Genomic DNA, 57671 nt, shown 5'->3' on the forward strand with positions numbered 1-57671 from the left:
GATCACCTCCTTATACGATTTAGAACTTATTTGTTCGTAGTGTCCACACAGATGATTGTTAGTTAGTTTTATCCTAAGGGATTAACTAATTAATATTGCTCTTTAAAAATTTGGAAAAGCTGATAAATAAATTCTTATAGATATTTATATCTATAAAGAGTTTTCAAAAGTAAAACAATGCCAATTAATCAATGATTAATTAGCATCTACTTTAGTATTCAATATTAACTTCTGGCGAAGTTTAAACTGTCTTTGACAGTACAACTTAAAACTATTTTGGGTTGTATGGTTAAGTGACTAAGCGTATACGGTGGATGCCTTGGCAGTTGGAGGCGATGAAGGACGTACTAACTTGCGATAAGCCTAGTTGAGCCAGTAAGAGGCGCTTGAGACTAGGATTTCCGAATGGGGAAACCCACCTGCTTGCAGGTATCATATGGTGAATACATAGCCATATGAGGCGAACGCGGAGAACTGAAACATCTAAGTACCCGTAGGAAAAGAAATCAACCGAGATTCCGAAAGTAGCGGCGAGCGAAATCGGAACAGCCCTTAAGCTGTTTTGTAATTAGTGGAAGGCTCTGGAAAGTGCCACGATACAGGGTGATAGTCCCGTACACAAAAATTTATAAGCAGTGAAATCGAGTAGGTCGGAGCACGTGAAACTTTGACTGAATATAGGTGGACCATCATCTAAGGCTAAATACTCCCAACTGACCGATAGTGAACCAGTACCGTGAGGGAAAGGCGAAAAGAACCCCTGTGAGGGGAGTGAAATAGAACCTGAAACCGTATACGTACAAGCAGTAGGAGCCTACTTGTTAGGTGACTGCGTACCTTTTGTATAATGGGTCAGCGACTTATATTCTGTAGCGAGGTTAACCGATTAGGGTAGCCGTAGCGAAAGCGAGTCTTAACTGGGCGCTTAGTTGCAGGGTATAGACCCGAAACCCGGTGATCTAGCCATGGGCAGGTTGAAGGTTGAGTAACATCAACTGGAGGACCGAACCCACTAACGTTGAAAAGTTAGGGGATGACCTGTGGCTAGGAGTGAAAGGCTAATCAAACCGGGAGATAGCTGGTTCTCCCCGAAATCTATTTAGGTAGAGCCTCGGACGAATACTTACGGGGGTAGAGCACTGTTAAGGCTAGGGGGTCATCCCGACTTACCAACCCTTTGCAAACTCCGAATACCGTAAAGTACTATCCGGGAGACACACGGTGGGTGCTAACGTCCATCGTGAAGAGGGAAACAACCCAGACCGCCAGCTAAGGTCCCAAAGTATATGTTAAGTGGGAAACGATGTGGGAAGGCTAAAACAGCTAGGAGGTTGGCTTAGAAGCAGCCACCCTTTAAAGAAAGCGTAATAGCTCACTAGTCGAGTCGGCCTGCGCGGAAGATGTAACGGGGCTAAACATATCACCGAAGCTGCGGATTTGTCTTAGGACAAGTGGTAGGGGAGCGTTCTGTAAGCGGTTGAAGGTGTACCGGGAGGTATGCTGGACGTATCAGAAGTGCGAATGCTGACATGAGTAACGATAATGCGGGTGAAAAACCCGCACGCCGGAAGACCAAGGGTTCCTATCCCATGTTAATCAGGGTAGGGTAAGTCGACCCCTAAGGCGAGGCTGAAGAGCGTAGTCGATGGGAAACAGATTAATATTTCTGTACTTGGAATAATTGCGATGGGGGGACGGAGCAGGCTAAGCAAGCATGGCGTTGGTTGTCCATGTGAAAGTGAGTAGGCTAATGACTTAGGTAAATCCGGGTCGTTGTTAGGCTGAGACACGAGACGAGCTACCACGGTAGTGAAGTTGCTGATGCCCTACTTCCAGGAAAAGCCTCTAAGCTTCAGATTATTTCGAATCGTACCCCAAACCGACACAGGTGGTCAGGTAGAGAATACTAAGGCGCTTGAGAGAACTCGGGTGAAGGAACTAGGCAAAATTGTACCGTAACTTCGGGAGAAGGTACGCTCTTGATTGTGATGGGATTTACTCCTTAAGCGATTGAGAGCCGCAGTGACCAGGTGGCTGGGACTGTTTATTAAAAACACAGCACTGTGCAAAATCGTAAGATGACGTATACGGTGTGACACCTGCCCGGTGCCGGAAGGTTAATTGATGGGGTTAGACTTAGGTCGAAGCTCTTGATCGAAGCCCCGGTAAACGGCGGCCGTAACTATAACGGTCCTAAGGTAGCGAAATTCCTTGTCGGGTAAGTTCCGACCTGCACGAATGGTGTAACCATGGCCACGCTGTCTCCACCCGAGACTCAGTGAAATTGAAATCGCAGTGAAGATGCTGTGTACCCGCGGCTAGACGGAAAGACCCCGTGAACCTTTACTACAGCTTGGCACTGAACATTGAACCTACATGTGTAGGATAGGTGGGAGACTTAGAAGCACAGTCGCTAGATTGTGTGGAGTCAACCTTGAAATACCACCCTTGTAGTTTTGATGTTCTAACGTAGGTCCCTAATCGGGATTGCGGACAGTGCCTGGTGGGTAGTTTGACTGGGGCGGTCTCCTCCCAAAGAGTAACGGAGGAGCACGAAGGTTGGCTAAGTACGGTCGGACATCGTACGGTTAGTGTAATGGTAGAAGCCAGCTTAACTGCGAGACAGACACGTCGAGCAGGTACGAAAGTAGGTCATAGTGATCCGGTGGTTCTGAATGGAAGGGCCATCGCTCAACGGATAAAAGGTACTCCGGGGATAACAGGCTGATACCGCCCAAGAGTTCATATCGACGGCGGTGTTTGGCACCTCGATGTCGGCTCATCACATCCTGGGGCTGAAGTCGGTCCCAAGGGTATGGCTGTTCGCCATTTAAAGTGGTACGCGAGCTGGGTTTAGAACGTCGTGAGACAGTTCGGTCCCTATCTGCCGTGGGCGTTTGAGAATTGAGAGGGGTTGCTCCTAGTACGAGAGGACCGGAGTGAACGAACCGCTGGTGTTCGGGTTGTCATGCCAATGGCATTGCCCGGTAGCTACGTTCGGAACTGATAAGCGCTGAAAGCATCTAAGCGCGAAGCAGGCCTCGAGATGAGTTCTCACTAGAGCTATAAGCTCTCTGAAGGGCCGTTGGAGACTACAACGTTGATAGGCTGGGTGTGGAAGCATGGTGACATGTTAAGCTAACCAGTACTAATTACCCGTGAGGCTTAACCATACAACGCCAAAGTGGTTTAAGCGACAGAAGTTAGTGTTACTAAAGTAGCGTTTTACAGAATTTATTAGCATTCCAGATTTTAGTTAGCTTGCGACAGCGAGTTAGCACACCAGATTTGCTTGGTGACAATAGCGTTTTGGACCCACCTGACCCCATGCCGAACTCAGAAGTGAAACGAAACAGCGTCGATGATAGTGTGGCAGTTGCCATGTGAAAGTAGAACATTGCCAGGCATTAAATTAGAGAAACCCGTTGCAGAGATGCGACGGGTTTTTTGCGTTTGGGGTTTAGGAAAAGTGACTTGGAGAGCAGAAGTTAGAAAGGGGGTTTTAGGTCACTATGAATAGCATGCTGTAAAAGCCACAGACCCTGAAATGAATTCAGGGAGACGAGTTCCACGGAAATCCGACTTTATGGTCTTCCTGACGTAGGTCAGGATCCAGAATAACCTTGAATAATTGTGCCAACCTGTCTAATACCAATTAGATTAATTAAAAACTACACTATTGCTCAGTTTCTAGCACTTAGGATTTTGGTTCTATCAATATCTTTTATTAATGTGTTCCAAGCTTTACTACAACTTTCAATAATTCCGTTATAGCGATTAAAGCAAAGTTATGTCATGGCGGTTGTCTGAGCGACTTTTATTTAGTTTATAAGAATGATTTTGGTTTTTAGTAATGTAGTGTAGGTAATGACTGGTTTTTATTTTTGATATGTTGTTTTTATAATAACGAGCTGCCAGTGTTAGAGATAATTGGTCTTTTATAAGCTATTTTTAGGAAGTAATTTTATATGACTGAGTTATTTCATTGGTTTGATTTGCTTGGTGTAATGGTATTTGCTATTTCAGGTACTTTAATTGCGCATAGTAAACACATGGATGGATTTGGGGTGGTGGTGCTAGCTACTGTTACAGCAATCGGGGGCGGAACCCTTCGGGATATTATTTTAGATATTCCGGTATTCTGGTTACATGATGCAAGTTACTTTGTTGCGATTGGTGTCGCCATCATGATCAGTGTTTATTTTTTAAATCGACATAAGCAAATTCCACAGCAGATGTTACAAATAGCGGATGCGTTTGGACTGGCATTTTTTGCCGTAATGGGGGTGCAAAAAGCGCTATCTATTGGAATGCCTGATACAACAGCCATCATAATGGGGGTGATGACCGGGTGCTTTGGTGGGGTTATTCGAGATGTGCTAGCGGGGGATATGCCCCTTTTATTAAAGGGTGAGCTATATGCCATCACGTGTATATTCGGTGGGATAGTATATACTCAATTATCACACTGGGCGTTACCTGTTGAAGTCATTATGGTCTGTGCTATGTCTGCAACCCTTGGACTACGCTTGTTGGCAATGCATCATAAATGGGTGATCCATATATTTAAATACCCAGAATAGCTAAGTAATTAAAGGGACAAGGATATGTCACTTGCTAAAGTTTATACACGTGCCCAAGTTGGGATCTCTGCACCGGAAGTCACCGTTGAAGTACATTTAAGCAATGGGCTACCAGCATTTCATATTGTCGGGTTACCTGAGACCTCGGTAAAAGAAGCCCGAGAGCGGGTGCGCTCTGCGTTAACCAATTCAAAGTTTTTGTTCCCTGAGCAACGGATCACCGTTAACTTGGCCCCCGCTGATTTACCGAAAGAGGGCGGACGCTATGATCTGGCGATTGCAGTGGGTATTTTAGTGGCTTCCAACCAGTTACAGGCATTTCAGTCACACCACTACGAATTTTATGGCGAGCTGACATTAAGTGGTGAGGTGCATTCGGTCCATGCCATTTTACCAGCAGTACTTGCGGCAGAAAAAGCGCAGAGGTGTTGCTACATTCCACAAGACAACGATCAGGTAGCCAGTCTAGCTCAACATTGTAATCGAAAGGCGGTAAGCTCTCTACAATCACTATGGTTAGATTTACAAGGTCAAGACGCTCTGCCATTAAACATGCAGTACCCTGCGGTAAAAACACATTCAGCTAGTTCACATTTAGACATGAGTGAAGTCAAAGGTCAAAGTGCAGCAAAGCGTGTATTAGAAATTGCTGCTGCAGGGGGCCACAATACGCTATTTTTAGGGCCGCCAGGCACTGGTAAGTCGATGCTTGCACAGCGTATGCCGTCGATTATGCCCACACTACTAAACAATGAAGCACTTGAGACCGCCGCAATATATTCATTAATTGGAAAAACCATTGATATAGAGAATTGGCGAAACCGGCCATTTAGAAGCCCTCATCATACTTGCTCGGCTGTCGCTTTAGTGGGGGGGTCGTCTAATCCTAAGCCAGGTGAGATTTCGCTCGCGCATAATGGTGTATTGTTTCTTGATGAGTTACCAGAGTTTGAGCGTAAGGTACTAGATTCACTGAGAGAGCCAATGGAAACTGGCAAAGTCACGATATCAAGAGCAGCTAGGCAAGTAGACTTTCCTGCCAGATTTCAACTAATCGCTGCATTAAACCCGAGCCCAACAGGCTCTTATACAGACAAGCGAGCGACGGTGGACCAAGTGCTTAGATACTTAGCAAAGATCTCCGGCCCCTTTTTAGACCGTATTGATTTACAAATTGAACTTCCGAGGTTGACAACAGGTGAGCTGCAAAGTGCAGAGGTCGCTGAGTCGAGTGACTGCATTAGAGCCCGAGTAAATGCGGCACATACGATAGCATTTAATCGGCAGGGGGTGTGTAATGCGTTGTTAGGAACGAAAGAATTGATGCAACATTGTCAATTGGGTGAATATGAATCTCAGTTCTTAGGTACGGCGACTGATAAGTTATGCTTATCACCGCGCTCCTACCATAGGGTGTTGAAGGTCGCTAGGACAATTGCAGACATGGCTGGTCGGGAAAATATTGCTCTGGCAGATCTTAAAGAATCGCTAAGTTACCGAGCATTAGAGCGCTTATTAACACAATTAACTCGGTATTAGGGCTACACAAAAACTAGGTAGAAAGCATATAACCTTTGCCACGTACTGTGACTATGCGCTTTTGCTCTTTTTCATCTCCAAGTTTCTTTCTTAGTCGACCGATCAGTACATCAACCGTTCGGTCACTAGGGCTCCAATCAGGTTGCCCTATATCTTCGGATATTTTCTCTCTTGATGTCGCTTTACCTGCGTTAGCTATTAAACAAATGAGTACTTTATGTTCCGCTTCAGTTAATCGTGACTCTTCATTTTGGCCATTAATCAGTGTGCGATTATCTGGATGCAGTTTAAAGTCAGCATATTCAATAAACTCTTCTGATTCATCTTGGTCGCCAACAATGGTTAGACGTTTACACAAGGCACGCATTCTCAACTCAAGTTCAAGTAAGTCTACAGGTTTACAAATATAGTCATCAGCCCCTTGCGCTAACCCTGCTATTCTGTCAGCTTGAGAGTCTCTGCTAGACAGCATAATGACACCAATATCGGTTAAAGTATTGAGCTCTTTAGCCAACTCAAGACCATCAGTTGCTGGTAAAACGATATCAACAATAGCCAAAGTTATTTTATTGTTATCTTGTTGACTACTTTGAACACGATCAAGTGCGGTTGCACCGGTATTATCGACGTCGATCGAAAACTCGGTGTTAGCAAAGTGGTTTAAAATTCGCTTGGCTAAAAGTTCATCGTCTTCTACTAATAATACGTGAATGCTCATAGTGTCGCTATCTAATCAATAATTACCTCTATATTAGCATTGTCAAAAGTCAGCTGAGAAGTGTAAGGCGATTATTTTATGATAAAAAAGCGTGAAAACTTAAAATGAACCAGCAATGAATGGTATTTATTGTTGATAAAATATGTATAAATGAAAGGGGCACGTTGTGTACATACCCCTATCTATGTCAAAGCGTGGCGAAAAAGCCTATCTGTTTTTTATGCACACCTTATTTACTGTAAATATATTGCCACCACTGCGGTTGATCTTTTAAGTGCATATCAAAGTAAGCGAGCATAGTGTCCCACCAGTGAAAGCGACGGTCGCGTACAATGATTTGGTGGTCCGCGCCTTTATATTCAATAAGCTCTACATCTTTACCTAATAATTTAAGTGCAGTGTACATATTGTGACTTTCACCTGGTGGTACATTGGTATCAGCATCGCCATGAATTAATAATAAAGGGGTTGTAACTTTATCAGCATGAAAAACTGGACTTTGTTGCGAGTAAAGTGAGGGATTATTCCATGGAAAGCTGTTTTTAGATGCTTCGCCAGAATATAAGTAGCCCCACCAACCTTGGCCCCAATATGAGGTAATATTAGAAATACCTGCATGTGCAATGGACGCACTGAACAAGTCTGTTTTGGTCGCGAGCAACATAGTCATAAAGCCACCATAAGATGCCCCCAAATTACCTAAGCGATTCTTATCGACAAATGGGTAAGCTTTTAAAAACTCGTTGGTACCTTGAATAATATCGTCTGCTGTATGCTCGCCCCATGCATTGACATGCTTGGCTGAAAACTCTTGGCCAAAACCAGTAGCGCCTGTTGGTTGTACCACGTAAACCACATAGCCTTGTGCTGCCCATAGGTTAAATGGATAGCGACCTGTAAAGCCCCGAGAAACCGGTGATGTACCGCCATAGTAGTAAATTAACGCTGGATGTTTCTTAGAAGTATCTAGGTTGTGTGGTAAGTAAACTCGGCCACTGATCTGCGTGCCAGACTCATTGGTGAAGTTAAACTCCTCCAAAGATGCAATTTCGCTATTATTATAAGCGACAGATTTAGAGTCCCATAGTGTTTTTGTTTTGTTGCGTTTTACAGTAACTAAATTCAATGCTTGTGGTGATGAGGCTTGGCTTCCAGTGACAAGAATTTGGTCTTTATTTGTTTTAGACACACTATAACTTTGTACAACATCAAAACCAGTATTGAGCTTTTTGAAGCGACGCTTACTTTCATCATAGAGATATAACTGTTTTGTATCTTTGTCAGTAACATTCAGCACTGCATCGCCATTATTAAGCACGCGTAGACCCCCAATCGCAGGGGCGAATTTTTTGCTTAGAGCTTGCGGTTTTACACCGTCATTATTTAGTAGATAAAGCTGACCATCGTAATTATTGGCTAGCATATCTTTTGGCAGGTTTCTGCCAAGGCCTTGGCTAAAGTCGGGGCCCGCTATAACGTAAATACCTTTGTTCGTGTATTTAGCTTGGTTAAATGTTCTATATTGGCCAAGCATTTTTTCTGTATGGTTCGATAAGTCAATTTCCACTAATTGGGTTAACATATGTGGAGGCGCTGCGTAATCAACTGGGTTACGAGTTACCAGTACTGTATTACGCTCACTATCGAAGTCAGCTATGCGGGTGCTGATTTTACTTTCAGAGATGGAACTTACCAGTCTAGATTTTATATCGAGGAAGAAAGGCTGGCTAATTGAGCGGGCGTATGACCAACGGTCTTCAAGGCCTGAATAATGCTTTACCAGAGTGTGTTTGTCATCAGGTGTATTCGACCAAGAGAAAATAAGCGTATCTTCATCGAAAAATTGATAACCTGATGCACCTTTAAACTGTTCTGCAACGGTTTTTAGACTGAAGTCTTTAATATCGAGTATAGAGACTCGTTTATCTTGCGTAAACACAATGGCATTTGAGTCTGGAGACCATGATACTTGTGAAGCCGAAACACCTGGAAAGCGATATAACACTTCACCGTCGATGTTTTTAAGGCTTGTATTTGTAACCGCTGCATTTTCACGGCTTGTTTGATAGTGACGTTCGGTCGCCACGTAAAACTTACCATTAGGTGAAAGTGAGATAGCACTGATTGTTGGGGCATCATAAAGTTGCTTTGCTGAAAGTGCCGTGGTCGTTTTATGTGTTAAAACGATTTCATCATGCGCCGCCTTTGGCGTGTAATCGATTGCCACTTTTTTCCAGTCATCAACCTGTTCAGTGATAATAATAACTTGATGGTCGCCCGTGACTGCGTGAAAAGGGAATTCATTTTTTCCTGTTAATAGTTCACCATTGAGAAACACATGGGCCTTTTCGATCCCAGAAAGTGTGAGGGTGCCTGCTACAAAACGTGTTGTGCTAAAATTGAAGCGCAGTGCCTGCATACCATTCACTGTGAGAGCGCTCATTTCCTGAAGGTTTTGCCATGAATGTGTATGACCAAACACTTCCAGCTTTTGACTAGGTTTTTGCAGCTGAGGCAACAAGTTATTGATTATGCTTTTTTGATGCGGTGTATGATGTGGTTTTATGGTACTTTGTGTACCTAATGGACCGATAAACTGTATTTTACTCTCATCGAGAGGAGCAGCAGCCAGTTGTGTTGCGGCAGCTGAGAGTAATAATGTAACCGCGGTACGGAAAATCATAGTTGAGCCTATTGTAGGTAATAATATCGGCCCAATATATCATAGATATAGTTATTAATAAGCGGTCATGCGATTAACCGTCGTTAGCCCAATTGTAAGGAGTTACCTGTTGTTTCTATTAGTTAGTTATATGCTAATTGCCATCACCATTTCATTTTTATGCTCTGTGATGGAGGCTGTGCTTTTAAGCATTACGCCAAGCCATATTGCTATTTTGAAGAAAACACGTTTAACGTTGGCACTGCGAGTGCAAGCGTTAAAAAATAATATCGATAAGCCGTTAGCGGCTATTTTAACATTGAATACAGTAGCACATACCGCAGGTGCGGCGGGAGTGGGAGCTCAAGCTGCTGTGGTATTTTCCGATGCTGCTGTGGGGATTGCATCAGCCGTTATGACATTATTGGTTTTGGTGTTATCTGAAATCATTCCGAAGACATTAGGTGCAACTTATTGGCGAACACTCACTCCCATCGTTTCACTATGTTTAGTATGGCTTATCAGAATTTTAAAACCGTTTGTTTGGCTCTCAGATCAATTGACAAAATTAATGGGCAGTAAAGAAAACGAAGCTCAATATATTCGTCAAGAAATTGAAGCTATGGCGGAAATGGGCTCTGAAGCAGGTGCTTTAGATGAAGATGAAACACAAACCATTCGCAGTCTCTTAAGGTTTCGTCATGCGAAATTAGAAAAGGTGATGACACCACGTACGGTACTATTTAAAGTACATAAAGATATGACGGTGCATGAGTATTTATCGGAACATGGGGCTGTGTCATTTTCACGGGTATTAATTTATGACAAAAATACCGATGATATTATTGGTTTTGTACATAAAAACGATATTATGCTGGCTTATCATCGTTTAGGCAATGATTATAAAATTGGTAAATTGGCGATTGATTTATACACTGTACCAGAAACATTAGCAGCGCCAGAATTATTTCAAACCTTATTAGAAAAGCGCATACATATTGCACTTGTTATTGATGAATATGGAGATATTCAGGGCATTGTAACACTTGAAGATATGCTCGAGTCATTAATGGGAATGGATATTGTTGATGAACGTGACCAATCATCTAATATGCAACAAGCGGCAAAGAAAAAATGGCGCGATAGGGTGGATAACCACTCACACCTGATTGAAGCTGATGAAGAGTTGTTAGCTAAAAAAACTAAGAATTTGAATTAGTCATTCTAAGCCAAGAGTGTATCCAACGGATAAGCTCTTGTTTAGGCTTAGGCTTACAAATTAAAAAGCCTTGCATGAGTAGATTATGTTTATATCTATCTAAATACTGTAGTTCTTCGATTCTTTCTACCCCTTCAGCAACGATGCTGAGTTGCTCATTTTGTGCGATATCAACAAGGCTATCTATGATCACTTGAGAAAAGCGATCTGATTCGACATGGGTGATCAATGAACGGTCTATTTTTATTTCTGTAAAAGGTAAAGATTTGAGTTGGTGTAAGTTAGTAAAGCCAGTACCGAAATCATCTAAAGAAATTTCAAATCCACGGATCCTGAGTCGATTCATCGTTTCTAATTGCGTGTTGTTATCCAAGGGTAAGTGCTCGGTTATTTCGAGAATGATGTCTTGAGGCGTTAAGCGATTCAATTCCAAAATTAGGGCAAGTTTGTCAGGACAGCTGGGGTCGTTGAGTTGTGTTGGTGATAGATTAAAAGCCAAACGGACTTGTTGTCGTAATTCAGTTCGAATACTTTTGAGCTCTTCTGTGGCTTTTTCAAATAATTGAAATGTAATGAGGTTTATTAAATCTAAATCTTCTGCTGGGCCAATAAAGCGGTGAGGCAGCAATATATCACTTTGATCATCATTGACGATTCTGGCTAAGACTTCGATGCTGGGCACCCGTTTGTTTGCGCGATTTACTTTAGGCTGATAAAAGGGCGTAATTTGATTATGGCTAATTGCATTCAGTAGCTCACTTTCTGTAAGTGGTTTATTTACATGACTTGCAGGGGCGATAAATGACTCAAGCTTGTGGATGAGCCTATCGACCTCACTAAGTTGTACAGGCTTAGTGATATTGCCAATTAAATGTGCGTTACATTGTCTCGCTAAATTGGCAGCCAAGTCGATCACTTTGTTATCCATTTCGGAAATGATAGCCACGCCGCCAGAAAACTTTAATTCTCCCAATTGACGAATTAACTCCATCCCGTCCATGTCTGGCATATTCAAATCAGTGAATATGGCATCATATTGGAAAGGGGCCTGCTGAACGTTTTGTAATGCTTGTTTGGCGTTGTTACAACAAGTGATATCTGCAATGCCCAATTCAGTTAAAATAGCTTGCATAACCATTAAAATAGCTTGAGAGTCATCGACTACCATTATTTTATTTATTGTGACCGCCATCTGCATATCCTTTGAAAACATTGCTTATACGAGTTTAGTACAGCATTGGAAAATTTAAATGAAATTAGTTGTAAAAGTAGGTTTGTATGCGTCTGGATTTGTTGGGATAATGGCTAAAAAGCTAATCGTAAAATAGATATGACAAAAGTAGAGTTTACCCTTGCAGAGCTGCACTTTGCAGTCCACACCTCAGCAGATGAAATAGTCCAAGTATTTTGTGAACAGCAAGCGATGGTATTGGAACGTATCAGTGACAATATCTATCACGGTGAAGTACATGATCATCAATTTCAGTTTAGTATAGAGAAGCTATCTGAGGGTTTAGTGGCCGTAGCCATTAATGGGCAACCTTGGCAGTGGATGGAATTACCCAATCAAACAGAGGCTAGTAAGTTTAGTTTTATGGGGATCACGGCTTTAGTATTTAAGCTGTTTAAAAGTGCAAAAGTTGTAAAAGCTGCATTGGCTGGCGCTTCGGTTGCAGGGTATGCCTGGTTATTTTCTTGGCAGTTCGCAATTATGTTGATTGTGTGTTTGGTCGTACATGAGTATGGCCATGTGCGGGCCATGCAGTATTTTAAGATCAAAACCAAAGGGTTTTATTTAATTCCTTTTGTTGGGGGGTTAGCTGTCAGTGATGATAAGATAACGACACGCTGGCAAGATGTTGTGATCTCGTTGATGGGTCCGGCATTTGGCTTAATTACCTCTGTATTAGGGGTGGTATTATATTATGCCACTGAACTGGAAATATTTGCAGGTGTTGCTGTTTTAAGTGCACTTTTGAATTTATTTAATTTGCTACCTATGTTGCCATTAGATGGTGGGCATGTACTGAAAAGCATTAGTTTTTCGATGCGCTCATGGGTCGGCTTATTGGTGTGTCTTGGTGGCGTTTTATTTGGATTGTGGGTCAGTTACACATTTGGTTTGATGCTGTTGGTATTTTTCCTATTCATTGGCACACTCGAAATTGTCTTTGAATGGCGAGGGCGTAAGCAATCACATTTAATCCCTTTAGATAGATATGGGCAAGTTTTCTCTGCGGTAATGTACAGTGTTGTGGTTGCAGGGCATGTGGCTGTGATGATGCACTTCGCAGACTCAGAAAATGCCATTTTGAGTCTGCCCATGAAAATTCTATCGAGTTAGTGCAATGATAGTGGTCATTATAGCCAAGTAAGTATGGCGGCAATGATACAGCCCGACACAAGTAACTGAATAAAACAAAAGCCCATAATGTCTTTTGCTTTTAATCCTGCAATCGCCAGTACAGGCAGGGCCCAAAAGGGTTGGATCAAATTGGTCCACGCATCGCCCCATGCGACTGCCATCGCGACTCTCGGTAAATCGGCGCCGAGTTCCATGGCTGCCGGAAGTACAACCGGGGCTTGGATTGCCCACTGTCCACCACCCGATGGAATAAAAATATTTACTAGACCCGCACTTATAAAGCTCCAAAAAGGCAGTGATTCAGCAGTACTGATTTTTACAAAAGCAGATGAGATTTGCTGTGCCAACCCTGAATCAATCATAATGGCCATGATCCCCGCGTAAAATGGAAATTGAATAATAATGCCGGCCCCGCCTTGTATGGCATTTTGTAAGCTATTGAGTAAGTTTGCGGGTGTTTTATGGAGTAAAATAGCCAGAAATAAAAATACACTGATCACGCTGTTTAGGTTTAACCCCTTATTTTGGATGAAAAAATAAGAAACTAAATAAATGCAGCCAAGTAAACCAATTGAGGTACCCAGCCAAGTATTTTGCTCCAGCTTTTGCGCAGGGGTGTTTAGCAATGTGTTAGGCAGAGGTTTATCATTTTCTTGAAGTTTTGCTTTGTCAATCAGCACATGCTTTGAGTTTGGTGGGAGCAGCAAAACATTCACAACAGGTAAAATTATTAACATAGCCCCGAGTAAAATGAGGTTAAATGGCGCAAAGAGCGTGTCAGTGGTGCTAATTAAGCCAATGGTTTGCGTGGCAAAATGATTCTGGGTTGCAATTGTGAGGGGCACTGAGCCAGATAGCCCGCCATGCCATACAATAAACCCTGAGTAGGCACTGGCAACGAGTACTCGGTAATCTACGTCAATGCGTTTAGCGAGAGCTTTAGCAAATAATGCCCCAATAACGAGGCCAAAGCCCCAATTAATCCAGCTGGCCAGCATTGATACTAGTGAGATCAGAGTAATAGCTAAGGCAGGTGTTTTCGCTTGCTGAGCTAACTTATCTAAGACTGCGATACAAATGGGGGTACTGGCTAACATATAACCGGATACGAGTATTAATAGCATTTGCATTGAGAAAGTGAGTAACGTCCAAAAACCTTGGCCCCATGCGTTGATAGCATCAATGGGTGTAAAAGGGGTGACGGTGCTTGCTAAAGTCAGTACGATAAGGGTTAGGATTAGTACAAAGACATATGGGTCAGGTAGATAGCGCTCAACTAAATGGGTTAAAGGGCGTGTGATCCGATAGAGCATAGCGTGAACATCCAAGTAGTTTTTGTTTTATCATAACTAATTATTTCACTAAAAGTTAGTGTAATACACTAATTTGGAATTAATAGAACTCGGGGCTGTATATTTAAGTTGTTGATATTTATTAGATATAAATATGGCATAAAAACTGTATTGCTCATGTAAGTTAATTATTTTTATTAAAAGAGGTTGCTATGGCAGGTCAAGGCTCAGGCGGTAATGTAATCGCCGCAATATGTAACATTTTCTTCCCTGGCTTAGGCCAGTTAGTACAAGGGCGTATTTTATCCGCGCTTATTTTTGCGATTATCGTGGTTGGTGGATATGCATTATGGTTCTTAATTATTCCTCCTGTTATTGGTGCAATCGCGCATTTATGGTCAATCATTGATGCTGCAAAATACATTAGTGATTCAGGGTACGAGCGCCGTTAACCAAAGGCTGAGTGTCACAATGCTAAGCAGTGTAGAAAGTGCGACACTGCTGGCCATTACAGCCTGCTGAGTATTTAATTGACGGGTAACTAAATAGGCATTTACACCTAAAGGTGATGCACTCATTAAGGTCACAACGCTTATCAGCGTTGTATCAAGTTTAAACCCCCACCTCGCTGTTACATAAACTGCCAATGGCAAGATGATTAATTTTATCAGGCTAATTAATAGTGCGGGTTGCCAAGCGTGTTTAATTGAATAGTTCACCAAACTAGCCCCTAATACAAAGAGTGCTCCGGCAATTGCTGGTTCCGCTAACAAGAGTAATGCTGATTGGACTGGCTGTGGGAGAGCTATATTGAGTAGATTTGCTAAAAGTCCACAACTAATACTGAGTACGATTGGATTAATAAACAAAGGTTTAAGTAGTTTAACTAGATTATTTTTGTGCTCTGTAGCACAGAAGAATGTGAGGGCGAAGAGCATGGCGCTATGAAAAGTGATAATGATGAATACTAAGGCGCCATATTGTGCGCCTAAACTGGTGATGATAATTGGCAGTCCAACTAAAACAGTATTTGAGTAAGTGCAGCCTAGAGCGAATATGGCGGAATCAGCCAGCGGTGTCTTTTTTATTATTTTTAATAAGGATGTACACAGGATGTAGACAGTGAGTACTGGACCGTAAAAACTGATCATAACAGTTGCAGATAACACCCGAGATAGGTCAGCTTGATACATGCTAATAAAGAGTAATGTGGGTATCGCCAGATTGAAAAAAAATTGACGAAGTCCGACAAAGTGTTCATTAGAAAAAAGGTTGAATCTGGCGCAGATAAACCCTATCAGTGCGACAAAAACTAAAGGAAATAAAACACTTAAAGGCTGCATAAATGGCAATCGTTCGAATAAAGAGGGTATTATCCGTGCTCTTGTTGTACAGAACAAGCTATTGCACAGTATAATAGCATGCTTAATCGTTAATTAAGGTTCAATTTTGGAGTATCAATTTATCCGAGACCCGATTGCAGGGTTAAAAGTTAGAATAAGTGACGAACAAGCTCTTATAGCCCGTTGGTTAAACGAAGAACTCGATAAAAGTGAAGTCGCAGAACTCGTGGCTCGGTGTCATATGATGACGAAAGGGCAGCCTGCTTGGGTGAGACTGGGTAATGAAATTCGCTTTACGTTGAATGCCGATGAAGCATTATTTGAAGCACATGCATTATTTCAAGAGGGCGATGATATTAGCCAATATGCAGATGATGCATTAGAACTTGATGATCATGGATTAGTTGCAGGGTGTGGATTTGAAGACTTTGTGGCGTTATTAATGGCATGGCAGGCATTTATTGCAGGCAAGTAACCTGCAATAATTTGAACGAAAATTCACGATTCGGGCTGACCATATATTTGCTCAGCTCGATTGAACAGTACCCAAGAAGTTAAAATATATTTGTCGTTAGAAATCGGTTTATTCCCTCGGTGGGTATGAGTAAAGTAACCTGGTGCTATTACCATACTCCCTTTCACAGGGGCAATCTTTTTATTCTGATAAACAAACTCAGTCTCTCCCCCTTCTTCAACATCATTTAAGTAAAACATAAAGAGTAAGACTCTGTGTAGCGCTTCGTTATGCCCAAGTTGAGGATAAACTTCGCTATGCCAATAGGGATAGCCTCCTTTGTTGATGTCATATTTTTGTGCTTGGATAGAGCCTAAGCGAAAAATTTGCTGGGTTAGTAGGTGTATTTGTGGTTTGCCAACCTCTTCAAAGTTATCAATGGTCAGGTCTACTGGTTGGCCTGTTTTTGGGTGGTATACCTTGAGTCCAAAAGCACCGATCAGCATGAAAAAGTGTTCTTCGATATACTTGAATACGTGTTGAGCTGTTACTTGTTGTATATGTTCAAGGTTTTGTGCGTATTCAGGGTGAGAATTTAAATACAGATCTTGACTCATTTTTTTGCTAAGGTCGACACCACCCGATGTGGTCCCTTGTTTTAAGTGTGGGCTTTGCTCAAATGTATTGATAAATTGATCACAAAACTCAGTGCTTAGCGCGTTTTCATAAACGCGTATAAAATCTGTCATGACTGTACCTACATGTTATTGGAATTATTATGTTGTCAGAAGTATTAATGCCTCGGTTTAGTGAAACCGATGTCTTAGGACATATCAACAATACCGTACTCCCAGTGTGGTTTGAAGCCGCACGAGTGCCAATTTTTAAAATATTTACACCTGATCTAAATCCTCTCGATTGGAAATTAATTGTCGCGAAAGTTGAAGTGACTTTTAAAGGAGAATTGTTCTATGGTCAAGCTGTTGAAATAAAAACAAAAATAGAAAAAATTGGTAATAGTTCATTTGTTATCTTACAGCAAGCTTGGCAGCATGATGAATGCTGCGCAGAAGGAAGAACAGTGATGGTACGCTATGATTTTTCAAAAAAATCAGCACAAACCCTAAGCGATAATGAACGAAGTGCATTAACAATGTACCTTTAAGTCATTGCTAGAATGAATTTGACGCGCTGCTTATTGCTTAGGTGTGATAAATTCATGACCAATCGCCGCAGAAATACAAGGTTTAACAGTGAAAGAGTACTCAACCCCAGTATCATTGGTATGCTTAATTATCTCTAATATTTCATAATCATTGAGTTCAATGACACGACTCGAGGGGGTTAATTGACACCGTGATTTACTATCGGCTTCTTGGTCATAAATAAAATTGGCCAGTACTTGTTTACGCCAAAGAAAAAAGCGCTCAGAGCGTGCGATATTATCTTCTAGTTGAGAGAGTATTTCCTCTGCTTCAACATCATCCTCGTTATCAGTGATGGTAATATCACTACCGGTTGCTTGTTTCGTTATGTTTGACATCTCAACGCGCCCGACGGTCCCTGCAATATTTACGGTGACGGGTTTATCTGATACCGCTTTAATTAAATCAGAGACAACCAAGTTAACACCGTGTGCTAATCCAGAGCTACTTAAAAATAATGCCATATGAATGGTCAAAATTGAGCTTAATGCAAAGCGAACAACCCCTGTAATAATGGGAAAGCGATATTCTGGTGCATGCCATAATTTGGCTAAGCCAAAAGGTTTGATGAGCAGTAAAAATATGAGGTATATAGGCATTAATAATTGTAACAATAATAAGGCTGCAACGCTGGTGGTGATAAACCAAGTTGGTAGTGACAGTAAGACACTTAAGTTATGTGTGTAAGGAAAGTGATCAGAGCTGACTCCGGTAATATCATTGACGTGACCAGCGGCTTGTACTAAAGCGAAGTTAGCAATAAATGCGTAGAATAGAAAAATCAGGGATTTTCCGGGTAAGCTATCCCAGACATACAAAAATTTGGGCCAAAATTCATATATCAATGCCGCGAGTACGAGTGTTGAAACGGCAAAAAGTGCTAAGCCAGTGTCGGCATCGACGCCTGTGATCAGAAAACCGATATTGGCGCAACATGCCAATAGGTAGCTACGTTGGGCAAACGTGAGGCTATGCCAAAATGCATAAGAACGTTCTTTATATGAACCAATGATTGAGGCAATAGAAAAAGAGTTGAATGAAGGAAGCTGGCGCATAACGTACCTGTAATTATTGTTATGCGCCAATGATAGGTGCTTACAGTAAAGGCTTCAAGTATTTACCGGTGTGAGATTCATGACATTGGGCGACTTGTTCTGGCGTGCCTGCAATCAATATTTGCCCGCCCCCAGCGCCGCCTTCAGGTCCTAAGTCAACAATCCAATCAGCAGTCTTAATCACATCCAAATTATGCTCAATAACGACGACAGTGTTGCCGTGGTCACGTAGTCTGTGTAACACCACGAGCAGTTGTTGAATATCGTGAAAATGTAGGCCTGTGGTCGGCTCGTCTAATATATAGAGCGTTTTACCTGTGTCTCTTTTTGAGAGTTCTCGGGCCAATTTAACTCGTTGTGCTTCGCCACCAGATAAGGTAGTTGCGGCTTGCCCTAATCGAATATACGATAACCCCACATCCATTAAAGTTTGCAATTTACGGTTAATAGCTGGGATTTTTTCAAAGAAGCGATGAGCATCTTCGACCGTCATTTCGAGCACTTGATGAATATTTTTATCTTTATAAAGCACTTCAAGTGTTTCGCGGTTATAACGCTTACCTGTACACACATCGCAAGGAACATACACGTCAGGTAAAAAGTGCATTTCGACTTTAATCACCCCATCGCCTTGGCAAGCCTCACATCGACCCCCTTTGACATTAAAGCTGAAACGACCCACTTTGTAGCCTCGAGAACGCGCTTCTTGGGTGCCTGCAAATAGTTCTCTTATGGCTGTAAAGATCCCGGTATAAGTCGCTGGATTTGAACGAGGGGTACGGCCGATTGGACTTTGGTCAATATCAATGACTTTATCAAAGTGCTCTAAACCACTGATTGATTCATGTGCTGCAGGTTCTGCCGTTGTGGCGCCGTTGAGTTCAGTATGAGCTAATTTAAATAGTGTGTCGTTAATAAGCGTTGATTTACCAGAACCTGAGACGCCTGTAATACAGGTCATCAAGCCAAATGGGATCTCTAAATCAACATTTTTTAAATTGTTGCCTTTGGCACCAAACAACGCTAACCACTTGTCATTGGTGGGGTGGCGCTGCTCTGGTACGGCAATACACTTTTTGCCGCTGAGGTATTGTCCAGTAATTGAGTCTGGATTGTTAACGATGGCATCACGATCACCTTGGGCAATAACATAACCACCATGCACACCGGCTCCTGGACCAATATCAATGATATGGTCAGCGGCGCGAATAGCATCTTCGTCGTGTTCAACGACGATCACGGTATTACCTAAATCCCGTAAATGCGTGAGCGTACTGAGTAAACGATCATTATCTCGCTGGTGTAATCCAATTGATGGCTCATCTAACACATACATCACACCAACAAGGCCAGCACCAATTTGACTGGCAAGGCGTATTCTTTGTGCTTCTCCGCCTGATAATGTATCAGCACTGCGATCAAGAGAAAGATAATTTAACCCAACATTGATCAAAAATGAGAGCCGATCGCGGATCTCTTTTAAGATTTTTTCAGCAATTTGTGCTCTTTGACCAGTTAATGTTAATGATTGGAAGAAATCCATGGACTCACCAATACTCATGTTGGTAATAACAGGGAGTGTGGTGTGGCCGATAAATACATTTCGTGCTTCTTCGCGTAAGCGAGAACCATTACAGCTTGGGCAAGCTTGACTGGTTTGATATTTAGCAAGCTCTTCGCGGACCGAGCTAGATTCGGTTTCGCGATAGCGGCGGTTCATATTATTTAGAACCCCCTCGAACTCATGATTTCGAGTGATTAAATCACCGCGATCATTTCTATAGTTAAAAGAGATCTTAGTTTGACCAGATCCTTCAAGTACAATTTTTTGATGGTCTTTACTTAATTCGTTAAAAGGAACTTCTAAATCAAATTCATAATGTTCGGCAACGGATTGCAACATTTGGAAATAATAGAAACTGCGTTTATCCCAGCCTTTAATCGCCCCCCCACTGAGGCTTAGCTCTTTGTTTTGTACGACACGTTGAGGATCAAAGTATTGCCTTACACCTAAGCCATCACAGCTTTGGCAAGCACCTGCTGGATTATTAAATGAAAATAAGCGAGGCTCAAGTTCCATCATGGCATAACCACAGCTCGGGCACGCAAAGTTAGCCGAAAAAATCAGTTCTTGGAAGTCAGTGTCGTCCATACTGGTAACAACAGCGATGCCTCCAGATAATTCTAATGCAGTTTCAAACGACTCAGCTAAACGTTGTTGCAGACCTTCTTTGACTTTGAAGCGATCTACAACCACCTCTATAGTATGTTTTTTGTGTAACTCAAGTGTGGGAGGATCAGATAAATCGCAGACTTCGCCATCGATTCTCGCTCTAATATAACCTTGGCTAGCCAATTGCTCTAATAATTTTACGTGTTCACCTTTGCGGTTTTTAACCACTGGAGCGAGCAACATCATTTTGCTGCCCTCAGGGTGTTCGAGCGCGGTATCTACCATTTGGCTAATGGTTTGTGCAGCAAGAGGTTGATTGTGTGTAGGGCATCGGGGCTCCCCGACACGCGCAAATAAAAGTCTTAGGTAGTCATATATTTCGGTGATGGTTCCAACCGTTGAACGTGGGTTATGCGATGTTGATTTTTGTTCAATGGAAATAGCGGGTGATAGCCCTTCGATATGATCAACATCCGGTTTTTCCATCAAGGATAAAAACTGGCGTGCATAGGCAGATAAAGATTCAACGTATCGACGCTGACCTTCTGCATATAATGTATCAAATGCTAAAGATGATTTACCTGAACCTGACAGGCCGGTGATCACGATCAATTTATCGCGAGGAATGGTAAGCGAAATATCTTTTAAATTGTGCGTGCGAGCGCCTCTGACTTCTATTTTATCCATGCTGACCTAACTACAAAGTTTAATGGCGGTGGTGATAGCGAAACAGTATCGCATAATTTGCGTGAAATTAACGTATCTTTGCTAAACGAACTAAACTAATCACTGGGATCAATTATCGAGTCGTTATTTTGAATGTTGTCCGATATGGTGTGATAGGTCTGTTGATGATACTCACATTTGGCACAAGTGCGTGCGAATATGTGGTGCGTTTTGAAGATTATGGTGCACAATCAAAATTAGACAAGTCGTTAAATTGGCATGGGCTAGATGTCGACTTTGCCAAAGCTCTGTTAGATGAGGCTCATTGTACCTATCGGTTCGTCAGTGTGCCTTGGGGACGAGCATTGAAAATGCTTGAAATAGGAGAGATTGATATGATGCTCAGCGTATCTAAAACAGCGCTGAGAATGCAATACGCGTACTTTATTGGACCGCAGAGAATGGAAACCATTGTTTTTGCAATGAACACCAACAGAGTGTTTGACGTACCTACAGTTGAATCGTTGTTTACACTTCCTTCTCCGGTGGCAATACAACGAGATGCGTATTATGGAGAAGCATTTGATAAACGTATGGTGCAAGAGCTCGACGTGGATAGTCACTTTATCTATGTACCAGATAATCAACTTAAGCTGAATTTATTAAGACATGGGCGCATTTCTGGCTTTTTAGAAGAAAAATACAATATTTTGTATCAAAAAAGGAATAATCCTGACTTTGTGGCCATCACCATTAGTCCATTAGTGGTGAATGAAGACCCTGTTTATTATGCATTTAGCAAGCAAACGATTTCAAAGGAGCAGCGTGAGAAGTTACAAGCAGCCTTTATTGCTATCAAAAACTCTGGAAAATTAGCTCAGATCTTAAAAAAATATAAGTTAGACTGAGTTTTTTTGTTAGACTGTCGCGCGTTAAAGCTGGCTGACAAAAATGAGAAACATGTCCATTCACTCTTTAAATCGATTAGAAAAACGTGCTGCGGTCTCCTTGGCAAGCGTATTTGCATTTCGCATGCTGGGTTTATTTATGCTGATGCCAGTGCTGGCCATTTATGGGCAGTCGTTAGAACATGTGTCCCCCATGTGGATTGGGCTGGCTATCGGAGTGTATGGGTTAACGCAAGCATTGTTACAAATTCCGATGGGGTGGCTTTCAGATAAATTTGGTCGCAAGCCGATTATTATTATGGGGCTCATTGTATTTGCATTGGGCTCTGTTGTTGCCGCAACAGCTGATTCAATTTATTGGGTGACAGCAGGACGTGCTCTACAAGGTATGGGCGCAATTGCCAGTGCTCTGCTTGCCCTCGCTTCGGATTTAAGTCGCGATGAACAACGTCCTAAAGTCATGGCCGTGATAGGTATGTGCATTGGCTTGAGTTTTGCCGTGGCCATGCTATTAGGCCCAATGGTCGCCTCTGCATTCGGTATATCAGGGGTGTTTTGGCTCACTGCAATACTGGCCATTTCGGGGATATTGATTATTGTATTTTTGGTACCGAGTGCTGTTCAACGGGCGCCAAAGGGCGATACGGTAGCTACATTTGTCGATATTCGTCGTTTAATTAAACACCCACAATTATTACGTTTAGACCTCGGAGTTATGCTGCTGCACCTTACTTTAACGACGTTATTTGTGGTATTGCCGGGGCAATTAATTACAGGGGGACTGGCGGCTCCACAACATTGGCAATTGTATATTCCTGTTTTATTACTTGCTTTTATATTGATGGCGCCGGTGATGATCATTGCAATGAAAAAGCAAAAAGAGAAAGAAGCTTTTCTGGGTTGTATTGGATTACTAATCGCAAGCTCATTAACTTTAGTATTGGTGATTGATTCTGTTATTGGTATTGCTTTATGTATGTTACTTTATTTTATTGCCTTTAATTTTTTAGAAGCGACAATGCCAGCACTCGTCGCAAGGCTGTCACCAGCGAATCAAAAAGGTTCAGCAATGGGAGTATTTTCGTCTGGACAATTTTTTGGTGCATTTCTTGGTGGAATATTAGGGGGTTATATTGCACAGCAAGGTAATCCGCATGGAGTGTTTGCCGCGGTGGCCTGTGTTGGGGTAATATGGTTGGTAATCGCATGGCGAATGCAGATCCCACCAAAGAGTAAAATAATTAGTTTATTAGTCAGCTTGTCTGAAGGCGAAAAAGCGAAAGATATTGCAGATAAACTGATCACGTTACCTGGTGTTATTGAAGCAACGGTGGTACCAGAAGAAAGCCGTAGCTATTTGAAAATAGACGATAAAATTTTTGATTTAAATCAAGCTAAGCAAGTGCTTGGTTTGCAATAGAGTGAGGAGAAGGTGTCATGGCACGTGGTGTAAATAAAGTTATTTTGGTTGGTAATTTGGGTCAAGATCCTGAAGTACGTTATATGCCGAATGGCAATGGCGTTGCAAACATTACTTTAGCAACATCTGATAGTTACAAAGATAAAAACACGGGCCAAATGATCGATAAGACTGAATGGCATCGTGTAGTCTTTTTTGGAAAGTTAGCTGAAATTGTTGGCGAGTATTGCCGTAAAGGGTCTCAAATTTACGTAGAAGGTAAACTTCAAACACGTAAATGGACTGATCAAAGTGGTCAAGAAAAGTATACAACTGAAATTGTTGTTGATGGCTTTAGTGGTCAAATGCAAATGTTAGGTGGTCGTGGCGACCAGCAGGGCGGTGGTCAGTACCAAGGTGGAGGCCAACAACAAGGTGGTTATTCACAACCACAAGCTCCATCACAATATAATCAAGCACCACAACAGCAAGGGGGCTACTCTCAGCCAGCCCAGAACCAACAAGGTGGCTTTGCGCCTCAAAACCAGAGTGCGCCACAACAGAGTAACACTCAACAAGCGGGTGGGTTTGCACCGCAACAAGCTGCGCCTGCACAACCTCAACAAAGTGCACAACCTCAACAAAGTGCACCACAGCAACAAGGCGGATTTGCACCTAAGCCAGCTCCTGCTGGCGGCGCATCAAACCCAATGGAACCGCCAATTGATTTTGACGACGATATTCCGTTCTAGGAAACGTTAAATGTAAAAGTGTTAAATTAAGCACATATTTTACAAGTCATTATGACGAACCCAGCATTTTTGCTGGGTTTTTGTTTATTATAGATTGCAAACGAATTTATATTGTTGGCTGCATGGTTAGTTTTTACTGATAAATACCTTAAATTAGCGTGACCATGTTACTCATCTTGCGTGTTGAGTAGGTGATAGGTGGCCTAATGTATTGACGAGAGAGTTGTCTCAATACTCTAGTGCACTGCCTTTAAAGATATTGAAATTATTAGAGGTAAAGCGTACATAGCCAGTACGGCGTTCAATTAGTGACGGCGCGACAAGCCCAATACGTTTAAACTGTTCTATTAATTGCTTTCTAGCTCTGTGTATTTGAATATTAATGTGGCACTCACTGAGCCCTAAGTCTTTTGACAACTTTTTAATTGAGACCCACCCGTCATCAGCTTCTTGTTTTAGCATATCTGTTTTATATCGGGCGAGTAAGGCGGTTAAATAATGATGACAACGTACATCCATATCAATCATTGTTTTGTTATGTTTTACTTTTAACCCAGTGTGCTCTTCATCTTGACTGATACGAAATATATACTTTAGCTCAACCTCTTCTTGCTGATTAAGTGCCACCGTTGCGATATCATTTTCGTCAGATCCAGTGACAAGTTTCCACTGCGTGTTTGCAAAATAGATTTTTTCTCCTTCAGAAACTGGGTGGGATGTCATATCTTCAGCATTTTCACATACCCAGCGTTTTTCTTCAGTGTTATATGACAACACAATTTCAGGCGCTGTTTCATTGGGCAGTAAGTTTAACTCGTCAAGGAAAATGGCTTTGGGTAACTGATTACGGTGAACAGTTTGTTTTGTGTCAGGCACTAATGCATCGAGTGGTTTATCTAGGTTGGTAACGGTGAATGTATAATCGGCTGTTGCATTGAGAGATATCGTGTCGCCTATTGATAGAGGGTATTCAAGATCGACATCCAGCTGTTTGTTATTTAGCCAGACACCATTTCTACTCATATCTTTCACATGCCAACTATTATCACTCCATTCTATCAGCATATGTATACGAGATACATTGGGGTGATTAATATGAGTATTGACAGCATCTTCTTTACGACCTATTAAATGATATTTTGAAAGGTAAACTAGCTCTTGTGATGCATTAATTTTTAACTCTGCCATGCGTAATGTCCTTTTATTAAGTCCTTGCTATATATTCAACTTTAGACTAGCAAGGTGTATATGTATGTCTATTACATGAATATTACATCTAATTACCGCTATCAAATAAGTCATTATTATTGACTCGTCATAAAGCCCATATGCTTGCTACTTGTTACCAGAGGTATTGATGTGATGTTTAGGTTGTATTGTACTTGAATACATTTTAGAGATAGTACCTTCGAGAGAAAGCCTTTTGAATAAAGGAGTCTCGAAGATATCGTCATAGTAAATATATTTAGCGCTTTAAACGTAGAGTCCTTGCTGATTAATGGTTGATTCATTTTTTGCCTGTTTCACCCAACCTAAATCGACAGGCACTTGATACAGGCGTTGATTAGCCAGTTGTGGCCATATATGACACAAACCAGGTGCAATGACTTTTGCCGTATTTATGGGTAACTCATCTCGGGTATAGTCCACAACTAACACTTCAATGTTCTGCTCTTCAAGTGCTGCAACCACAGCCTGAATATTATTTTTAATATCTTTGTCAGTTACCAATTTAACACTTTCAACCGGTACATTTTGCGGATAGAGAAAAGGGCGCTTGGTTATGGCATCAAAATCAAATGGTGCATTCTTTTGGTCTCTAACCGGAATTAATTGACAGAGTTCCGTGAGTGCTCTTTGTGCAGCCATTTCAGGCTCTAAATGGCAACCAAAACCAAAAATGAGACCGCCATTATGCAGATGTTCTCCCACAGCCGCCATAACCGGAATACCAAAATCATGGGTTAAGTCGAGCACCCAAAAATTGTGGCTGACTTTGAGCGTGTCGTTCAAAGGAGCAAAGTAATCTAAGGCAATACGAGAAAGCTCAAATGCAGGTCTGTGTATTTGGTTATACCACCAGATGGCCGTTGCATCACGCTCTATCAGTTCAAATAGCCCTTGCAGTATCGCTTCTTCCAATGAATTACCGGCAGCGGCACCATTTGAATGCCAGCGGCCAAAAGAGTCGTCTGTAAAAGGAATATTAGCAAAGCATATACTTAGAGGAAGGTACACTCTTTCGTTATTGGATAATGACCAACTCGCAAACCAATGTATGGAGTCACTGTGATACCGTCTGACAGCTTGGCTGCGCTGAGATTCTGGATTATTAATGTCACAAAACATTGCGTACTGCTTCTCACTAAAGGGGGCCAGCTGATGAAAGCTCATGTGTCGCTCGTTCAATGAGTGAGCCGTTGAAATGTGAAAGGGTTCATTCCCTTGGTACTGCGCATTACGCCTTTCTATTGCCTCACACAATGCACTTGCTTGCGATTGTGCGTGGCTAACCCCTTTGCCTAAACAACTTTGTACGAAACTACTATTATCTAAGCGGTTAATATGTTTTCCCAAAGGCGTTTTAAAAAAAGCTGTTTGATAAATTTTTATTGGCCCTTCATCTTTTGTTTCAAGTGGTTTCAGGTGGCTGATAAAGCCCGTTACAGGGTCTACAAAGGGCATGATTTTTAATATGGTTTGTTCTGGTGTTAAAGTCCGAGAACCACCATCTGTATTGTATGTGATCGGGCTGCTTTGTAATAAAATAGGTTGGCCAAATAATGTCTTTTGTAGTGTAAGTACGCGCCTATCTTCTGGAATTAGGTGAGTTGATGTTTGATCATTGGCTATATCATATTGTAGTAGCTCACAATGATGACTCTCCATTTGCTGCTTTAGTAATCTTTGTATATCTTGCCATTGAGGCTCTAAAAATTCATGACGCAACTCGTATGGTGCAAACGCTACTCGCCCCTCGCTTTGACAGGCAATAAAGTGGTTTACGGGACGGTTTTGCCGAAGTAGATCTTGAAGATATCGCAAGCTGGCTTTTTTAGTGGCTAAACTTTGCGGTGACGTGTTACGTTTTTTGCTAAAAATAGGCGTGAATTGCAGTATATTTCCGGTAACTTTGATAACGCAGTATTTATCGAGTTTTTTGGTTAGAGGCAAGAGTTGTTTATCGAGTAAGTCATCAACGAGTAATATATGTAACTTATCTGCACGGTTTTTTTCTTTTGACTTGAGTACGGTTTGAAGTTTCATGCTCCATAGCTTTAAGAAGTCAGAGGCTGCTGAGGATATACTTTTGATCTCAAAGTTATCGCTGACGTAAAGTTGTGAGCATAGTTGGGGAGATGGTTGGCGGTACTTAATTGTCATGGGGTCAGAGTTATTACATAAGATTTTATGTTTGACTAGCTGATTGGCGCGATATAAAAATGTGGCGCAGTGTACCGTTGAGTGTGCAATTGTTGATGCGTTTTGAAGCGGTTGTGCAAGAGTATCATTAATCGTCGTTACAGCAGGGTAATCGCGTTCACTGAGCCAAAAAAATTCATGTTCAGCAATAAGTAACACGCCTATGCGTTCAAAGCGATAGGGGAGAAACTTAGGGTGCCAGATCAATTGATTAGTATTCATTATAAATAACTTTTATTATAAATTATTGGGTTACGAATATTGTCGGGCAAACAATAGCCAAAAGCGTCGGTTTGTATATGCAGTGAAATTGACAGGCTCAGCCTGAAAACATCGGAACTATTAGGTCCACTACAGTGCCAAGTATTACCGTTATGGATAGAGAATTCATCATTATTTGAGTACGCATAAACTTCCTGATAGCCCGCATTCTTAGGTGTTATGTCAACAAGCTTCTGGGTTTGCAATTCAAGATCACATGGCGCGCCATCATTGAAATCATGTTCAGTATTGCCGGACCACAAATGTGAACCCTTTACAAACTTCATATTGCCGCTGTGTTTACTGATCGGGTTTAAAGGGATACATGCAACAATGATGTTTAATTTATTACATCGACTATTTTTATAGTCAGTGTGCCAGCCAACGTTGCCAGAGTTACCGCTATGGGCTGGTTTAAAAAATAAATGAGATGAGTTCAATTGAATTTTGTGAGCACCTGTGAGGTTGATGATATACTGAATAAGTGACGGTGAAAAAATTAATCGATATACAGAATGACTGAGCATATGCACTGTGTCGATTTTTTGAATTTTGTTCGGTTCTCCGATATTCCAACACAGCGCCGCAGGGATTTTATTGGCGGCTGAGTTTGTAAAGATCCGAGTAAACTGATAACAGATCTCATTTTTTAGTGCTTGCCAGTTTTTGTCTTGTTCTAACACAACAAACCCATCTTTTGTGTATTTGTCTTTCATTGGAATAGCCTTAATACAAGTAGCCGGTAAGTACATGGGTACTTATTGAGCTGGGTTAAATTAACAGTGCATGTTGGTTCAGTTGTGATTCTAGTTTTCTCTTGGCTTGTAGCTGCATAGATACAGGCACAGAATAAAGGCGCTCTGATGCAAAGTAAGGGAATAAGTGACATGTACCTGGGATGATTACTTTTACTGTATGTAAACACATATCTGGACGAGTGTAATTCAGTACGAGTACATCAAGTGTTAAGCTTTTTGCGCAATCTAGTAAGTGTTGTATATCGTCACAGATATCTGAGTTATAGGGCCGCCTAATTTCATTAGTACTCTCCGCGGAATATTGAAGAGGAAATAGAAAATCTTTGTTGGTTATCTCATCAAAATCAAAAGGGGCTGTATGATTGTGTCGTATTTCGAAAATTTGGCATAATTCAGTTAACGCTCTGTGTATCGCGATAGTGGGATCAATGTGGCAACCAAAACCTAAACTAAATTGTTCAGTGATTTTGTTATGTGCGACTGCTGCAAATACAGGGACGTTAAAATCGGTGGTAATATTCAAGACCCAATAATCGCAATGTTGCTCCAGCGTATTTGATAGCTGAAGTGATAACTCGTTATTGATCCCTTTTAAGCAAACGCTATTTCTAGGTACTTGGTTATACCACCAAATGGCAATAGCATCTCGCTCAATGATTTCAAGGAATCCCTGTAAAAGGGCTTCTTCTAAGGTATTTCCGGCTGCGCCCCCATTGTGATAAAAACGACTGTATTTTTGATCTTCAAAAGGACAGTGATCATAACAGAAGCTGGTTGGCACAAAGCACTGTTTGTGAGTAACTAAAGACCAAACAGGGCTCCAGTGTAATGGCGTATCTCCATCGTATGGTTGTGTAGAATACAAATTATGTTGGGCATTACTTTTGGATGAAAAATGTTGATACTGAGCGTCTGAAAAAGGGGATAACTGCTGTGGTAGTATGTATTTATCAGAGTTTTTAGGTGGAGTTGCTAAGTGTGTAGGTTCATCGCCTTGATATTGAGATGCTAAACGTTCAATTCCTTCACTCAATGCGCTAACTTTAGATTGCATGGGAGTAATCCCTTTGCCCATAGAGCTATACCAAAAAACAGGCAACGGAGTTTTTGAGTCAAAAGAGAGCGGTCGACGTGGTACTTGAAAGAACCCACTGCGGTATATTTGATTGACCCCCTTTTCAGAGCTTGATTCGGTATGGCAGTGAGTCAGTAGGCCACTAATGGGGCTGACTAATTTTTGAAGTTTATCATGGGTCTCACTTACTGGTACCGTTCTATAGCCACCATCGTCATGGGTTAACTTTTTGCTAGGGCTTAGCTTAATAGGCTTAGTATTGTGTTTGAATAAATGGGGATCTCCGCAGCTTTGGCATTGAGGGCGTTTAATGACCGGATGGATTGTCATCGTGGTGTCATTTATTTCATAAAGCGTATTGAGGTGGTGATCACTCATTAATTCAGGAATGACTCTTTCGGCCTGTGATTTAAACTGCTGCATACGATGTGTATCATAATGAATCGGAATTGGCGCTAAGGCTTGGACTGAAGGCTCTATGGAAGCATTGTCTTGACTATCAGTGAACCAACGTAAAGCACTATGAATTAGCATACGGTGCTGCAAGCATTGCCAGCATGCACTTTCAGCTAAGGGGTTAAACAAAGGCCCGACAAACGCGCGCTCCCCCGTCACTTTAATGATTAACCATTGAACTTGATTGTCACGATATGCTTGATTAATCGCAGATAGTCGCGGATCTAAGTAATCGTCTACGATTACGAGGCTTGTTTGCTCCAATATAGAGTCAGGGAGGGAGACGCTTTCAAAATCAAAGGGTAAATCAGGTTTAGATAACCAGATGATTTCTTTCCAGCGACTATTATTGTTTATTTTGGGAGGCAAAGTATATTGGGGCACATAGTAATGACTGACTTGCGCAAGACTTTGGCGTGGTAAAATGAAGCCTGCTTGTACAAGTACTGGCAAAAGTGTTCTAAGGCTCACAATGATCTTACTAGAACAGAGCGAACTTATTTCAGTTAAACTTTTACCTTGCGTTAAAATCGAATGTAATGCGTCCATCTGCTCTATTTCAATCAGGTGGGTATCGCACTCTGCCAATAATCGGTAGTGGGTATCCCGGTAGGGAGCCACAAAGAATTTTGGGTGCCACTGATAGTGCTCATTAAATACTGCCACTGTTTAATCTGCCATCTCTAAGTGTGAAGCTGCTACGATATGATGTGATTCAGTAGGTAGATTGGTCGCACTGGACCCATGTTCATCGATTTTTAACTCATAAAACTCTAGACCATTATTAATAGTGATATCAATGCACTCAGTCTCGCTTAACTCGCTCAACTGGTCAGTTATATTCTCAGTCGTGAAATGCAAATGGTCTGGGTGTGGAAAGTCTGTGCCATATAATAACTTTTTATGGCCAATAATATTGATGACTTCGCGTAAACAAGGTTCGCCCAACTCAATACCTACCCAGCATTGGCGTTTAAAATACTCGGAAGGTAGCATTTTGATATTCCTTTCTACTAGGCTTGGAAATTCAGGGAAGCAAATGTTATCCAAACGCCATAACCAAGAAGGTAACCAAGATGCCCCAGCTTCTAAAAAAGCGAATTTCAATTTTGGGTATCTTTCTAGTACGCCACTTTCTAGTAAAGCCACAAACGCCATTTGTGCTTCCATTGGATGAGAGCATGCGTGCAATGAGAATCTCGCACTAAAGCGTTGGTTGCCGGTGGTTGAGCCATGAAGGCAAGAGCCGCCATGAAATGCAACCGCGATATTGTTAAACTCACATGCTTGCCAAAAAGACTCGTAATCAGGGTGACCTAAGTCTCGATTAGCGATGACTTCTGGACGCAATACAATACTAGACCAACCATAGCTTATTATTTGTTCTAATTGTCTAAGTAAAGAGCTTGGGTTATGACGACTGATCAGGCCCACTGCTTTTAACTGATTTGGTGCATGTTGGCAATAATTGTGAAGCCAACGATTATACGCATCAGCATAAGCAAGAGATACCTCAGCGGGTAGCTGTTGATGATTGACGATAAAAGTAGCGAAAGTAGGGAATAAACACGCTACATCAATATTACTTTGCCGCATGGAATCAAGTTGTTGCTCCCCCGACATTGCTTGCTCACGTTGTTCAATACTGTCTGTATTCAAATAAGCGCTGGCAAGTTGCTCTGTGTCATGCCAATTATTGATGATAGGAATATCGCCAATTGTGAATATAGGGGGAAGGTCAATGCCACCCTGAGGTCCAAACTTTAAAATACGCTCACGCTTTTTGGCGGGCGTGTCGTATACACAGGTAAGCGGGTATTTTTGGAAAATAGTACTTTCAACATATTGCTGCCACATAGCGAAAGGCTCTACAACATGGCGGTCTGAGTCATACATCTGGGTTGTCCTTTATAATGATGTTACGGTGTCATTTCAATTTTATGAATGGGATTGCTGGCACTATTTTTCATAAATTATTGGGTATGTCGTGTTGTCTTTTAGCATTTCTCTAGCGCGTGTTTCATTGGTACTGAACGTCACTTTATCTGTTATTAAACACATACTAACGGCATATCTCCCTGTGTCAGTGGTGTTTTCGGCACTGCCATGCAAAGTTTTTGGGTGATGAAAGGCAATATCTCCTGCATTTGTTATCGAAGGCGTTTCGATCCAAGGGTGGGGAAGAGAATCAATTTTTAGCAGTTGTCGCTGTTGGTGAAGATTGTGTTGTGCTATGCCAGAGTAACGAGATTTTTTTGGCCAACAATGTGATTGGTTTACATAAGTGAGAGGCGCCATGGCTGCACACATATCAACCAGAGGCAACCAAGCATTTATTACGCCAGAGGTAAACGCTGAAATATAGTCGTTATCACGGTGAAAACCAACTTCACCTCCTTGACCACTGTTTGGCGGTTTGTAATATAGTTGACTGAGTACAATTTGAACGCAACTTGCGCCAGTGATTTGTGCTGCGAGTTGACCAATTACAGGGGAAGTTAATAATGCTTTTATTGCGTAATTAGCAAGGTGAATTTGTTGAACTCTTTGCACTTGATCATCATTGCCTACATCAGGGGTGCTCCAAGGCGCAATACCAGTATCATAACGGCCTTCGAGTACTTGCTGAGTACCTGTTAATGCATCAGCAACCACGGCAGGGTTAATACTATGAGGATGCAGAGAGAATCCATCCAGTTCATAATTCGTATTATGTGCGTTATCTATTTTAGACTTCATGCAAGTATCGTTCAAAAGGGAATCGGTAGTAAGTACACTACAGAGTGATTTAGCAATGTAATGTACTCATATATCAGCTTTTTATAATATACTTCTTAGCCTACAGTGAATGGCTGGCTGGCGCGTAATGCAGTAAAATCGGCTATTGCAGAAGCCCCAACATCGAGTATTTCTGGTGGTGACGGTAGTACGACTTCAAGTTCACTTGCGTACTCAGCTGGGTGCCACCTTTCGCCGCTTTTTGGCAACTCAGTGGCATAGTGTATGTAAATCTTCAATCCTGGAGGGATGGTATATCCTAGAGTTTCTAGCATTTCTGGGTAGCTAGATAATTGATCTCCACCGGTGATGGTGTTTTTAAAATTCTCATTAATAATTTTTTCTAAGCCAGCGGTCTTTAATGTGTTTGCTATATCGGGTTGTAGGTTAGGGAAATGATGCACAAATTCCCGATAGATATGCTCTTTAGAAATACCTTGTTTAAGTTCACTGCGGCTCTTTTCTTGTGCCTCAATAATTGCTTTAGAGTCTTGTAATTTCGCTTTAATGGTTTTAAAAGTCTTTTCACCCGTTAAGCTACTTGAAAAACGAATCGTCGCTTTTTGCCATCGACTGTTCCAATTATAGGCAACCATCCTAGGTACAAAGTATTCCCAGTTGGCGTCTTCGGTGAAGGCGAAAGCCCCACCACGGTCGAATAATTGTCCAACACTATTGGGTTGCTCTCCCGCTTTTTTATGCTGTGCGATAAGCAGGTTCAATAGTTCGGCTTTTAAACCTTTAATGAATGCCTCATTATTACTCGTGTCATATGTAAAGAGGTACCAGGAAATAATAGCGCAAGACAAGCTGTCAATGATGTTAGTGGCACAGTTTTGAGCGAGCTCGGGATCTGTCTTGCCTGCGTTTTCATTACAAAATGAGGGAGTAGCAGGGCGGTTTTTTGTATCATAGTCATCAAACAGCTGGCTTAGTGGGAAGTAAAAACCAAGTAATTGAAAGTTAGCAATAATATCAGCTTGGCTTTGGTTTTTATTTGCGGTGTTTTCAGAATTAAACATATGATAAAGCGAATTTACAGGGGGGATTTTGACGTGTAGCTTACCGAAAAGATGCTCATACCCATTGAGAGGCTTAAATAAATCGCCGGTGTTGTATGTGATGTCGTTATCAATAGCTTGCAGTGTCACTAATACTTCTTCACCAACGGTACTGACAATATGTGCTGATGTTGGATCATACGTACCAGCAGGCGACGGAACTACATTACCTTGTTCATCGCGGTATACTTCTGTAACATTTTGGATGTTGAGGTCATATTTTAGGATGTCATATAGGCACCTTACACAATCTCCTTCATCACAACGTTGCCAGTATCTCGCGAGCACGTTCGGCCATATATGGTTCAGTACGAGTCTGTCAGTAACGACAATATTATTTATATTTGAAGACGTATTGCTCATTATTCGTTCCTTCTTGCTTTTAGGGTTATGCGATTGCACTTAACGCACTTAGGTACCGCTTAGTATATAAAATCAGGTTTATACGTGACGTTTTGTAGCCCACGTTCGTTCATGTACATGGTTAACTCTTTAAGCTTGTGATTGTAATCACTTGTCATCAGCTCAGGCGCAATTGCCTTTAAACAGTGCAGTGCTTCGAGGGCAGACCACCTAGAGTTTTTTTGCCACGCTAATTGTATTGAATCATGTAAGAGTTGCTTGATTTCATTACTCACAGGGTTGCTTACTCCTTCATGATAACCTTTTAAAAATAGGCATTTCGCTAACGTTGTTTTGATATATGGAAACCATATAAATGTGTTATTCCGCTGTGCAATGGCAAAGCTATCTCTAAAGCGTTTGATTGCTTCATCAAAGTGATGATGTTTCATGTACAGTTTGGCTAAAAAAGTACACCATCTAGCGGTGGAAATGTTTTGCTCAGATTGCCTAATAATATTTGTTTTTAAGTTGCCTAATTCAAAATCGTCCGTTGCAAAGGCATAAAGCGCACTCAGGTATACAGTATGATGTACCACGGAGGTTCCTTTACCATATTGACGATCATAAGCGTGCATACTGTCTTTGATTTGTTGGTTGTCATTTAAGTGAATTGCATTAATTGCCTGAAATAAGTAGACAAAGACTCTAGATATGTCATCTAAGTCATCAGTAATTAATGATTCGGCTTGGGCGAGCCTAATTGCTGCTGTGGAAATATCACCGCTATGCAAGTAGTACATCCCACCCATCGCGAGATTCTGTACATGAGGATGTATACCGTAATCGCGGTAACAATTTTTATCGCGCTCAGGGTCCCAAAGTGATATCGCCTTTTCGTGCAAAGCCAACGCGTTGTCTATATCACTATCAAAAAAGTAGACTTCGGCTAACATCATTGCAACCATCATGTGTCTTTGGGTGTCATTATGCGCAATAGCATCGGCCATCATTTCTCGGCCTAAGACCCCCGCTTTTTCGCGTTGTGATTCGTAGAATAAATTCAGGAATAATACCCAGTCGCTTTTATCTTTGGTTAATTTTCGAAGGTGTGTATTACCTGTCGGCGCTAACTCATTTAGTTGTTTTACAAGTGCAGGGATCTGCTGGGTTATATGGGCTACCCTATCTCCTCCATATCCGTCTAGTGATAAAACTGGGGCTATTTGAGCACCGAGGATTTGTATTTCTAGCTCGATAGCAACTGTGGGAGTTTTAATATGTTGACACCAGTCTAAAACCTCTTTGGTAGCTTCAAGTGCCTCGACGTTTGCTGAATAAGTGACTTGTTGTTGAACACCTTTTAAACCGTATTCGGTTGCCTCGCGGTATTGTTTCGCTAAAAAAAAGTGCCTAGCAATTAAAGACATAGACAAATCGGCATTATATTCCAACGACTTCTCTAAAGACTTAGCTACTTGTAAGTGAATTTGTTCTTTTTGTTGAAGAGACATCGCTTCATAAGCGGCATCTCTTACTAAGGCATGTTTAAAAATATAATTATCGCCATCCACTTGCCGTTGTTGGAAAACAAGCTCCGTATTGATTAACGCTTGTAAATCATTTTGTATTTGTGCTTCATCTTTATCAGAAGCAGAGACAAGCAGCGCGTAATCAAATTCGCGACCAATTGCTGCCGCCAGTTGTGCAGTGTCTTTTCCTGATTGCAGCTGATCAAGCTTTTGCTGTAATGAATCTCGTAACGTCATGGGTACAAGGGCTTTTTTATCTTCACTCACGAAGTCAAATTGCCCGTTTATTTTATGGACCAGTTTTTGTTTTTGTAATGATGATGCCAGTTCTTCAATAAACAATGGAATACCATCAGTGCGCTCTTGAAGCACTTGAAGCAGGCCTGATGCGAGAGGCTGGTGGTCAAACAAATAAGTGATAAAAGAAGTTGTATCTTCTTTATTTAGCTTTGGCACACATAGCTGAGTGAATAAATGAGGGTCAACTGACGCAGGCTGAGACTCTCTTGAAGTTGTTAGCCAGCTGTGAGCACCTTCTCGAAATACACTGGTTGAAACAAAGTACCCAATGAATTCCTGGCTGGTTGGATCTGCCCAGTGCATATCTTCAAAAATAAACAAATGCCTGACAACGGCTGCTCCATTGTGGTAAAGCTCAGAGGGCTGGCATAACAAGTGCACTAAAATATCGAATAGTCTTTGTTTTTGTATTTCTGGAGATAAACTCGAGGCGTTATTATGCTCTGGCAATGGGAGATTTAACCACGCGGATAAAATTAACAGCCCTTGTTCTTGCTTTTCTTGAGTCAAAAATGTTCTTTGTATTGCCTGTTTGAGGACACCTAATGCTTGGGTATCAGTGAGGGCATCAAGCGAATATTTAAATTTTAACAACGTGATGATAGGGAACAGCGCATTGTTTCTATATTCCGGTAAACATTGTGCAACTAGGTGACGCAACGCTTTACTCTGAGTGCGCAGCTCAAAAACTAGACGTGATTTGCCAATACCTGCTTCACCTTGAATATGTACACACCTAGGTCGGTCAGGGTTTAATTGACTCGTAAGTAGGGTGTGTAATGTTCTCAGTTCAGGCTGGCGACCAACAAAAATGGAATTTTTTCTGGTGCCTCTAAGAAACCCAAAAGCCTCTAATTGACGCTCTCCATGTAAAATGAATATTGGGTCATTTTGACTATGAGTAAGATTTACTTGATTGCACATATCAAAATGTAAATAGCCATCTAGCAAATGTTTTACGTTTTCAGAGCAAAGAATTTGATTTGGCGGGGCTTGTCGACACAGGTTCATCGCTTCATGTGCGGTTTTTCCTTCCGGCATGTTATTCGCTAGGCTCACCATCATCCCTACTTGTATGCCCATATGGGCATAACATGTCACACCTTGTGTTTTTTTGAGTAACGCATTTTTTTTATGTAAATTGCTGGCAATTTCAAGAGCTGTGCGACTACATAAACGACTATCATTGTCGGTGACTTGCGGGTAGCCAAAATAGAACAGTAATGTATCGCCTAAGTTTCCAACATGGTAGGCACCATACCTCACAGCAATATCGATACATTGCTGCATTTGATCAGCATGGAGCGTGTCAAGAATGTCTTGTTCTTCATTGCCGATTGTAGCTTCTTGAACCGTGCTAATAATGACACAAAGCACAGAGACTTGTTTTCGCTCAGTTAATCGAGTATATGATAAGCGAGCATCGTAGTATTGCGTTTCATCGTCATCGTTAGATTGTACAATTCCTCTATTATCACGGTTGGTTTGAAAAGAAAGAGAGCCAACTAAATTAGAGAAATTCAGCTTTTTAAAATGGTGATAAAGTTCGGTTGTACTTGCTGGGCGTTCTTGGGATTTCTTGCTTAATACACGACGCAAGAGATTTGCGGACTCATGGCCCGCTAAAAGCCCTAAAGGTACATTGGAGGGACTTAACTGTTGATGAAAAATAGCAGCTAAGCTACTACCTGAAATGGCAGGTTGGCCAGTAAGGCACTCTAAAAACACAAGTCCCCAAACATAAATGTCAGTTTGAGGTATTGGAGGTTCTCCTCTGAGCTGCTCTGGTGCGCTATAAGATGGAGTACCCAAGGTTTCTTGCGTCAATGTAATACTTTTGTAATCAAGCTGACGAGCTTCGTGTCTTAATGCCCCAATGCCAAAATCAAGTACTTTAACGTGTGTATTTGCACCTACACGGTAGAGCATTATGTTTGCTGGTTTTATGTCTCTATGAATAACACCTTTGTCATGTGCATGGGCAAGGGCATCTAATACACTCGCCATGATATGTGCAGCGTCTGAGGGTTCAAAAGGACCTGAGTTAATTAATTTGTCGCGAAGTGATTGCCCATCAATGTATTCATACACGGCGTAAAGTAGAGAATCTTGTTGTTGACCTTTATCGATTAATTGCACGATATTGGGGTGATTCAAGCGGCCAATTAAATCAACTTCCCGGTGAAAGCGCTCGATATAGCGACGTCTTTTATCTTGAACCAGTTCGTGTGGCAGTGAGAGAAATTTTATTGCGACAATTTGCCCTGTACTTACTTGCTTTGCCTTATAAACGAGCCCAAATCCTCCTTCACCAATTTTATTAAGTAGTTTGTAATAGTCTGAACGAAAAGTTGTTTTGATATCTAGGTCCGTGGTTAACGTAGCCATGTGCGAACATATTCCATATGAGGTACAACTGTTAAAATTTTGTGTTTATATTATATCCAATGTACACCCTTATCAATAATTACTGTGTAGTCGAGGGATTATGTTTAAGGAAATTGTTGTTATATGAGGGTTACTGATCCTGATGGTAAGTCGCAGATGTAAAACGTGTTCGTATTGGACATTGAACAAATATCAAAAGAGGCCTTCAATTCTTAGTTACGTTACATATATCATGTGGTGAATCGGGGTTTTCCTGTCATTAATTAGATATTATAGGGTTGTGCTTTTTATCGAGCTTAACCTTGAGTTTTATATACTTCTAGACAACACTTAAGCTACTGAAAGCGAAGTTAAGCGATGCAATGAAGCAATTTATAGAGCAGTTAAACTCCCGCGTTGTACGGCTGTATGTTGTCGCATTTTCGGTTGCAACTATTTTGATATTGAATGCTTTATTGGTTCATTTATTACACTTGAAAACACATCAAAAGGGGGTTGAGATTGTAAAAGAGGTACATCAATTAGCGACACAGCATAGAACAAATGAGCAAATTTCAGAAATTGCACAGGAATATGGTTTTGATTCGGTCTTGTCAGAGGAAGTTGGCGGATCATTAGAACATGAAGTATTTGTATTTGACGGACTGAAATTAACCTTATCACACCCCACCATAATCGAGCAGTACGCAGCTGTGTTACTCTTTTTTAATGTGTTATTTATTGGTTTTTTAGTTTTCTGTTATCGTTGGTGGCTAGTTTATCGAGTGAGGCCAAAAACCTTCTATTCGCAAAATAGGCAAATGAGTACTTCGGGTAGTGTGGCACTGCCCGCTGCAATTGAGCCAAGAAAGTCGGACGACTCACTTTTTAATGTGTTTGCGTTAGTTAAATGGCGGTATGTCATTGATTCAAAAATAGACGCTCAGCAGCACTTTTCCGTTATTTTAGCAAAGCATTTTTCTAATTATACTAAGTGTTCGGTGAAGTACCTTAATTCGGGAGCGCTCGCTGTGACATTTGAGCGCATTCCTTTTGGTGATGTAAGCCAAATTGAGAAGCGATTACATGAAGTTGTTTTTCAGGCGCTTTTAATTATGCGTCCAGATTTGTCTCGTAAAACGGTTAAAATCGGTGCCTGTTATTATCAAGCAAGAGCAGATCAAACGCAGGTATACCAGTTAGCCCGTTCAGCGCTCGCTGTTGCTGTGAACAATGTGTGGCAGCATGTGCATATGGTACCGTTAAACAAAACACATGCAACGACCATGCAAAGTAGTGAAGATGATTTTATAGCGTATATCCATAAAGGGCAGTTTGTTTTATTTTTTCAGCCTTTGTTTTGTTTCAAGCAACAAGATATTAAACAAAGTGAAGCATTGCTTAGAGTAAGACACAGTCAACTGGGTTTAATTTCAGCTAAACAGTTTATTCCACAAATTCACAGTAGTGAGCATATTAACACCTTAGATAAGACTATCGTGACGCATACGTTGAAAGTGTTACAGAAAGAAGCCAATAAAACAAAGGTAAGTATTAACTTACACTATATCAACTGGTGTGATGAAACATTTGTTAGTTGGCTAGTAAAAAAAATCACAGACAGTGGCGTAGCTTCTCGAGTACAATTCGAAGTGTCGGCTTATGACTATTATCATCATCACCGCGCGTTATTATCTGCTTTTAGTCAGCTATCAAAACTGGGAACGGGTGTGTTGCTGGATCATGTAACCGATGTTTTACCTGGTAAAACACTGCGTGCAATACCTGCGATGGAAGCCATAAAACTGTCTTTTGAAGTGGTGCACCATATTGATACAAATCAATTGCAGCAACGCAGCGTTCGTCAAATAGTACGACAAGCCGAAAGGGTTGGCATACCTGTTTATGCCGTGGGCGTTGAGACGCAAGCCGAGCTTAATTGCCTTCAGCAGTTGGGTGTACAAGGTGCTCAGGGGTATTATTTTGCTGAATTACTTCAACAAATTGAATTAGTCGGATACTAAAATGAGAGGTAACTCGTAATTTTTATTCTGTGAGTTAAGGCTTTATTGTCAGTTTAGATCATATCTCGATACCTGAGCCCGTCTAGACCTTGTAGCCCGCCAGTGTGTACAAATGTGATATGACTATGAGCAGGGAAATACCCTTGTTCAATGAGGTTCCATAGTGCGTAAAATGCTTTTCCTGTGTAAATAGGCTCCAATGGAAGGTTATATACGTGTTTCATCTTTTTACAAAAGAGCCATAGCGTTTTGGAAAACTTACCGTAGCCGCCATCGTGATGATCGCATAATAATTGCCAATTATGTTGAATGGCAGCGTTGGGACTTAGCCTAATGATGTCTTGTCGAAGGTACTCGGCGTTTTTTAAAACAGCGACCCCGATTAGCTGTGTGCTTTCAGGAGTACCGCTAATGAGTCCGGCAAGAGTTCCACCACTGCCTGTAGCACAGACAATATAATCTGTATTATTGAGACTACCGGCTAGTTCTTTGACCCCCTCAAGTGCGGCATGATTACTCCCACCTTCTGGGATTAAGTGACAATGCGGGAATGTATTACGTAATTCGTTTTGATAAGCGGGTTCGTTACGTTGTCGATACGTGAGTCTATTTACTGGATATAAATGTAATTTACAGGCTCGAGCCATTTTGATAGTTGGGTTTAATTCATCAATATTGGGTCCTCGGACAATAATGTTCCCTTGAATATTATATAGTCTAGCAGCCATTCCTGCGGCATATAGATGATTAGAGAATGGTCCTGAAAACGTTAAAAATGCGTTTTTATTGTTTTTTTGCATTTCTTTTAGGTTGTATTTAAGTTTGCGCCATTTGTTGCCACTAATTGTTGGGTGTAACAAGTCATCACGTTTAATGTTTAATGTTTAATGTGATCTGCTGTTTTTGTATGATGGGTGAGGTTACCTGCTGTATTGGTGACTCAGGCCAATCAAATTGAAGAGGGCGCATAGACATATCTCTGATTTTAAGTGTGATAAGTGTAACAAACCTCTTATATAGAATGAAAATCTCAATAGAATACTGGCAACGAACTAGGCAATAGGGGTAAACTGAGATATTAATTGCTCAAAGCTTGTGTTTTACCTTGTAAGTACATAGCATAAAGCCTTAATTATAAAAAATAACAACGACCAAATAATTGCCGCTTTTGGGAATGGAATATATGCGAATTGCTCCTTTATCTTTTTTTGTCACTGCCACTTTGATGGCTGCCGGTGTTTTTGCGCAGGATACAGCTACCGTTAATGCCGTTGAGTCAGAGTTAGCTGTAAAGCAAACTGAGTTAGATAACTATACGCAAATATTAGATAAGCATATTAGTGAAGAAGCTCGGTTACAGTCACAGTTAGCTTTGTTGCGTACACGTTCATCTGAGTTAGACAAAGAAAAAAACCAGGCGTTAGATGCAATGAATGAATTGTACAGACGCTTAATTGATGATCCTTCAATTGACATCACAGCCGCGCAAACTCGTTATCAACAAGCTGTGGCAACACATAAGCAGAATAAAGATGATATTTCGATGCAGTTGGCGGCGATTGCATCACATCGTAAAGATATCGAACAAATCAGAATTACTAAGCACACATTAGTCAATACACTCGAAAGCTTGAAAGACCAGTTAAGCACGGCGCGAGTTGAGCGGTTGCGAAATGAATTTACGCGTGAAGGTACATTAGAGGTAGAACATACCATTAATTGTAAGCGTACTGAGACATTGGCAGCGTGCGAGCAACGTGGGCAACAGCTCGGACTACAAAAAGCAACTAAGCGCTTTATTGATCAGGTGTTTGCTAATTTGACAGAACAACGCATTGTTGAACCAAAACGCAATATTGCGGGGGCACAGGTTCAAGTGGTAAATAGCCATGTTGTAGGTAGTGCCTTTAGTGGACAGGGGAATTATAGTGTTAATCTAAGTGTGACCATGCGTGGAGACATGAATAATAGTCGTCTTTGTAGCCTGTTAAATTTAGATAATCGTTTTTGTTCTGAATATGGCACCCCATTGTCTATGGGATATCAAGCAAGCTATCCCACAACATTTAGTGACACGCAGTTAACGTTTAAAGATTCAACAGATAACATTGGGCAAGTTGAAGTTGCTAAGGTTCAACAACAGCCTATTATAGAGGTCAATACACCTCGAGTTGCAAATACGAAATCAACACCATCTCCTGAAGTTAACTCAGTTTCGGTTACGTTACGCTCAAATGTATATGACGATGAAGTTTTTATAAATGGTGTGAGCTATGGTTCAACAAAGTTAACCGTAAAAGTCCCTAAGGGCATTCACGATATTGAAGTCAGAAAGTTAGGATATCAGCCATATAAAGCGCAAGTTAATATTCGCAAAGCGCAAACGATAAATGCTCGGCTATCAAAAAAGCCTGAGTCGATTGCTGCACCGACACCGAAAAGTGAGCAAAATACCAAACCTATCAAATTAGCCACGTCGACAGTTACATCTGCAAGTAACAATGGAATTGTGATTATTCCAGCAGGTACTTTTAAGATGGGAGATTTGACTGGTAATGGTTTGGCAAATGAGAGACCTGTAGTTGAGAAGGTGCTGAGCAATTCATATGCTATGCAAAATACGGAAGTCACCGTTGCACAATTTAGGTCGTTCATCACCAGTACGGGTTACCAAACTGAAGCTGAAAAAGGCAAAGGTTGTGCTTATTATAAAAATGGTGAGCCAATATGGGAACTTGATTACAACTGGAATAACCCAGGCTTTAAGCAAGCAGATAACTTCCCTGTGGTATGCGTTTCGTATGAAGATGCAAAAGCGTATGCGAATTGGTTATCGGGAGAAAAAGGACAACAGTTTCGCTTGCCCAATGAAGTTGAGTGGGAGTATGCAGCGAGAGCAAGTACAGCATCAGAATACCCATGGGGCAATGAAATTGGTAAAAATTTAGCAAATTGTGGTTGGTGTGGTAGTGAGTACTCGAATAAGAGTGCAGCCCCTGTTGGTGAGTTTTCACCAAACAACTATGGTTTGTATGACACTGTTGGGAATGTGTGGGAATGGACTCAAAAGCGCGCGTCACAAGATGATGTCACGGTCAGAGGTGGTGCTTGGAACTTTGCACCTAGCTTGGCTCGAGTGTCGACTCGGTTAGCACTTGCTGCTGACTTTAGAGCAAATTATATTGGTTTTCGATTAGTTCGAGAGCGATAAATAACAATTACGATGGGTGGCAGAATTGTTTGCCACTTGACTTAAAAGTATTTCTGTAAGGTTACCCAGCCTCATGTTTAAAAAATTACGTGGATTATTTTCTAATGACCTATCTATTGATTTAGGTACGGCCAATACTTTGATATATGTAAAAGAGGAAGGCATTGTATTGAATGAACCTTCCGTTGTCGCGATACGCCAAGAACGTGCTGGTGGTCCTAAAAGTGTTGCATCGGTAGGTACCGCCGCGAAACAAATGTTAGGTAGAACACCTGGTAATATTAAAGCAATTAGGCCTATGAAAGATGGTGTCATTGCTGATTTCTATGTTACTGAAAAAATGCTGCAGCACTTTATTAAACAGGTGCATAACAATAACTTTATGCGTCCGAGTCCGAGAGTATTGATTTGTGTTCCATGCGGAGCAACACAAGTGGAAAAACGTGCCATTCGTGAATCTGCAATGGGGGCTGGGGCACGTGAAGTTTATTTAATTGAAGAGCCAATGGCTGCGGCAATTGGTGCAGGTCTTCCCGTCTCAGAAGCAACAGGATCAATGGTTGTTGATATTGGTGGAGGTACGACCGAGGTTGCTATCATTTCTTTAAATGGTGTGGTTTATTCATCATCAGTTCGCATTGGTGGCGATAAGTTTGATGAAGGTATTATCAACTATGTTCGTCGTAACTTCGGGAGCTTAATTGGTGAAGCGACTGCTGAACATATAAAACATGAAATAGGATCTGCATTTAAAAGTGAAGAGCCGATTGAACTTGAAGTTCGGGGTCGTAATCTTGCTGAAGGAGTGCCACGCTCATTTACTTTAAATTCTCATGAAATATTAGAGGCTTTGCAAGAACCTTTAATGGGGATTGTGAGCGCAGTTATGGTTGCGCTTGAACAATCTCCACCAGAACTGGCGTCAGATATTTCTGCTCATGGAATGGTATTAACTGGAGGTGGTGCGTTACTTAAAGATCTCGATCGCCTACTTATGGAAGAAACAGGCATACCTGTTGTTGTTGCTGATGATCCTCTGACTTGTGTTGCTAGAGGGGGTGGTAAAGCACTAGAAATGATAGATATGCATGGTGGTGACGTATTTAGCTACGACTAATGAATTTACTCTTTGGGCGTACTATTTCATTACAACTGCGACTGTCTGTCGCAGTTGTGCTGAGTGTGCTATTAATCTTTGGGGATCGTTATACTCAAGGTGGCACACTCGTGAGAACGAGCTTACACACTTTAGTGAGTCCGTTATTGTATTTCGCAAATGTTCCCTATGAGATTTTTGATATTGGTGCTAAAAGCTTGCACACACGGGATCAACTCAGGCAAGAAAATAATCTCTTGAAAGAAAAGCAGCTGTTACAAAGCGAGCAACTTCAACAGCTGGCATTTCTGAAAAAAGAAAATCAAGAACTTCGAGCCTTATTGAATGCATCAGCTCGTCAGAGTAATACTCGGCTTATCGCTCAGGTTCTCTCAGTACATTCAAACCCTTATAGCCATCAAGTGGTGGTTAACAGGGGAACAATTGATGGTATTACGGAAGGCCAAGCTGTTATTGATGAGATGGGAGTGGTGGGTCAGCTTGCACAAGTTGGTACAACGACCTCTAGAGTACTGTTGATGACAGATATCACTCATGCAACCCCAGTGCGAATTTTGCGTAATGACGTGCGGACGGTGATTGAAGGTATTGGTAAAATAAATAGCCTCAAATTATCTCATGTACCACATAGTTTAGATGTACGTATCGGAGATGTATTGGTTACCTCGGGACTTGGAGGGGTTTTTCCTGAAGGGTACCCTGTTGCTGTGGTGACAAATATCAATAGAGATGAAGGTTTGCCGTTTGCACAAGTGTATGCGGAACCAGTGGCACAGCTAGATCGAATTCGTTTATTGGTTGTATTAGGAAAGTCAGCACAAGAGACATTAAGTAATGATTAAACGTAGTTATTTTTTAGTTGCTTTAAGTATCTTTTTTGCTTTGGTAATGGCATTAATGCCATTACCAATTTCGGCTGAACCGTTTCGACCTGATTGGGTATTATTAGTATTGATGTATTGGTCTCTTGCGGTGCCACATCGCGTCAATATAGGCTGGGCCTGGATAACGGGTTTAGTTATAGATTTGGCTATGGGTTCACCACTGGGCGTAAATTCTTTAACATATTCTGTATGTATTTATATTACCGTGAGTAATTTCCAAAAAATCCGCAATTTCTCAATTTGGCAACAAGCAGTTTTGATCGGGTTGTTTTTGACCTTATATCATTTATTGCAGTTTTGGCTAAATCACTTTCTGCTCGATATTTATTTCAGTCCACACTATTTATGGCCAGCCTTTACGGGCATGTTATGTTGGCCCTGGATTTTTTTACTGCTCCGTAAATATCGACGCCAATTTAGGATTCGTTAATGATCCCTTTATATTTAGCGTCAGCTTCAGCAAGACGAAAGCAATTACTTACTCAATTGGGCTATGAATTTGAACAGTTTAGTGTTGATGCAGATGAAACACAGTTGCCATATGAATCAGCGTTAGAATATGTCGAACGACTGGCAATACTAAAAGCCCAATCGGGCGTCGCTATGGGGTATATTGACCGGCCAGTTTTAGGTAGTGACACGGTTGTTGTCATCGATGGTGATGCACTGGGCAAGCCTATTGATAAAGATAACTTTATGGCGACAATGCAGCGTTTATCTGGCCGTACACACCAAGTATTGACCGCTATTGCATTGGCAACAGAGGAGCGGGTGATTAGCTCAGTTGTGAGTACAGATGTAACCTTTAAAACACTAAGTGAATTGGAAATGAGTGATTATTGGTTAAGTAATGAGCCTCAAGATAAAGCGGGTGGTTATGGTATTCAAGGTCTAGGTGGGCGTTTTGTAACCAATATATCAGGTAGCTATTTTGCCGTTGTCGGCTTACCTTTATATGAGACCGAGGCATTAGTCCAACAATTTGTAGTGGAGATAACATGAGTAGTGAATTACTGATTAATGTTACGCCGAGTGAGAGTCGTGTTGCACTAATTGAAAATGGTGTTCTCCAAGAAGTTCAAGTTGAGCGTATAGGCAATTTAGGTATTGTTGGTAATATTTATTTTGGCAAAGTAAGCCGCGTTTTACCGGGTATGCAAGCTGCATTTGTGGATATTGGTTTGGAAAAAGCAGCATTTTTACATGCTTCAGATATCGTCAATAGTGCTTCTTTTGAAGAAGGGGTGGATGATCAGCCAGTAAAAAAAGTTCAAGATATACGAGAGTTGGTTAAGCAAGGCCAATTTATTATGGTACAAGTGGTGAAAGATCCACTCGGCACCAAAGGAGCGAGATTAACAACAGATATAACAATTCCTTCTCGTTATTTGGTCTTTATGCCAGATGCGACTCATGTAGGCGTGAGTCAGCGAATAGAAACAGAAGAAGAACGCAGTCGATTAAAAAAGATTGTCTCGCACTATAATGATGAAAATGGTGGTTTTATTGTTCGCACCGCGGCAGAAGGTGCTACTGAAGCGGAATTACAACATGATGCACAGTTTCTAAAAAAACTGTGGCAAAAAATAGTGAGTCGAAGAAAAAAAGCTAGTAAAGCCAGTATTCTACATGAAGATTTGACACTCGCTTTTCGAACGCTACGGGATTATGTTGGTGAAGACATGGAGCGTATTCGTGTTGATTCTAAGCTGACTTATCAAGAGCTAAAAGAATTTACCGAAGAATTTGTCCCACTGCTTGCACAAGTGCTTGAATATTATCCTGGTGAGCGGCCAATCTTTGATCTGTTTGATGTCGAAAGTGAGATTCAAAAGGCTTTGCATCGAAAAGTTGATTTGAAGTCAGGTGGTTATTTGATCATTGATCAAACTGAGGCAATGACGACGGTTGATGTGAATACCGGAGCCTTTGTAGGACATAGGAATTTAGAAGAAACCATTTTTAACACAAATGTTGAAGCTACCTCCGCGATCGCTCGTCAGCTTAGGTTAAGAAATCTGGGCGGCATTATTATTATCGACTTTATAGATATGATATCAGACGAGCATAAACGTCGAGTTTTACATTCTTTGGAAACGGCACTCGCAAAAGATAGAGCAAAGGCAAATATAAATGGATTGTCAGCACTTGGCCTAGTTGAAATGACACGTAAACGTACGCGTGAAAGTTTAGAGCATATTCTGTGTGGGGTGTGTCCAGCATGCTCTGGTAGAGGATCATTAAAAACAGTTGAAACGGTTTGTTATGAGATCTTGCGTGAAATTGTTCGGGTAAATAGAGCATATGATTCAGATAAATTCATGGTATATGCTTCACCCGCTGTGAGTGAAGCACTGACAAACGATGAGTATCATAACTTGGCTGAATTGGAACTATTCATTGGAAAACCAGTCAGTATTCAAATAGAGAGTTTATACAGTCAAGAACAATTTGATGTTGTCATGATGTAAGGCGGCACGGGGTTAAATGCAAGCTAAAAAGATTTGCTTTTTTTGTTTCAGAAAAGTGTGGCAAATATTTGCTGTAGCACTGGTCGTTATGGCTGTGTTGGTATCGCTATTAAAATATACTTTACCGTACGCAAATGATTATAAACATGACATTGAAACACTCATTAATAAACAATTTGGTGTTGACTTAGCCATTGGTGCTATTAGCGCTAGTTGGCAAGGTACTGGCCCTGCACTGGTGCTAGAAAACCTTACGTTTGAAGATAATCAAAATGCACCGATTGCTTTAAGTATTGCAAAGACCAGTTTGCAACTGAATGTGGTCGAGTCACTTAAAAACTGGCAATTGCGTTCAGATTACTTCGTACTTAATGGCTTTGTTGCCGATGTGAACTTACAAGAGCTCAATAAGTTAAAATCAAATGACGATAGTGAGTTTGAACAACAATCATTAATTGAAAGTTTATTCTTAGGTGAAACTGGACACTTTTCAATTCAAAAAAGCCAATTGAATTTAGTCACTGACTTAGGGCGTAGGCACACATTATTGCTTGAAGATATTACGTGGCAAAATAGTCCCACAGCCCATCAAGGTGTGGGGGAAGTAAGTATTCCTGGTTTTTCACAAGGCCATTACTCAGCAAGGCTGTCTTTTACCGGTGAGAGACTGAGAGAATTAAGTGGACAAGTTTACTTGCGTGCTTCAAAAGTGGATGTAACTGATTGGCTTACGCAATATTTAAATAAAGCCAAGGTAGGGATCCATACAGAACTCAATGGTGAACTATGGCTCTCGATGAAAGAAGGTGAGCTTGACGATGTACATGTTAACTGGCTACCAAGTTACATCAAATGGTTAGATAACGGGCAAAGTGAACGGATTGAGTTAGCGTCAGGGCAAGTGTTGTTGGCACCCTCTAAGCAAGCATTGGCTTGGGAGCTAAATACCACGCCATTACAATTGCTTTATAATGATGAGCCGTACTTGAAGACTCAAATTCAAGGTGAATTTAACGCTAAGCAACAACAAGTTTGGTTTACTAACGTCAGCTTAGAGCTTTTATCTGATTTAGGTGCTCTCACTAATTTTGACTTCACTGAGCGAATTGCTAGGCATAAGCCTCATGGTATGGTTGAGGGAAGGTTTGAGTCAAATACAGAGCAAAATTTTGCATTATGGCTAGGTGGACGAGATATTGCTTGGCGGCAAGTTGGGGGGATTCCCGGTGCTGATAACATACGACTTGAGTTAACCGTTAACCAAGATAAAGGCGCCGTTTCGATATTTTCTGAAAATGCACAATTTCAGACTTCAGGTCTATTTGATAAGTCTTTGAGTTACAACCAACTCAATCTGGAGTTGCAGTTTTTTAAAGACAATAACAATTGGCATGTACTGAGTGATTCATTATGGTTTGATAATGATGACTTAACCATTGCAGGAGAAATGCATTTAAATCTTACTGAGCAGCCTGAATTGGATTTATATGTTGAGGTGCTCGGCGGCAGTGCTGAAGTGGCTGGTCATTACTTTCCTCAGACGCTGATGAAGCAGAGTTTAATAAAGTACTTGAATGATGCTATTTTAGGTGGATTTCATCGTGAGTCTCAAGTGTTATTTTCTGGGCGGTTAACGGATTTCCCTTTTAGTAATGGTCAAGGTCAATTTGATGTGGTGTCCAAGATTGATAATGCCGAATTTGCATTTGCGCCACAGTGGCCAGCAATAAAAAATGCAGATGTTACATTGCATTTTGCTAATGAGAGAATGGATATTTATGCCCATACGGGGCAGTTAATCAATCAGCAGATTGATAATTCGGTTGTGGTGAGTATTGCCAACTTAGATGAAGCAAATGAACTTATGGTTGATATCAACCATACGACAGCTGCCCAAACGTTACAGACTTTTTTTACTGCAACACCATTGAAAGATCCATTAGTTGAAGTATTGAATATCGTCCAAGGACAAGGGGGGGTGACAGGTAATATTGGACTAAAAATTGATTTACATGATTTAAATGTACTGGCATCAGGGGAGGTCACGTTGCGTGATCTGCCAATTTATTTGTCAAAACCTGGGCTGCAACTTGAACACGTTAATACAGTTTTAAAGTTTTCTGATGATGTGATTTCTATTTCAGATGCGACAGCGACTTGGCTGGGTATGCCGTTAGAATTTAGTGTTAGTGGCGATGGTAATGAGACAAAATACCAAGTTGATATCTCGACCAGCTTGTTAGCGCAAAGCGACAAGTTGTTACCCTATAGTGAAGGTTTACTCGATGGTTATCTATTAGGTGAAACCGATTTAATGACAGATATTAGTTTAGTTTTTAATGAGCAATCATTTAACTACACGGCGGTGTTTTCATCAGATTTAGTCGGTATGACGAGTAACTTTCCGTTACCGTATCGAAAAGAAATAGACAGCGTTAGGCCATTAAAAGGCATAGTTCAAGGCGATGATATATCAAATTTAATTACTGCAAATATTGATAATTCTTTATTTTTCAACGCAATTTTGGATAATGAAACAGGTGCCTTGAGTAATGCGCATATCATTTCAGGAGCGCATGATAAGGGACTGGCGCAGCAAGATTTTAGAGTATCAATAACTCAACCTGAATTATTGCTTAAACCTTGGATCCCGTTCATTGATCGTTTGATTGACTTAAGGGATAAGCCAGCGAGCCAAACCCCATTATTACCTCCATTAAGTGCAATTAGGGCTGAAATAGGTAAAGTTGATATGGAGGGAGTTTCGTTTAATGATTTCGAAATGCGCTTAGAGCCGAGTATCGATGGGATGACAATGCGTCTCAATGCAAAAGAATTACGTGCCCAAGTACTGTTGCCGTCAGGAGGTTCAAGTCGTCCAATTGCTATTGATACGGATTATCTCAGGTTAAACTTACCTAAAAATAAACAAACAGAAGATCAAACTGAGATTTTGCTATCTAACCCTCCCGAAGACCTGAGTTGGTTAGCGCGTTTACCAGCTATTGCTTTTAACTGTTCAGATTGCCGAATTGATAATTATCAACTGGATGCTGTTTCAATCTCGTTATTTGGTGACGGCAATAAACTAGTTGTACCAGAGTTGGTTATTGATAAAGGAGATCATGTATTACGAGGTCAAGGGCAATGGTTCGATGGCATTACCCGTGTTGATGGGATCATGAATAGTAAAGATATTGGTGAGCTATTTGATGAGTTTGACTTAACGTCAACCATAAAGGATTCAAAAGCGAATATCGGGTATCAACTGCATTGGTCGGGAGCACCGTTTGATTTACATACTGCTAGTTTAGGTGGAGAAATAAACTGGGAGCTCGGTGATGGACACTTGACTGAAATAAGTGATCAAGGTGCTCGGGTTTTTTCTTTATTGAGCTTAGACTCATTGGTACGTAAGTTAAAATTAGATTTTAGAGATGTATTTTCGAAAGGCTTTTTCTACAATAAAATGCAGGGAACAGTACAATTAGAACAAGGGATTGCATATACCAAAGATACCAGGATGGATGGTGTGCCTGCAGATTTGAGTATTCAAGGGTATGCAAACTTAAATACGCAAGAAATTAATTATGATCTCGCCGTAGCACCACAAGTTACATCAAGTTTGCCCGTCATAGTTGCTTGGATGGTAAACCCTGTCACAGGGTTGGCTGCGCTGGCACTAGATAAAGTGATTCATTCGGCACGGGTCATTTCTGAAATTAAATTTAAGGTAACAGGGACAATGGATGAGCCCGTGGTTACTGAGATTAATCGAAAAAGCCGAGAAGTGGAATTGCCCCAGGCAGCCCAAAATACGCCTCCTCAATCATCGCAAAGCGACGCCGCAGTATTGCAACGCAAAGAGGTTGATAAAGTGCTTTATATCAATCGTTCAGAGAAAGGCGTATAAAATGCGAACGGTTCCGCAAGTTGTGGCAATACAAATGTGCTCGGGTGTCGATCCCGAAGTGAATTTTGCTTATCTATCAAAGCAATTAGAATTACTCGAAATATCTTCTCCAACATTGGTGTGTTTGCCTGAAAGTTGGCTGGCATTTAGTCATACAAGCAGTGATACTTTGGCATTGAGTGAGTCTAATTGGCAATGGATTGAAAAACTTAAATTGCTTTGCCAACATCACGGAATTTGGCTTGCAGCTGGCACAATCGCGTTACCTTATAAAGATGGACAGTATTATGCTGCAAGTATATTGCTGAACGACAAGGGAAATATTGTAGCCCAGTACAATAAAATACATTTATTTGATGTAGACGTTGATGATGGTTCGACAGGGTATAGAGAATCAACACACACAGTGGCAGGTCGAGATGTTGTTGTGGTTGATAGCCCGTTTGGAAAAATAGGCTTAAGTGTATGTTATGATGTGCGCTTTGCTGGTCTTTACCATATGATGGTGGAGCAAGGAGCGCAGCTTTTATTGGTCCCAAGTGCATTCACAGTGGTAACAGGAGTTGCGCATTGGCAACCATTATTACAAGCTCGTGCAATTGAAACTCAGTGTTATGTTATTGCTGCTGCGCAAACAGGGGTACACGAAAATGGCCGCAAAACCTTCGGACATAGCCTAATATTATCACCATGGGGTACGGTACTTGCCGATGCAGGAAAAGCACCTAAAGTGATCCAATCTGATATTGATTTGGTAGAACTCATGCAAATCAGAACTAAAATGCCAGTATTGGCACATAATCGATTTAAGAGTGAATTTTATGAATAATGTTGAACAACATTTGTTAGCTGATAGTCAATTGACCAGAGAGCAGCTTGAACAAACGCTAAATTACATTCACCAACATCAAGTGGATTATGCAGACTTATATTTTCAATCGAGTTATAACGAAACTTGGGTCTTAGAAGATGGCATCGTTAAAGACGGTAGCTATAACATTGAGAGGGGCGTGGGAGTTAGGGCATTATCAGGAGAGAAAACGGGTTTCTCATATTCAGATGCGATTAACTTTGATGCTTTAAGTAAAGCTGCGATGGCCGCACGCAGCATTGCACAATCGGGTGAATCTAAAAAAGTTCAGGTATTTAGCGATATAGCCGTAAAGCAGCAATTTGCAGCTGTACAGCCAATCACTAAGATGGCGGATGCTGATAAAGTTGCACTGTTACGTGAAATTGAAGCACATATTAGAGATATAGCCCCTGATGCCCAGCAAGTTGTTAGTTCAATTTCAGCGGTATATGAAGAAGTACTTATAGCAGCGAGTGATGGAACTTTTGCAACCGACATTCGTCCATTGATTCGACTTAATTGTTCTGTATTACTGGAAAAAAATGGTCGTCGAGAACGTGGTGGTGCCGGTGGTGGAGCTCGATTAGACTACGGTTATTTTAAAGAGTTAGTGGACGGGAAGCCACGTTGGCTAGAGTATGCAGAAGAAGCGGTGCGTATGGCGCGTGTTAATTTGGAGGCTGTAGATGCACCAGCAGGTGCTATGCCAGTGGTATTGGGTGCTGGCTGGCCAGGAGTATTATTACATGAAGCCGTTGGGCATGGCTTAGAGGGCGACTTTAACCGAAAAGAGGCATCTGCATTTAGTGGCAAAGTAGGTCAACAGGTGGCTTCAGAACTGTGTACTGTTGTAGATGATGGTACCCTCGCAGACCGTCGAGGATCTTTAAATGTGGACGATGAGGGAACGCCTGCTGCATATAATGTTTTAATTGAAAAGGGTATCTTAAAGGGATACATGCAAGATAAGCTGAATGCACGTTTAATGGGCGTTGCGCCAACGGGCAATGGACGCAGGGAGTCTTATGCACATTTGCCAATGCCAAGAATGACCAACACGTATATGTTACCTGGTGAGGATACGCCAGCAGATATAATTAGTAGTGTTAAAAAGGGAATCTTTGCGTCTAATTTTGGCGGTGGGCAAGTTGATATTACATCTGGTAAATTTGTATTTTCTGCCTCTGAAGCGTATTTGATTGAGAATGGAAAAATAACGCGACCGATTAAAGGTGCAACCTTGATAGGTAACGGACCCGATGTGATGCACAAAGTTTCAATGGTTGGTAATGACTTACAACTCGATAGAGGTGTTGGGGTGTGTGGTAAAGATGGTCAAAGTGTCCCCGTGGGGGTTGGCCAGCCAAGTTTAAAAATTGATGAAATTACGGTGGGTGGAACGGCGTAATTTAGTTTGATATTAAGCATAAAAAAACCAGCATCGGCTGGCTTTTTTATGCTTAAAGATACGAACTAAGGCATCATGGTTTCTTTTAAGTATTGGAATAGTTCTTTAAATCCTTTTGCTGGCTTTTCAGCATCGGACTCTTTTTTGGCCTGACGAACGAGTTGGCGCATTTTCTGGCGTTCTAAACTGGGGAATTCGACGAGTAGCTCGTTAATTTTTGAGTCACCTTGTTGGATTAACTCGTCTCTCACAAGTTCAATCTTATTGAGAAGCACATCTGCTTGATTATTTTTATTCAGCATTAAATCAATCGCAGCTTCTATTTCTGCGATGTTTTCAGTCGTTCTTAGCGTTTTAGTGATGTAGTTCATATGTCTACGATAAGCTTCACTTTTCGCTCTAATCTTATCAGCGACAACCATTGCTTGCAGCAAGTCTTCTGTTAGGGGAAGTTTATCACGTTGCTTTTTTGCCATGCTGGCTAAGTCGAGAGCAAGTTGCTGATACTGTTGGGCATCACGTTTCAGTTCACTTTTGGAAACGTAAATAATTTCTTCTTCAATTTCGGGTTTCTTTTTCTTAGCCATGGTTCAAACTAGTCGGAATCTATTTGTGCTAAGTATACCAATTATAAGTTGGAAAAGCTTTGCTTGAATGGGGCGATAATCGTGATGTGTGTTAGCATTAATATAAAGCAATAACTTATCAGAGAAAATGCCCATGAGCAAAACCCAACAAGATCCCATTTATCAACAAATTGATGACGTAAAGCAGGCTGTGTCAGAAGCCCTTACACATGCGAAAAAGTTAGGTGCGACGGCTGCTGAAGCTGCAATGTCAAGTACCTCCGGTTTATCAGTAAGTACTCGCATGGGCGAAGTTGATACGATTGAATTTAATCAAGATGGAGGCTTGGGGATCAGTGTTTATGTTGGTAATCATAAAGGGAGTGCATCAACTGCCGATTTGAGTCCCAAAGCATTGCGTTCAGTAGTAGAAAAAGCGGTTGATATTGCCAAGTTTACCTCAGATGACCCTTGCAATGGTGTGGCAGACAAAGCGTTATTAGAAATGTCACCACCAGATCTTGATTTGTATCACCCGTGGGATGTATCCCCAGAAGAAGGTATTGAGTTTTGCTTAGACGCTGAAAAAGCAGCGTTAGAATTTGATAAGCGCATAGTCAATTCTGATGGTGCAAGTTTTGCTAGCCATCAAGGTTTACGAGTTTATGGTAACAGTCATGGGTTGGTGGCAGGTTTTCCTCGTACTCGTCACACATTAAGTACGATGGTTATCGGACAAGATGGTGAGCAGATGCAGCGGGATTCTGCATATACAATTTCTCGAGAGAAAAATGGGTTAAAAGTGGCAGAATCAGTGGGTATTGAAGCTGCTGAATCTACGCTTGCTAAATTAAATAGCCGAAAAATAAAAACGATGAAAACGCCTGTCGTATTTCGCGCTGACATTGCTAATAGCTTATTTGGGCACTTAGTGTCAGCCATTGGCGGTGGCGCTTTATACCGAAAATCAACCTTCTTGCTCGACAGTTTGCATACTCAGATCTTTAATTCGTGTGTTTCAATTAAGGAACGCCCCCATTTATTAAAAGGGTTAGCATCAAGCCCTTTTGATAGCGAAGGGGTGATAACTCAAGATCGCGATATTATTCATGGTGGTGAATTACAGACCTATTTAATGGCGAGCTACGCGGCTCGTAAGTTAGGCATGACGGCGACAGGACATGCGGGGGGGATCCATAATTGGTTAGTACAACGGACACATGATGACTTATGTGCTGTGTTAAAAACAATGGGTACAGGTTTATTGGTAACAGAATTAATGGGTCAAGGAGTTAACACGGTGACTGGTGATTATTCACGTGGAGCAGCTGGTTTTTGGGTTGAAAATGGTCAAATTCAATATCCCGTAAGTGAAATCACCATCGCTGGTAATTTAAAAGATATGTTTAAAGGTGTTCAAGCAATAGGAGGCGATATAGAAGTGCGAGGGAGTGTGCAAACCGGCTCAGTGCTTATTGAATCGATGCAGGTGGCAGGGGAGTAAGCCTGTTGGACAAGGTTTAAAGGCCGGTTTAGTGCCTTTAAACCTTGAACTTTAAGTTAAAAACCAAGTCGCCGTGCCTAGAAAAGCAAATATACCGACAATATCAGTTACGGTTGTAAGTACTACGCTCCCCGCTAAAGCAGGGTCTATTTTCATTCTTTTAAGAATTATTGGGATACTCGCACCAGCGATACCAGCGGCAAGTAAGTTCATAAACATCGCAAAGGCGATAACAGCACCGAGTGTGAAATCCCATTTCCATAGCGCAACAACACCAGCTATTAATAATGACCAAAGTAAACCATTTAAAGCACCAATCGCTAACTCTTTTCCGAGAATAAACCGTTGATTAGTTTGATTAATATGGCCAAGAGCAATCCCTCGAATAACAAGTGTTAGAGTTTGGCTACCAGCCACTCCACCCATGCTAGGAACTATCCCGTTTAGGACCGCAAGAACGGGTAAAATATCGAGTGTATTCTCGAAAAAGCTTGCAACAAAAGCAGCTAGAAGCGCGGTTAATAGGTTGATCCCTAACCAAATCGAACGGCGGCGGCTACTTTGTAAAACAGGCGCAAAGGTGTCTTCTTCGTCATCTAAACCAGCCATACTAAGGAGACTATGTTCCGCATCCTCTCGAATAACATCGACGATGTCATCAATTGTAATTCGCCCTAGTAGGTGGTTATTATCATCGACAACCGCCGCAGAAATCCAATTATGACGCTCAAATAGTTGTGCGACTTCGGTTTCATCCATTGAAATAGGGATCGATTCTTTATCTTCGTCCATGAGGTCATGAACCAGTTTATCCGGCGGGTTGGTTAACAGTGTACTCAATGGCATAGCACCGATAAAGCAGTTATCTTTATCTACTACATATAAATCATCAGTGCCGTCTGGTAGCTCGCCTTTCAACCGCAAGTAGCGTAATACAACATCTAATGACACATCAGCTCGGATTGTGACTGTATCGCTGTTCATCAGTGCGCCAGCAGAGCGTTCTTGATACGATAGCGCTTGAGTGGCACGTT

General features: G+C 41.3%; 40 protein-coding genes and 2 rRNA genes (1 of these 42 running past the window's edge). 23 read left to right on the forward strand and 19 right to left on the reverse strand.

Translation table 11 applies throughout. The features are described 5' to 3' along the window. The first annotated feature begins 287 nt into the window (after positions 1–287). From PAUR_RS02610 to PAUR_RS02625, 4 genes are all read left to right on the forward strand, one after another. Positions 288–3173 (forward strand): 23S ribosomal RNA (locus PAUR_RS02610). 118 nt (positions 3174–3291) lie between these two features. Then, a 5S ribosomal RNA gene (gene rrf, locus PAUR_RS02615) occupies positions 3292–3406 on the forward strand. 562 nt (positions 3407–3968) lie between these two features. Continuing rightward, a complete protein-coding gene (locus tag PAUR_RS02620; RefSeq protein WP_192506271.1) occupies positions 3969–4583 on the forward strand; it encodes a trimeric intracellular cation channel family protein in 615 nt (204 codons plus the stop codon). A gap of 24 nt (positions 4584–4607) precedes the next feature. Continuing rightward, a complete protein-coding gene (locus tag PAUR_RS02625) occupies positions 4608–6122 on the forward strand; it encodes a YifB family Mg chelatase-like AAA ATPase (protein WP_192506272.1) in 1515 nt (504 codons plus the stop codon). Positions 6123–6135: 13 nt separating this feature from the next. Here PAUR_RS02625 and PAUR_RS02630 read toward each other — a convergent pair whose 3' ends face one another. Together PAUR_RS02630 and PAUR_RS02635 are read right to left on the reverse strand one after the other, a co-directional pair. Further along, complete coding sequence (locus PAUR_RS02630; protein WP_192506273.1) at positions 6136–6840, reverse strand: response regulator transcription factor; 705 nt, start codon at positions 6838–6840, stop codon at positions 6136–6138. A 229-nt stretch (positions 6841–7069) separates the two neighbouring features. Beyond that, entirely contained in the window at positions 7070–9523 is a 2454-nt protein-coding gene (locus PAUR_RS02635; RefSeq protein ID WP_192506274.1) for an alpha/beta hydrolase family protein, read from the reverse strand. Between the two features lie 109 nt (positions 9524–9632). On the opposite strand from PAUR_RS02635, the gene PAUR_RS02640 reads away from it, so the two are divergent. After that, positions 9633–10721 (forward strand): CNNM domain-containing protein, encoded by a 1089-nt coding sequence (locus tag PAUR_RS02640; protein WP_192506275.1) that lies wholly within the window; start codon positions 9633–9635, stop codon positions 10719–10721. On the opposite strand, the gene PAUR_RS02645 is transcribed toward PAUR_RS02640, so the two are convergent. Next, positions 10705–11913: an EAL domain-containing response regulator gene (locus PAUR_RS02645; RefSeq protein WP_192506276.1), complete on the reverse strand. Its 1209-nt coding sequence runs from the start codon at positions 11911–11913 to the stop codon at positions 10705–10707. The two genes, PAUR_RS02640 and PAUR_RS02645, sit on opposite strands and share 17 nt — an antisense overlap. A gap of 138 nt (positions 11914–12051) precedes the next feature. On the opposite strand from PAUR_RS02645, the gene PAUR_RS02650 reads away from it, so the two are divergent. Continuing rightward, a complete protein-coding gene (locus PAUR_RS02650; RefSeq protein ID WP_192506277.1) occupies positions 12052–13065 on the forward strand; it encodes a site-2 protease family protein in 1014 nt (337 codons plus the stop codon). 17 nt (positions 13066–13082) lie between these two features. On the opposite strand, the gene PAUR_RS02655 is transcribed toward PAUR_RS02650, so the two are convergent. Beyond that, positions 13083–14399, reverse strand: coding sequence for a short-chain fatty acid transporter (locus tag PAUR_RS02655; protein WP_192506278.1), 1317 nt, complete (start codon positions 14397–14399; stop codon positions 13083–13085). A 191-nt stretch (positions 14400–14590) separates the two neighbouring features. Here PAUR_RS02655 and PAUR_RS02660 point away from each other — a divergent pair, with 191 nt between their 5' ends. Then, the gene (locus PAUR_RS02660; RefSeq protein ID WP_192506279.1) at positions 14591–14830 is read left to right on the forward strand and encodes a hypothetical protein; all 240 of its coding nucleotides are present in this window, start codon (positions 14591–14593) and stop codon (positions 14828–14830) included. Here the strand turns inward: PAUR_RS02660 and PAUR_RS02665 are convergent. Further along, the gene (locus PAUR_RS02665) at positions 14810–15721 is read right to left on the reverse strand and encodes an AEC family transporter (protein ID WP_192506280.1); all 912 of its coding nucleotides are present in this window, start codon (positions 15719–15721) and stop codon (positions 14810–14812) included. The genes PAUR_RS02660 and PAUR_RS02665 overlap by 21 nt on opposite strands. A 106-nt stretch (positions 15722–15827) precedes the next feature. Between PAUR_RS02665 and PAUR_RS02670 the strand changes: the two genes are divergently transcribed. Continuing rightward, positions 15828–16196 carry a YacL family protein gene (locus PAUR_RS02670; RefSeq protein ID WP_192506281.1) on the forward strand — a complete coding sequence of 123 codons (369 nt, stop codon included), beginning with the start codon at positions 15828–15830 and terminating at the stop codon, positions 16194–16196. Positions 16197–16219: 23 nt separating this feature from the next. Here the strand turns inward: PAUR_RS02670 and PAUR_RS02675 are convergent, their stop codons facing one another. Next, the gene (locus tag PAUR_RS02675; RefSeq protein ID WP_192506282.1) at positions 16220–16924 is read right to left on the reverse strand and encodes a 2OG-Fe(II) oxygenase; all 705 of its coding nucleotides are present in this window, start codon (positions 16922–16924) and stop codon (positions 16220–16222) included. A gap of 29 nt (positions 16925–16953) precedes the next feature. On the opposite strand from PAUR_RS02675, the gene PAUR_RS02680 reads away from it, so the two are divergent. Next, entirely contained in the window at positions 16954–17340 is a 387-nt protein-coding gene (locus PAUR_RS02680; protein WP_192506283.1) for an acyl-CoA thioesterase, read from the forward strand. Between the two features lie 30 nt (positions 17341–17370). Here PAUR_RS02680 and PAUR_RS02685 read toward each other — a convergent pair whose 3' ends face one another. Next, positions 17371–18435, reverse strand: a complete 1065-nt coding sequence (locus PAUR_RS02685; protein ID WP_192506284.1) for a hypothetical protein — start codon at positions 18433–18435, stop codon at positions 17371–17373. A gap of 40 nt (positions 18436–18475) precedes the next feature. After that, positions 18476–21295 carry an excinuclease ABC subunit UvrA gene (gene uvrA / locus PAUR_RS02690; protein ID WP_192506285.1) on the reverse strand — a complete coding sequence of 940 codons (2820 nt, stop codon included), beginning with the start codon at positions 21293–21295 and terminating at the stop codon, positions 18476–18478. 164 nt (positions 21296–21459) lie between these two features. Here uvrA and PAUR_RS02695 point away from each other — a divergent pair, with 164 nt between their 5' ends. From PAUR_RS02695 to ssb, 3 genes are read left to right on the forward strand one after another with little or no spacing between them, the layout of a single operon-like run. Then, positions 21460–22182, forward strand: coding sequence for a substrate-binding periplasmic protein (locus PAUR_RS02695; protein WP_192506286.1), 723 nt, complete (start codon positions 21460–21462; stop codon positions 22180–22182). Between the two features lie 52 nt (positions 22183–22234). Further along, entirely contained in the window at positions 22235–23602 is a 1368-nt protein-coding gene (locus tag PAUR_RS02700) for an MFS transporter (RefSeq protein ID WP_192506287.1), read from the forward strand. 17 nt (positions 23603–23619) lie between these two features. Beyond that, positions 23620–24333 (forward strand): single-stranded DNA-binding protein, encoded by a 714-nt coding sequence (gene ssb, locus PAUR_RS02705; RefSeq protein WP_192506288.1) that lies wholly within the window; start codon positions 23620–23622, stop codon positions 24331–24333. A 228-nt stretch (positions 24334–24561) separates the two neighbouring features. Here ssb and PAUR_RS02710 read toward each other — a convergent pair whose 3' ends face one another. The 8 genes from PAUR_RS02710 to PAUR_RS02745 all read right to left on the reverse strand — a co-directional run bounded on the left by PAUR_RS02710 (position 24562) and on the right by PAUR_RS02745 (position 38707). Beyond that, on the reverse strand, positions 24562–25521 hold the full coding sequence (locus PAUR_RS02710; RefSeq protein WP_192506289.1) for an FHA domain-containing protein: 960 nt from the start codon (positions 25519–25521) through the stop codon (positions 24562–24564). A 285-nt stretch (positions 25522–25806) separates the two neighbouring features. Further along, positions 25807–27978: a YcaO-like family protein gene (locus PAUR_RS02715; protein WP_192506290.1), complete on the reverse strand. Its 2172-nt coding sequence runs from the start codon at positions 27976–27978 to the stop codon at positions 25807–25809. Beyond that, on the reverse strand, positions 27978–28733 hold the full coding sequence (locus PAUR_RS02720; RefSeq protein ID WP_192506291.1) for a phytanoyl-CoA dioxygenase family protein: 756 nt from the start codon (positions 28731–28733) through the stop codon (positions 27978–27980). The genes PAUR_RS02715 and PAUR_RS02720 overlap by 1 nt, the downstream gene beginning before the upstream one ends. A 55-nt stretch (positions 28734–28788) precedes the next feature. Then, the gene (locus tag PAUR_RS02725) at positions 28789–30972 is read right to left on the reverse strand and encodes a TOMM precursor leader peptide-binding protein (protein WP_192506292.1); all 2184 of its coding nucleotides are present in this window, start codon (positions 30970–30972) and stop codon (positions 28789–28791) included. A gap of 3 nt (positions 30973–30975) precedes the next feature. Beyond that, positions 30976–32202 carry an amidohydrolase family protein gene (locus PAUR_RS02730; RefSeq protein WP_192506293.1) on the reverse strand — a complete coding sequence of 409 codons (1227 nt, stop codon included), beginning with the start codon at positions 32200–32202 and terminating at the stop codon, positions 30976–30978. A gap of 63 nt (positions 32203–32265) precedes the next feature. After that, positions 32266–33045, reverse strand: coding sequence for a phytanoyl-CoA dioxygenase family protein (locus tag PAUR_RS02735; RefSeq protein ID WP_192506294.1), 780 nt, complete (start codon positions 33043–33045; stop codon positions 32266–32268). A 95-nt stretch (positions 33046–33140) separates the two neighbouring features. Continuing rightward, positions 33141–34508, reverse strand: coding sequence for a hypothetical protein (locus PAUR_RS02740; protein ID WP_192506295.1), 1368 nt, complete (start codon positions 34506–34508; stop codon positions 33141–33143). A gap of 59 nt (positions 34509–34567) precedes the next feature. Then, positions 34568–38707, reverse strand: a complete 4140-nt coding sequence (locus PAUR_RS02745; RefSeq protein WP_192506296.1) for a TOMM system kinase/cyclase fusion protein — start codon at positions 38705–38707, stop codon at positions 34568–34570. Positions 38708–39069: 362 nt separating this feature from the next. Here PAUR_RS02745 and PAUR_RS02750 point away from each other — a divergent pair, with 362 nt between their 5' ends. Then, positions 39070–40710 (forward strand): EAL domain-containing protein, encoded by a 1641-nt coding sequence (locus PAUR_RS02750; RefSeq protein WP_192506297.1) that lies wholly within the window; start codon positions 39070–39072, stop codon positions 40708–40710. A gap of 53 nt (positions 40711–40763) precedes the next feature. Here PAUR_RS02750 and PAUR_RS02755 read toward each other — a convergent pair whose 3' ends face one another. After that, positions 40764–41570: a 1-aminocyclopropane-1-carboxylate deaminase/D-cysteine desulfhydrase gene (locus PAUR_RS02755; protein ID WP_318782592.1), complete on the reverse strand. Its 807-nt coding sequence runs from the start codon at positions 41568–41570 to the stop codon at positions 40764–40766. A gap of 323 nt (positions 41571–41893) precedes the next feature. Between PAUR_RS02755 and PAUR_RS02760 the strand changes: the two genes are divergently transcribed. From PAUR_RS02760 to tldD, 9 genes are all read left to right on the forward strand, one after another. After that, positions 41894–43921, forward strand: a complete 2028-nt coding sequence (locus tag PAUR_RS02760; RefSeq protein WP_192506298.1) for an SUMF1/EgtB/PvdO family nonheme iron enzyme — start codon at positions 41894–41896, stop codon at positions 43919–43921. Positions 43922–43994: 73 nt separating this feature from the next. Continuing rightward, positions 43995–45038: a rod shape-determining protein gene (locus PAUR_RS02765; protein ID WP_192506299.1), complete on the forward strand. Its 1044-nt coding sequence runs from the start codon at positions 43995–43997 to the stop codon at positions 45036–45038. After that, on the forward strand, positions 45038–45880 hold the full coding sequence (gene mreC, locus PAUR_RS02770) for a rod shape-determining protein MreC (protein ID WP_192506300.1): 843 nt from the start codon (positions 45038–45040) through the stop codon (positions 45878–45880). Before PAUR_RS02765 ends, mreC begins: the two co-directional genes overlap by 1 nt. Next, entirely contained in the window at positions 45873–46352 is a 480-nt protein-coding gene (mreD, locus tag PAUR_RS02775) for a rod shape-determining protein MreD (RefSeq protein WP_192506301.1), read from the forward strand. Before mreC ends, mreD begins: the two co-directional genes overlap by 8 nt. Next, the gene (locus tag PAUR_RS02780; RefSeq protein WP_192506302.1) at positions 46352–46924 is read left to right on the forward strand and encodes a Maf family protein; all 573 of its coding nucleotides are present in this window, start codon (positions 46352–46354) and stop codon (positions 46922–46924) included. Before mreD ends, PAUR_RS02780 begins: the two co-directional genes overlap by 1 nt. Continuing rightward, positions 46921–48393 carry a ribonuclease G gene (rng, locus tag PAUR_RS02785; protein WP_192506303.1) on the forward strand — a complete coding sequence of 491 codons (1473 nt, stop codon included), beginning with the start codon at positions 46921–46923 and terminating at the stop codon, positions 48391–48393. Before PAUR_RS02780 ends, rng begins: the two co-directional genes overlap by 4 nt. Positions 48394–48409: 16 nt before the next feature. Further along, positions 48410–52306, forward strand: coding sequence for a YhdP family protein (locus PAUR_RS02790; protein ID WP_192506304.1), 3897 nt, complete (start codon positions 48410–48412; stop codon positions 52304–52306). A gap of 1 nt (position 52307) precedes the next feature. Next, positions 52308–53135 carry a carbon-nitrogen hydrolase family protein gene (locus PAUR_RS02795; protein WP_192506305.1) on the forward strand — a complete coding sequence of 276 codons (828 nt, stop codon included), beginning with the start codon at positions 52308–52310 and terminating at the stop codon, positions 53133–53135. After that, complete coding sequence (gene tldD, locus PAUR_RS02800) at positions 53128–54567, forward strand: metalloprotease TldD (RefSeq protein ID WP_192506306.1); 1440 nt, start codon at positions 53128–53130, stop codon at positions 54565–54567. Before PAUR_RS02795 ends, tldD begins: the two co-directional genes overlap by 8 nt. Before the next feature lie 65 nt (positions 54568–54632). On the opposite strand, the gene yjgA is transcribed toward tldD, so the two are convergent. Next, on the reverse strand, positions 54633–55154 hold the full coding sequence (gene yjgA / locus PAUR_RS02805; RefSeq protein ID WP_192506307.1) for a ribosome biogenesis factor YjgA: 522 nt from the start codon (positions 55152–55154) through the stop codon (positions 54633–54635). Positions 55155–55287: 133 nt separating this feature from the next. On the opposite strand from yjgA, the gene pmbA reads away from it, so the two are divergent. Continuing rightward, positions 55288–56637 (forward strand): metalloprotease PmbA, encoded by a 1350-nt coding sequence (pmbA, locus tag PAUR_RS02810; RefSeq protein ID WP_192506308.1) that lies wholly within the window; start codon positions 55288–55290, stop codon positions 56635–56637. 51 nt (positions 56638–56688) lie between these two features. Here pmbA and mgtE read toward each other — a convergent pair whose 3' ends face one another. Beyond that, positions 56689–57671, reverse strand: partial view of a magnesium transporter gene (mgtE, locus tag PAUR_RS02815; RefSeq protein ID WP_192506309.1) — the 3' portion only. It continues 376 nt past the right edge of the window; 983 of the gene's 1359 nt are visible here — the last part of the coding sequence; its start codon lies off the right edge, out of view; the stop codon is at positions 56689–56691.

The sequence above is a fragment of the Pseudoalteromonas aurantia 208 genome (assembly GCF_014858725.1).
In the GTDB taxonomy this organism is placed as follows: Bacteria; Pseudomonadota; Gammaproteobacteria; order Enterobacterales; family Alteromonadaceae; genus Pseudoalteromonas; species Pseudoalteromonas aurantia.

Coding starts and splice junctions, on each gene's coding strand:
- PAUR_RS02620 (WP_192506271.1), top strand. CDS start 3,969: ATGACTGAGTTATTTCATTGGTTTGATTTGCTTGGTGTAATGGTATTT.
- PAUR_RS02625 (WP_192506272.1), top strand. CDS start 4,608: ATGTCACTTGCTAAAGTTTATACACGTGCCCAAGTTGGGATCTCTGCA.
- PAUR_RS02630 (WP_192506273.1), bottom strand. CDS start 6,840: ATGAGCATTCACGTATTATTAGTAGAAGACGATGAACTTTTAGCCAAG.
- PAUR_RS02635 (WP_192506274.1), bottom strand. CDS start 9,523: ATGATTTTCCGTACCGCGGTTACATTATTACTCTCAGCTGCCGCAACA.
- PAUR_RS02645 (WP_192506276.1), bottom strand. CDS start 11,913: ATGGCGGTCACAATAAATAAAATAATGGTAGTCGATGACTCTCAAGCT.
- PAUR_RS02650 (WP_192506277.1), top strand. CDS start 12,052: ATGACAAAAGTAGAGTTTACCCTTGCAGAGCTGCACTTTGCAGTCCAC.
- PAUR_RS02655 (WP_192506278.1), bottom strand. CDS start 14,399: ATGCTCTATCGGATCACACGCCCTTTAACCCATTTAGTTGAGCGCTAT.
- PAUR_RS02660 (WP_192506279.1), top strand. CDS start 14,591: ATGGCAGGTCAAGGCTCAGGCGGTAATGTAATCGCCGCAATATGTAAC.
- PAUR_RS02665 (WP_192506280.1), bottom strand. CDS start 15,721: ATGCAGCCTTTAAGTGTTTTATTTCCTTTAGTTTTTGTCGCACTGATA.
- PAUR_RS02675 (WP_192506282.1), bottom strand. CDS start 16,924: ATGACAGATTTTATACGCGTTTATGAAAACGCGCTAAGCACTGAGTTT.
- PAUR_RS02680 (WP_192506283.1), top strand. CDS start 16,954: ATGTTGTCAGAAGTATTAATGCCTCGGTTTAGTGAAACCGATGTCTTA.
- PAUR_RS02685 (WP_192506284.1), bottom strand. CDS start 18,435: ATGCGCCAGCTTCCTTCATTCAACTCTTTTTCTATTGCCTCAATCATT.
- uvrA (WP_192506285.1), bottom strand. CDS start 21,295: ATGGATAAAATAGAAGTCAGAGGCGCTCGCACGCACAATTTAAAAGAT.
- PAUR_RS02695 (WP_192506286.1), top strand. CDS start 21,460: ATGATACTCACATTTGGCACAAGTGCGTGCGAATATGTGGTGCGTTTT.
- PAUR_RS02700 (WP_192506287.1), top strand. CDS start 22,235: ATGTCCATTCACTCTTTAAATCGATTAGAAAAACGTGCTGCGGTCTCC.
- ssb (WP_192506288.1), top strand. CDS start 23,620: ATGGCACGTGGTGTAAATAAAGTTATTTTGGTTGGTAATTTGGGTCAA.
- PAUR_RS02710 (WP_192506289.1), bottom strand. CDS start 25,521: ATGGCAGAGTTAAAAATTAATGCATCACAAGAGCTAGTTTACCTTTCA.
- PAUR_RS02715 (WP_192506290.1), bottom strand. CDS start 27,978: ATGAATACTAATCAATTGATCTGGCACCCTAAGTTTCTCCCCTATCGC.
- PAUR_RS02720 (WP_192506291.1), bottom strand. CDS start 28,733: ATGAAAGACAAATACACAAAAGATGGGTTTGTTGTGTTAGAACAAGAC.
- PAUR_RS02730 (WP_192506293.1), bottom strand. CDS start 32,202: ATGTATGACTCAGACCGCCATGTTGTAGAGCCTTTCGCTATGTGGCAG.
- PAUR_RS02735 (WP_192506294.1), bottom strand. CDS start 33,045: ATGAAGTCTAAAATAGATAACGCACATAATACGAATTATGAACTGGAT.
- PAUR_RS02740 (WP_192506295.1), bottom strand. CDS start 34,508: ATGAGCAATACGTCTTCAAATATAAATAATATTGTCGTTACTGACAGA.
- PAUR_RS02745 (WP_192506296.1), bottom strand. CDS start 38,707: ATGGCTACGTTAACCACGGACCTAGATATCAAAACAACTTTTCGTTCA.
- PAUR_RS02750 (WP_192506297.1), top strand. CDS start 39,070: ATGAAGCAATTTATAGAGCAGTTAAACTCCCGCGTTGTACGGCTGTAT.
- PAUR_RS02760 (WP_192506298.1), top strand. CDS start 41,894: ATGCGAATTGCTCCTTTATCTTTTTTTGTCACTGCCACTTTGATGGCT.
- PAUR_RS02765 (WP_192506299.1), top strand. CDS start 43,995: ATGTTTAAAAAATTACGTGGATTATTTTCTAATGACCTATCTATTGAT.
- mreC (WP_192506300.1), top strand. CDS start 45,038: ATGAATTTACTCTTTGGGCGTACTATTTCATTACAACTGCGACTGTCT.
- mreD (WP_192506301.1), top strand. CDS start 45,873: ATGATTAAACGTAGTTATTTTTTAGTTGCTTTAAGTATCTTTTTTGCT.
- PAUR_RS02780 (WP_192506302.1), top strand. CDS start 46,352: ATGATCCCTTTATATTTAGCGTCAGCTTCAGCAAGACGAAAGCAATTA.
- rng (WP_192506303.1), top strand. CDS start 46,921: ATGAGTAGTGAATTACTGATTAATGTTACGCCGAGTGAGAGTCGTGTT.
- PAUR_RS02790 (WP_192506304.1), top strand. CDS start 48,410: ATGCAAGCTAAAAAGATTTGCTTTTTTTGTTTCAGAAAAGTGTGGCAA.
- PAUR_RS02795 (WP_192506305.1), top strand. CDS start 52,308: ATGCGAACGGTTCCGCAAGTTGTGGCAATACAAATGTGCTCGGGTGTC.
- tldD (WP_192506306.1), top strand. CDS start 53,128: ATGAATAATGTTGAACAACATTTGTTAGCTGATAGTCAATTGACCAGA.
- yjgA (WP_192506307.1), bottom strand. CDS start 55,154: ATGGCTAAGAAAAAGAAACCCGAAATTGAAGAAGAAATTATTTACGTT.
- pmbA (WP_192506308.1), top strand. CDS start 55,288: ATGAGCAAAACCCAACAAGATCCCATTTATCAACAAATTGATGACGTA.